Here is a 54,178-nt window from a genome sequence, read left to right as displayed (position 1 = left end):
TTCCGCATCCCCGGCGGCTACTTCAACGGCCCCTGGGGCCCGGACCGCGTCGGCATCTACGGCCCCTCGCCCCGCAACACCTCCAACCTCCTGCGCGACGTCCGCTCCTCGGGCCGCGTCCCCGAGGTCACCCCCGCCTGGCGCGAGGCGGTCCGCCAGGACCTGGAGTTCTGGAAGGCGGGCCTCCTCGTGCTGGCGCCGCAGCAGAACGACGGAGAACTGCGCACGACCGTGGACGCGCTTCTGGGCCGTCCCGGAAAGTGGGTGGACGGCGTATGGATATGGGACCTGCGCAAGGGCAGTTAGGGGACGGGGGCGCGACTACGCTGCCTGCACGCGGGGCTACGGTCCGTCCCCCGCCCCTATCCGTATGTTGCCGCCCCCCACCCGACCCGAGGAGACCTTCTTGGCCTGCGACCTGTGGCTGGTCCCGCTCGTCGACGTCTTGTGCCACAGCGCCGACAATCCGTTCGCGGAAGAGCTCGCCGTCTACGACAAGGCACTGCACGAGGCGGGCTTCCCGCCCGTGCCCGTCTTCGCCTACATGCCGGGCCTCTCCGGCGACGTGGCCCCGGTCGCGGGCTTCGACTACGACGCGCTGCACTTCCTGCGCCGCGCCTACCTCCTCCAGATCTGCGGCCTGGAGGTCACGCCCGTGGACGAGCTGGGCGGGGACTACGAACAGCTCCTGGAGATGTTCGACGCCACGGCCCAGCAGTCGCACCTGGTCTGGCACTACGACCACGCGGGCGCGTACGTCCCCGTGGACTTCCCGGCCCCGCTCTCCAACGAGGAGCTCCTCGCGGGCGGCGGCCCGCTGGGCTCCTCGCACGCGCTCCTGCGCGAGCTGGAGTACGTCGCCCCGTCGATCGGCATAGACGCGGCGAACCCGCCGCTGGCCCCGGCCCCGCCGTCGGCCCCCACGTCCCTGGAGGAGCCGGCCGCCCCGTCCCCGCCGGACGCGAGCCCCTTCGCGCGCGAGCGCCACGTGTGGCTGGGTCTGCACGCGGCGGCGACGCGGAGCCTGGCCCAGGGCTCGATGATCATCTACAGCTAGTGGAGCCGGCGATGAGTTCTGACGCCCGGCCCGGTCTGACTGTCGTACGCGCGTACACACGGACAGGCACTGGAGGAGCGACATGAGCCGGCAACAGGAACGGCAGCAGCTGCTGAAGGTCCAGAATTTCATGCTGTCGCAGGACGGCTTCGGCACCGGTGAGGGCCAGAGCCTGGAGCGGCCGTTCGGCCACGCCGATCCCCGGGAGATGTCCGCCTGGGCCGTCGCGACGGCGAGCTGGCCGAACCGCACGGATCCCGGCGGAACCCGCGGCCTCGACGACTACTTCACCCGCGACTTCAGCCACAACATCGGCGCCGAGATCATGGGCCGCAACAAGTTCGGCCCGCAGCGCGGCCCCTGGCAGGACCACGAGTGGCGCGGCTGGTGGGGCGACGAGCCCCCCTTCCACACGCCCGTCTTCGTCATGACCCACCACGAACGCCCGTCCTTCACGCTCTCCGACACCACGTTCCACTTCGTCGCGGGCGACCCGGCGACCGTCCTGGAGCGGGCGAAGGAGGCGGCGCAGGGCAAGGACGTCCGGCTCGGCGGCGGTCCCACGATCGTCCGCGAGTTCCTGGAGGCGGGCCTGGTGGACACGCTGCACGTGGCGGTCGTGGGGCAGATGAAACTCGGGGCGGGGGTGCGGCTCTGGAACTCGCCCGAGGACCTGACCGACCGCTACCACCTGGAGGTCGTGCCGAGCCCGAGCGGAGTGACGCACCACTTGTTCTGGCGCAGGTAGCACGCCTCTCGTTCCGGCGCGGGCAGCACGCCGCGCAGGCCCCCGCCCGGGTCACCGGGGCTCGGGCGGCCGCTGCCGCGGCATGTTCGGCCGGGCCCCGGGCGGCAGCGGAAACCGTCCGGGGGAGGCGGGCGCCTCGCGCGGCGCCCCGCCCGGCACGATCGCCTGCATGGCGAGCGGCACGGGCCCGGCCCGGAACTCGACCATCCAGTCGGAGGTCTCCGCGCGCACGAGCTCGGTGATGTCGTCGGTGAACCTCCGCAGCACCCCGAGGCACCGCTCGGCGGCTTCCCCGGCGGTCCCCTCGGTGGGCCCGAGAACTTCCCGCACACTTTCGGAAGCCCAGTCGAATTGAAGTACCTGGAGCCGCCGCTGCACGGCCTGCGCGGTCGCCACGTCCCGCATCCACCCGGACGTGAGCCCGAAGAACCGGTCGCACCCCACGCAGGCGACCCCGACGAGCAGCGACACGAACCCCCACCCGGCGAGACCGCCGGTGGTCCCCGCGCCCCCCGCACGCGCCAGATCGAGCAGCGGCAGCACTCCGGCGCCCACGGCGCCCAGGGCGGCGCCCACGCGCAGCAGGCGCGCCGCGCGCCGCTTCCTGCCGCGGTCGGTGAGGTACCACTCGGCGGTGTTCAGGGCGCCCCGCTCCACCCAGCGGTAGAGCTCGTCGAGCCGCCCGGCGGGGTCGCCCCAGTCGCCGAGCGGGAAGGCACGCCCGGTCAAATCCCCCGTGGGAACGCCCCCCGAGGGGGTGCCCCCCGAGCCCCCGGACCCCTGCCCCTCGGGGGTCTCGGGGGGCACCCCCTCGGGCTGCATCTCAGGCTGGCTCACCCGGCACTCCTCCAACGAGATCACGCGTATCGACCCCAATTCCTACCGCCCAATGGGTGGCCATGAGCCCGGATTCACGGCTTTTCCGCCCGGAAGAGCTGCTTGATCAGGTATAGGAGGACGCTGGATCTCACTCGAAAGAGTGCTGGGGCGACCCGCCCGCCGACCACGTAGGCTCGTTCTTGGCGGCAACCCCGCCAGATGGACCCGCACAAACGGACCCGTACGAAACGGAGCTGATCGTGATCCCCGGTGGTGGCCAGCCCAACATGCAGCAGCTGCTTCAGCAGGCCCAGAAGATGCAGCAGGACCTCGCGGCGGCGCAGGAGGAACTGGCGCGCACGGAGGTCGAGGGCCAGGCGGGCGGCGGCCTCGTCAAGGCGACGGTCAACGGCTCCGGCGAGCTGCGCGGCCTGGTGATCGACCCGAAGGCGGTCGACCCCGAGGACACGGAGACGCTGGCGGACCTGGTCGTCGCGGCGGTCCAGGCGGCCAACGAGAACGCGCAGGCGCTGCAGCAGGAGAAGCTGGGCCCGCTGGCCCAGGGCCTCGGCGGCGGTGGCGGCATCCCGGGGCTTCCCTTCTAAGAAACCCCCCGGCCAACTACGGTACGTAGAAGACCGACACCCTAGGCAGCACTACAGCAGGAAAGGCGTTCCGTGTACGAAGGCGTGGTTCAGGACCTCATCGACGAGCTGGGCAGGCTGCCCGGCGTCGGTCCCAAGAGCGCGCAGCGGATCGCCTTCCACATCCTCCAGGCGGAGCCGACGGACGTACGGCGCCTCGCGCACGCACTCCTGGAGGTGAAGGACAAGGTCCGCTTCTGCGCGACCTGCGGGAACGTGGCGCAAGAGGAACTCTGCAACATCTGCCGGGACCCGCGCCGGGACCCCTCCGTCATCTGCGTCGTGGAGGAACCGAAGGACGTCGTCGCGATCGAGCGGACCCGCGAGTTCCGGGGCAAGTACCACGTCCTGGGCGGCGCGATCAGCCCGATCGAGGGCGTGGGCCCGGACGACCTGCGCATAAGGGAACTCCTCGCGCGCCTGGCCGACGGCACGGTCACGGAGCTGATCCTCGCCACGGACCCGAACCTGGAGGGCGAGGCGACGGCGACGTACCTCGCGCGCATGATCAAGCCCATGGGCCTGAAGGTCACCCGCCTGGCCAGCGGACTCCCTGTCGGGGGAGATCTGGAATACGCGGACGAGGTCACCCTGGGCCGCGCCTTCGAGGGGAGACGACTCCTAGATGTCTGACGCCACGCTGAACACCGTGACCGACAACCCGGACGACTTCGCGGTCCAGATCTCCGACCAGATCGAGAGCTTCATCGTCTCGGTCAGGGAGGTCGCGAAGGGCGACGAGCCCGACTCGGCGGTCCCCTTCCTCCTCCTGGAGGTCTCCCAGCTCCTCCTGGCCGGCGGCCGCCTCGGCGCGCACGAGGACATCGTCCCCGAGGAGCGCTACGAGCCGGACCTGGGCCCGGAACAGGACGTCGACGACCTCCGCGAACGCCTGGCCTCCCTCCTGGACCCGATCGACGTCTACTCAGAGGTCTTCGACCCCTACGAGCCCCGCAAGGCCCCCGTCCCCTGCCGCATCTCGGACGACCTCGCGGACGTGGTGGCCGACCTCTCCCACGGCCTGGCCCACTACCGCGCGGGCCGCACGACCGAGGCCCTCTGGTGGTGGCAGTTCTCCTACTTCTCCAACTGGGGCTCCACAGCCTCCGGCGCCCTCCGAGCCCTCCAGTCCCTGGTCGCCCACGTCCGCCTGAACCAGCCCCTGGACGACCTGGACGGCCTGGACACGGACGAGGACCTGGGCGCGGACGGCCTGGAGGAGGAGGCGGGCAAGGTCATGGCGGAGGAGATCGCGGGACCGCTGGGCCTGCGCACGATCAAGTAGACCGGCCCTCGGGTCCCCTTGCCGGGTCTCTCCCCCCTTGCCGGGTCCGCAGCCGTGCCTTCGGGCCGCTGTCCACCGTTCATTCGCCCACCAGAAGTCCCCGAAGCCGCAGCCCAGTTGAACACCCGGCGCTACGCTGAGTCACACGACTGCGCTAGGGGGCGGGGGCCATGGCGGATGACGCTTGGGTGGGGTTGGCCGAGGCGATCGGGGCGGTGCGCGCGGAGCTGCGGCGGGCAGCCGAGGAAGGCCGGGGTCAGGACCTCCAATTCCGCACGGGACCCGTCGAGTTGGAGTTCACGGTCGACGTCCGCAAGGACGCCGAGGCACGGGCGAAGGTCCTCGTCCTCCCCTTCGGCGCGGAGGCGAAGGCGTCCCGCTCCAAGGGCACGGTGAACCGGCTCAAGGTGACGTTGCAGCCGGTGGACCCGTCGACGGGTGAGGACGCGCGGGTGGGCGACGACGTGGACGAGCGCCCTCGGTAGGGCGACGGCGGTCACGTCATGGATGTACGTCGGGTCGTGGAGATCTGGAACCCGGGGGCGGGGTGTTCCGGTACCGGATATCTGGTCGCGGACCGGATCGTGTTGACGGCGCTGCACAACGTGCTGGGGTCGACGGGCCGGGTGGAGGTCCGACGCCTCGTCCCCGGGGCGGGAGCTGATCGGTGGGCCACTGCCGAGCTGCTGTGGCCCGAGCGGGCGCAGGACCCCGAGGTGGATGTCGCGTTGATCCAGGTGGCGGACGGCGCGTGGACGGTGCCGGACGGGATGGACCCGGTGCGGTGGGGGCGCATCGACGCTGCTGTGGTCGAGGAACGGCTGGGGTGCCTGGCGGTCGGATTCCCGCGGTCGGAGGTGCGGGACGGTGTTCGCGACACCAAGGAGATCCGGGGGCACGTCGAGTCACTGACCGGGCTGAAGTCGGGTGGCGAGCGCATCACGGTGTACGTGGACAGGGTCGCCGCCCCCAGTAAGCCGGACGGGAAGTCGCGCTGGTCCGGGACGTCCGGAGCGGCGCTGTTCGCCCGGGGCCGGCTGGTGGGTGTGGTGACGACCGACCGGGCCCGGGACTATGAGGCGGATCAGCTCACCGCCGTGTCCGTGGCGTCCCTTGCCGCGCGGCCCGGCTTCGCGATGGCGGTGAAGGCGGCGGGCGGGGACCTGGTCCTGGAGGACGTCAGCGCGGCGTCCGACGCGGGTCCGCCGCACTCGGCGTACGACGTGGAGGTCCCCCGCGGCATCCACAACCTCCCCGACCTGCCCTCACGGATCTTCGTCGGCCGCGACGAGGCACTCGCCGCACTGGGCCGAGCCCTGTCCGAGGACTCCCAGACGATCACGCAGACGTTGCACGGCCTGGGCGGCGTCGGGAAGACGACGCTGGCGTTGCACTACGCCCACGACCACCGGGACGAGTACCGGCTGGTGTGGTGGATCCGGGCGGACACGCCTGATCTGATCGACGCGGGCCTGGCGGCGCTGGCGGCGCGGCTGAGAGGTGGTCGCGCTCCTGCCCTCGCCACGGCGCAGGCGGCCTCCTGGGCCATCGGGTGGCTGCAGACCCACCCGGGCTGGCTCTTGGTCTTCGACAACGTGGAGAGGCCGGAGGACGTCCGGCCGGTTACGGGGCAACTCCGCGCGGCGGGCCGGCAGTTGCTTACCAGCCGTTGCGGAGGCGGCTGGTCGGGAGACCCCCTCCCACTGCCGGTACTGGACACGGAAGCTTCCCTGGACCTACTCGCACGCCTGACGAACGGCGGTGACGAGGAGGAGGCCCGCGCGCTCGCCGAGGAGCTTGGCCACCTGCCCCTCGCCCTGGAGCAGGCGGGCGCCTTCATCGCGCAGACCTCGATCACGATCGGGGAGTACCGCGAGATGCTCCGCGAATACGCAAGACACACCACGGACGCCGCGCCGGCGGGCTCGGATCCCACGCGGACGATGGCCCGGATCTGGCGCATCACGTTGGACGCCCTGCACGAGCGGGACCCGCGTGCGGTGGAGATCCTGCGCGTCGCTGCCTGGTACGCGCCGACGGGCATCCCCCGCGACCTCTTCGCCCCACTCGCGGAGAATCCCGTAGACCTGGCCGGGCTCCTGGCGCTGCTCGCCAACTACAACATGATCACCATCGACCGGTCGACGCTCGGTGTTCACCGTCTGGTCCAAACGGTGGCTCGCACGCCGGCTGATGACGACCCGCACCGCGGGAGGGAACTCATCGACGAAGCCCGCGTCCAGGCCGCGGCTTGGTTGTGTGGCGCGCTGCCCGACGACCCAGACGAGAATGTTGCCGGCTGGCCGACATGGAGGCACCTCCTGCCGCACACAGAAGCCCTATTGGCGGCCTGGAGGCCTGCCGAGGACAACGATTCCACGCTGTTCGTCCTCAACCAAGTGGCGCTGTACCTTCAGGGGCAGGGAGAGCCTCTCAGAGCCATCGACTTCCTGCGCCGCAACTTGGAGGGATCGCTCCGCCTGAAGGGCACGGGCCACTTGGACACGCTGACAGCGCGCAACAACCTGGCGAGTGCGCATGAAAGAGCCGGTGATGTGTCCCGTGCCATTCCTCTGTTTGAGGAAACGCTGGCCGAACGGTTACAGATTCTCGGGAAGGACCATCCACATACACTGACATCCCGGAACAACCTGGCATGTGTGTACGAGGCCGCGGGCGACCTGCATCGTGCGATCCCGTTGTACGAAGAGACATTGGTGGACAGGCAGCGCGTGCTCGGTGGAAACCACCCTCAGACTCTGTCGTCGAGCAACAACTTGGCTTATGCGTACAGTTCAGTGGGAGAACTCGACCGAGCCATCGCGTTGTACGAGAAGACTTTGGCGGGCCGGTTGCGGGTGCTGGGGGAGGACCACCCCGACACCCTTATGTCACGACACAACCTCGCGAGCGCATACAAGGACGCGGGCGACGTGCCTCGTTCGATCTCGATGCTCGAAAAGGTGTGGAGCGACCGCTCGCGGGTGTTGGGGGCGGTGCACCCCGATTCACTGGCGTCACGCAACAACCTGGCACATGCGTACTTGCGTGATGGTCAGACGGATCGTGCGCGTCTGCTGTTCGAAGGGAACTTGGCCGATCAGCTGAGAGTGTTGGGCGAGGAACATCCGGACACCCTGACCACGCAGAACAACTTGGCCTTCCTGTGGGAGTTTTCGGATGACGTCTCGCGTGCTCTCCGGCTGTACGAGGAGGTCTTGACCGTCCGGCTGCGCGTGCTGGGCGAAGATCACCCGGACACGCTGGTCTCACGAAACAACCTGGCTCAGGCGCTCGAGAGCCGTGGTCGCACGAGCAGCGCCGTCGAGCTGTATGTCGAGCTGCTGGCTGACTGTGTCCGCGTGCTCAGTCCGGATCATCCGACGACTCTGCTTGTGCGTCGGAACCTGGCCGCCGCGCGAGCCCGGAACTGGAAGTTCAGGAAGCCGACGGACTGACCGGGCCCAGTGCCGTGAGCAGCTGACCCGGCACGACATACGGTGCCGTCGGTGTCGGTTCCGAGTACCAGAACAGGGGCCACGTGTTGCCGGCCAGTGCCGGGACACCGATGTACGTCACCGTCCGGCACCCCGCCCCGCCGAACCGCTGTACGCCCAGCGGCCAGTTGTGGTCCTTCGCCGCTCCCGGGGCCACGAGGAAGTACATCCAACGGAACCCCGTCGCCTCGCAGATGACGGGACCCGCGTTCCCGTCCGCCTCGGCGACGAGTCGCGCGGCGACCTGTTCCCCTCGTACGCCCTGGATACGGAGGGCGTCGAAGTGGACCCCGGACACGCGGAGATGGTGGCCCGCCAGAGGTACCCACTCCGGCCAGTGAATTGCGTTCGTCATGGTCACACCTTGGTACGTACGGAGTTACGCTCGGTAGTGACTGAGGGGATACACGCCTCCGTGTATCCGACGGAGGTGGTCGCTGTGTCCGTTCAGTACAACCCGACCTGGCGGTACAGCGGGAACCAGTTGAAGCGGTGGCGCATGAAGGCGAACGTCAGCCGGGAGGAACTGGGGGCTGCCTCCAATTACGCGCCGGACACCATCAAGGCCATGGAGCAGGGTGTTCGGATGCCCACGGGGCGCGTGTTGGACGTCGCCGACGGGATGTGTGGGGCGGATGGGCTGCTGAGTGCGGCCAAGGATTACGTGAAGGCGGAGAAGTTCCCGCCGCGGGCTCAGGACTTCATGGAGTACGAGCAGCAGGCAGTGAGCTTGTGGTGGTACGAGGTGGTGCTGATCCCTGGGTTGTTGCAGACGGAGACGTACGCCCGCAGGCTGATCAGCTCCTTCGTACCGCCGCTGGATGACGAGACCATCGAGGAACGGGTCACGGGCCGGTTGGAGCGCACGGAACTCCTGACCCGCAAGCCGATGACGGCGTTCAGCTTCGCCCTGTACGAGCCGGTGCTGCGTGGCCCGCACGTGGACAAGGACCAGCTGCTGCACCTGCTGGAGATGGGGCGCCGCAACAACGTCTCCATCCAGGTCCTGCCCTACGGGCGGGCCATGTCCTCCGCGCTCATGGGGCAGATGGTTCTGCTCGAAACCCAGGACCGCGAGCGCTTCGCCTACGCGGACGGCTCATCCGTGAGTCAGCTCACTTCGGACGTCGAGGTGGTGAGTTCGTACACAGAGCGGCTTAGCGTGATCCGCGCGGAGTCCCTCGGCAGCGAGGGGTCGGTGCGCTTCATCGAGCAGATGGTGGACGAGCTGTGAGCGACGAGCTGGAATGGTTCAAGTCGAGCTACAGCGGCCCCGAAGGGGACGCCTGCCTTGAAGCTGCCCTCGACTGGCGCACGTCCAGCTATAGCGACGACGAGGGTGCCAACTGCCTTGAGGTCTCCCGGGGTGTGGGCGCGACCTCACCTGAGGCGGTCCACGTCCGCGACTCAAAAGACCCCGTCAGCCCCATCCTCACCCTCTCCGCCCCCGCGTGGTCCGCCTTCATCGCCGCAGTTCAGCCCGGAGCTTGAGCCCCGGGACCCGAGCTCTTTACTGGGTTTGGTTCACCGGTGAAATGAACCCAACCAACCTGCCCAAAAGGGGAGTTGCAGGTTCCGTCACCCTCAAGGGTGACGTTCCGTAGTCAGCTTGCGGCGGAACGTAAAGTCGCTCTAGGTTCGCGGCAATAGAACGGCCCCGGGCGGTGCGCCAACACCGGATCCGAGGCCTGGTCCTACGATCGATCGCGAGTTTCGACCGTGGCTTACCGCCATCCTAATGCCGCCCTGCCGTCCCCCGCTCATCCCATGGCCAAATCGGGCTACGGGAAGCGTTGCGTGGATGACGAATCTCCGTACACCGAAGCCGATTTCGGTCATGTGTGCCAACGGGACGGCGAGATCGGGACGTTCCTCCACCACCTTCAAGAAGGCGCCGCCATGGGGCACAAAGCTGTCGCGTCCGAGCATCCCAACTACGGTCAGCAGGCGGTGCGGACGTCCATGGGGCGCCTGTCCCTCGCTGGGCACATCCGCTGGGTCAAGGAGCACATCACCGCCGAGGACAACACCAAGCGCTGGGTGACCAGGACGTACTGGTCGGGAAAGCCCAGGTCGGTGGAGTGGTGGACCGAGTTCGTGGAGGGCAGGCATGGTCGGGACGTAACTCCCGCTTACCAGGGAGGGCTTGCCCATCTCAGGGGCCCCGACTCGGATCCGGAGGCAGATCCGTCAGCCGCCGGAGCCACGTTCGGATCCGCGCCGACGGACTCGACCCAGGCGGACGCCGCGCCGGAGGAGAGCCCCGCGTACCGCGCTCTCGCGAGTCTCCGCGCCACGGATCCCCGCATGTCCCTCTCCGAGGCCGACTGCCGCGCGCTGGAAACGCTCGCTGCCGAGTGGCTGGCGCGGGGCGCAACCGTGCCTGAGATCGTCCGCGCCCTGACCTGCGGGCTTCCCGGCACTGTCCACAACCCGGGCGGGATCGCCCGTACGCGGTTGGAGAAGAAGATGCCTCCGAAGCTCTCCGCGTCGCCTGCCGTCCGGGCCCGCATCGACCGTGCCGTGATGATGTGCACGATGTGCGAGGAGTACCTGCCCGGCGCGCGGCTCATCAAGGGGCTGTGCGCCGACTGCTACGCGGAGCTTGTGCCGGAAGAGGCGGGGAAGGCGCCCGGGACCCTCCCGGCGACCTTCCTCCCCGCCCCTCGCCGGATGCCACAGGCAGACGTCACCGAACGAGTCGACGCGCTGCGCCGTGCAGCGGGCCTCAAGAGGGCGACGCCGTGACCCGCGCGGATGAAGGGCGTCCGCAAATGGCACCCGATGACTTCGAGGAGCTCGCCCGCGGGGCGCCGGAGACCGTGACGCTCGAACTCATCGGCGGCAAGTTGGAGGTCCGGCCCGTGCGGGACGGCAATCACGGCGAGATCGTCATGTGGCTGACGCGGCAGTGCATGCAGCAGCGGCCCGAGCCCGGTCTGTACTCCGTGCAGGAAATGGCGATCGAGGGCCGCCTGGCGGGCAGGGCCAGACCAGATGGAGTGCTCGCTCCGATCGGACCCTTCGTCGGGCAGGGGGAGTGGGCGGACCCTGGGGGTGTCCTCATGACCATCGAGGTCACTTCGTGCGACGGCGGCCAAGGCCATCGTCACGCGTATGCCCGCGCGGGCGTCCCCGTCCACCTCCTCATCGACAGGGGCAGCGACACCCTGGCCGTGTACAGCGACCCGCTGGACGGCGACTACCGGCAGGCCCCTGCGTACGCGTACGGCGCCGAGGTCATGCTCCCCGCCCCGGTAGCGATCACTCTGCACACCGAGCAGCTCAAGAACTACACCGGCTGAGGCCCCCGGGCCTGGAGCGTGTGACCCACCCCACTTTCCGGAGTGCTCCGCTCCGAGCTGGGCATGTGCCAAGCCGAGCGGTCGGAACGTATGCCCCCGAGAAGCGGGGGTGTATGCCGGGGTGATCAACTCGTGAGCGGGACATCTCACGATGTGATATCGACCTGGCGAATTTCGGCCGCTCGTTAGACTGAGCCGACCGCAGTAGTGCGGTAAGAGACGGACTGAGCGAGGAGCGCACGTGAGCCTTGTCGTGCAGAAGTACGGAGGCTCCTCCGTAGCCGATGCCGAAGGCATCAAGCGGGTCGCCAAGAGGATTGTCGACGCCAAGAAGAACGGCCATCAGGTCGTTGTCGTGGTGTCCGCCATGGGTGACACGACGGATGAGTTGATCGATCTTGCCGGGCAGGTGTCACCGATCCCTGCCGGGCGCGAATTCGACATGCTGCTGACCGCTGGTGAGCGGATTTCGATGGCCCTGCTGGCCATGGCGATCAAAAACCTGGGCCACGAGGCCCAGTCGTTCACGGGCAGCCAGGCCGGCGTCATCACCGACTCCGTCCACAACAAAGCGCGGATCATCGATGTCACCCCGGGCCGCATCCGGACCTCCGTCGACGAGGGCAACATCGCCATCGTCGCCGGGTTCCAGGGCGTCAGCCAGGAGGGGAAGAACATCACGACCCTCGGGCGCGGTGGCTCGGACACGACCGCCGTCGCCCTCGCCGCCGCTCTCGACGCCGAGGTCTGCGAGATCTACACGGACGTGGACGGTGTCTTCACCGCCGACCCGCGTGTGGTGAAGAAGGCCCGGAAGATCGACTGGATCTCGTTCGAGGACATGCTGGAGCTCGCGAGCTCCGGCTCCAAGGTGCTCCTCCACCGCTGTGTGGAGTACGCGCGTCGCTACAACATCCCGATCCACGTCCGCTCGTCCTTCAGCGGACTGCAGGGCACGTGGGTCAGCAACGAACCGCAAGGGGACCGCAAGGTGGAGCAGGCCATCATCTCCGGTGTCGCGCACGACACCTCCGAGGCCAAGATCACGGTCGTCGGCGTCCCCGACAAGCCGGGCGAGGCCGCGTCGATCTTCCGCGCGATCGCGGACGCCGAGGTCAACATCGACATGGTCGTGCAGAACGTGTCGGCCGCCTCGACGGGCCTGACCGACATCTCCTTCACCCTTCCCAAGGACGAGGGCCGCAAGGCCATCGACGCCCTGGAGAAGACCCGCGCGGCCGTCGGCTTCGACTCGCTTCGTTACGACGACCAGATCGCGAAGATCTCGCTCGTCGGGGCGGGGATGAAGACCAATCCCGGCGTCACCGCGACCTTCTTCGAGGCGCTCAGCGACTCGGGCGTGAACATCGAGCTCATCTCGACCTCCGAGATCCGCATCTCGGTCGTCACGCGCGCCGACGACGTGACCGAGGCCGTCCGCGCCGTGCACACCGCCTTCGGGCTCGACTCCGACACGGACGAGGCCGTGGTCTATGGAGGCACCGGCCGATGAGCCGTAAGCCGACGCTCGCGGTCGTCGGAGCGACCGGGGCCGTCGGCACCGTCATGCTCCAGATCCTGTCGCAGCACGCCGACATCTGGGGCGAGATCCGACTCGTCGCCTCTCCGCGCTCGGCCGGCAAGAAGCTGGCCGTGCGCGGGGAGGAGATCGAGGTCGTCGCCCTCTCCGAGGACGCCTTCGACGGGGTCGACGTCGCCATGTTCGACGTACCCGACGAGGTGTCCGCGCAGTGGGCGCCCGTCGCCGCCGCCAAGGGCGTCGTCGTGGTCGACAACTCCGCCGCCTTCCGGATGGACCCGGACGTCCCGCTGGTCGTCCCCGAGGTCAACCCGCACGCCGCGCGCGTGCGGCCGCGCGGCATCGTCGCCAACCCGAACTGCACGACGCTCTCGATGATCGTCGCCGTCGGTGCCCTGCACGCCGAGTTCGGTCTGCGCGAGCTGATCGTCTCCTCGTACCAAGCGGTGAGCGGGGCGGGCCGGGACGGCGTGGACACGTTGCGGCGGCAGCTGAAGCTGGTCGCGGGCAGCGAGCTGGGGACCAGCCCCGGCGATGTGCGCCGGGCCGTCGGCGACGACACCGGGCCCTTCCCCGAGCCCGTCGCGCTGAACGTCGTGCCGTGGGCCGGGTCCCTCAAGGACGACGGCTGGTCGTCGGAGGAGATGAAGGTCCGGGACGAGTCGCGGAAGATCCTCGGACTCCCGGGACTTCGCGTCGCCGCCACGTGCGTGCGCGTGCCCGTCGTGACGACCCACTCCCTGACCGTCCACGCGCGCTTCGAGGACGAGGTCACCGTCGACCGGGCCCGCGAGATCCTCGCGACCGCGCCGGGCGTCGTGCTCTTCGACAACCCGGCCGCGGGGGAGTTCCCCACCCCGGCGGACGTCGTGGGTACCGACCCGACCTGGGTGGGGCGGGTCCGGCGGTCGCTGGACGACCCCACCGCGCTGGAGCTCTTCGTGTGCGGGGACAACCTGCGCAAGGGCGCCGCGCTGAACACGGCGCAGATCGCGGAGCTGGTGGCCGGGGAGTTCACCGCCGGTTGAGGTCCGTTCCGGCGGGGTGGTTGAGGCCATCTCCGGCGGATTGGTACATACCACCCCAGGGCCGAGCCCTATGTGGGATCTGTGTAAGTTCTGTGTCCAACTCAGTGGGCGTGCGTCCTTGAACTGGATCATCTCCGCGTTCGAAGATTCGCATCTGATCACTGCAACCGGCGACAGGCGGGGGGACGTCTTTAGCGGTCGCCTCAAGGGGTGGCCCGAGCGCCGGAATAATGGGCATAGGGGAAGAGCTGGTACGCATGGGGGCATTTGATGCATCGTCACGAGCGGTGCCCGCGCGACCTGCCGCAAACGCGACGACGGATGCGTACAACCCTGATGGGGGGAAGCGTGTCCAACAAGCGTGGCAGAGGTACTCGACTTCACAGCGGTACAGGCGAGAGGCGCGGCGACACTGCGCCCCACTCGCCGTCCCCGCGCGACCGGTGGCATGCCGGTGATCGCACCCATGCCCGCGGCGCGTCCGACCCGCATCCCGGCGCAGCGCGAGGGCGCTGACGACACGATGACCGCGGGCACAACAGTCGACCATCTCACCGAGACCTACCGCGCCCACTACAGGTCGCTGCTCGGCCTCGCCGCGCTGCTCCTGGACGACACGGCGTCCTGCGAGGACGTCGTGCAGGAGGCGTTCATCCGGGTGCACTCGGCGCGCAAGCGGGTGCGGGACCCGGAGAAGACGCTGGCCTATCTGCGCCAGACCGTCGTGAACCTCTCCCGGTCCGCGCTGCGTCGGCGCATCCTCGGGCTGAAGCTGCTCTCGAAGCCGATGCCCGACATGGCGAGCGCGGAGGAGGGGGCGTACGACCAGCTGGAGCGCGACGAGCTGATCAAGGCCATGCGCGGCCTCCAGCGGCGCCAGCGCGAGGTCCTCGTGCTGCGCTACTTCGCCGACATGACCGAGGCGCAGGTCGCCGAGACGCTCGGCATATCGCTGGGCTCGGTGAAGGCGTACGGCTCGCGCGGCATCGCGGCCCTCCGGGTCGCCATGGAGGCGCCGGCATGAGTGAGCGCAAGCGTGATGAGCAGGGCGGAATTGAGCGGCATGGCAGGAACGACGACGTGAACCACGGGCCCGTAGGCGATTCCGATCCAGGGGCCGATTCCGAGTCCGGGGCCGGGGCGGGGGCTGGTCCCGAGCCCGGTCGCGAGCCTGAGCCTGAGGCCGAGTCTGCGGCGGAGGCTGAGCCGGAGGCGGATGAGTCGGGGGCGGCTGAGTCGGGGGCGGCGGGGCCGGACGCGGGGTCGCAGTCGGATGCCGGTGCCGGTGCGGGTGCCCGTGATGTCGGCGGTGGCGGTCTGGATCGGCTTCGGGCCGTGGTCGGGGGCGGCTCCGAGAGTGAGCGCGGCTCCTCCGAAGGCACGCAGAGCACGCAAGGCGCGCAGGGTTACGAGGACGACCTCGGCTCCGACGAACTCGCACTGCGGCGACTGATGCGGCAGGCCGTGCAGGAGATCGAGCCGGGTGACCGCGCCCTCGACCATCTCCGCAAGGCAGTCCCCGCGCGCAGGGCCCGCAAGCGCCAGGCCGTCGTCGGTCTCGCCGCCGCCGCGCTCTTCATCGGCACCGCCGTCCCCGCGCTGGTGCACGTCACCACCTCCAACGGCGACTCGGACGACCGCACCTCGATCGCGGGCAACAGCCAGGACGCGCAGGGCGGCTCCGGCCAGGGCAAGGGCCCCGACGGGGGCGAGAAGGACGCCGGGGCGAAGCCCGACAAGTCCAAGGGCAAGGACAAGAAAGATAAGAAGGACAAGAAGGACGGCAAGGAGAAGGGCGGCACGGGCGGCGGCGGTACGGGCTCGCCCGACCCCTCCACCTCCGAGGCCGCAAGCTCGCCCGTCTGCGACGCCACCCAGCTCGGGGCCACGGGCAGCACGAACCCGGCCGACGCCAACGGTGCGGTCTACGGCTCCTTCCGCGTCTCCAACATCTCCGACAGCAGCTGCACCGTCGAGGCGGCGGGCGCCGTCGGCGCGGTGGCGCAGGGCGCGGCCGACCCGACGAAGGTCGGCGTGATCGACCACACGGCGGGCGACGCGGCGGCCGGACTGCCCGACCCGGCGCAGGAGGCCAGCCCGCTCGTGCTGCAGCCCGGCGCGGCGTACGAGGTGAAGTTCGCCTGGCTGCCGTCGGAGAAGTGCGTGTCGGACGGCGGGGAGCCCACGCCCAACCCGACGCCCTCCGAGGGCGGCGGCGGGACTCCGGAGGGCGGGACGCCCGACGGCATGGGCGCGCAGCTGGAGCGGTCGGACGGCGGCGTGGCCGACGGCAGCGTCGTGGTCTCCCTGACCGCTGAGGCGGGGGCGCCGACGGCGGGGACGACGATCACCAACGCGTGTGCCGGGACGGTGTACCGGACCGGGGTGCTGCCCGCTTCCTAGGGCCGGTCTACGATCGCGTACTGGTGACGGCGCGACCCGTCGATCGACCAGGCCTTTCAGCAGCCGACGCAGGGAGATGGGGAGCAGATGGCTCTCGAGGCGGGCCAGCGGGTGGTGCTGGCGGCGGACACCCCGCTGACCGATACGGCCGAGGCGGCAGGCCTCGTCGTGGGGTTCCTGTCCCTGGCGGCGGGCACCGGCGGCATCGTCGAGCGGGTGGTCGGCCACCAGGACGAGAGCGACGACGCGCGCGAGTACGAGCGGCTCAAGTCCCTGCTCGACTCCTACGGGCGCGAGATGCCCACGGAGAGCAGGAAGCAGCTCGAGGAGAAGGTCGGCTCGCTGGAACCCGCGTGGACCGCCTTCCAGGAGCGGGGGCCTCGTGTGAGCGTGCGGGTCCGCTTCGACAACGGGTTCATCCTGGATGGGGCCGACGAGGGCGTCTTCGTGCCTGCGTGAGCCGCGGGTGGGGTGTCTAGGCGGGAGCTTCGGTGCTGGGGGTGGTGCCGTTTTCGGTTCCGGCTTCGGTTCCGGTTTCGGGCTGGGTCTCGTGGGGTTCCGGGTCCGGGAGCAGGCCGAGACGGGCGTCGCGGGCGAACTCCGCCTCGCGGCGGAACAGCCGGAACCACATGAAGACGACGAAGCCGGCGAAGACGAACCACTCGCCGGTGTAGCCGAGGTTCTGGAACGCCTTCAGGTCCAGGCCCGTGTTGTTCGGCGCGGCGGCCGGGACCGCCTTCATGCCCGCGTCGGCCTTGTCGAGGGTGATCCACGCGTCGTACAGGTCGTCGCGCACGAGGTTGACCAGCGACGCCGAGCTGATCGCGCCCAGCTGGCCCTGGGGCAGGCCTCCCGCGGCGCTGACTCCGTTGGAACCCGGGCTCTCCGATGCCTGGAGTGCCCCCTTCACGGTGACCTCCCCCTTGGGGGCGGCCGGGGCCTTCGCGGTGCTCGCGTCGCCGGGCAGCCAGCCGCGGACCACGGGCAGTGACTTTCCGTCGTCGGTACGGAGCAGGGTCAGGACGTAGAACCCCTGCTTCTCGTCCAACTCACGATCCGGTACGAGGAGTTGCTTGCCGTAGCGGCCGGTTGCCGTGGCCTGCTCGCCGGAGGTTTCCTTGTCCACGGGGAGCAGGGAGCGGAGGGGGCGGGCCTTGGCGTCGCCGCCGCCCTCTTTCGCCTCCGCGGACTGTTCCTTCGCCTGCTCCTTGGCGGACTCGTGATCCTGTACGCGGTCCTCGAAGCGGCCGAGCTGCCAGGAACCCATGAAGATGCAGAAGGGGATGGCCAGCACGACGAAGACGTTGATTCCCCACCAGCGGGGCGTCAGCAGAAACCGGTACACACCTCCACGGTACGGGGCCCCTGCGGGGTGCCTGCTCCTGGGGTCCGCCAGGTCTCCGGCCGCGGGGCGGCTCCCCGTACGGGAGTCACTCCCACCCACCCGCCCGTTTACCCCGCACCGCAGGGTCGGCGTAGGGGCCCCGCGGCGCGGGGTGGCTCCCTCTGTCGTGGGGCGGCCTCCGCGTTCCGGCGCCCTGCCCCGCCGCTCCGCGGCGGATCGCTCCCACCCACCCGCCCGTTTACCCCGCACCGCAGGGTCGGCCTAGGGGCCCCGCGGCGCGGGGTGGCTTTCCCCTGTCGTGGGGCTGTCGGCGCGCTTCGGCGCCCTGCCCCGCCGCTCCGCGGCGGATGCTCCCCACCCACCCGCCCGTTTGCCCCGCACCGCAGAGTGAGCGTAGGAGCCGCGGTCCGCGGTGGTCTGTGCTTTTTCGCCGTTCCGCGGCGGCGCGCTCCCCCCCCCGCCCGTTCCTACCTGCACCGATCGGTGCGGGGTGAACGGGTGGGTGGGTGGGAGGGGTCCGACGAGGAGATTCGTGCGGGGCGTGGGCGTGGGCGTTACCTCAGGGGAGGTGGCGGGACGCGAAGTCGAGTTCCAGGGCGATTTGTTTGATGCGCTCGTCCACGACCAGTGACCCGTGCCCCGCGTCATACCGGTACACCTCGTGCGTCGCGCCCCGCGAGGAAAGACGGTTCACGTAGTTGTCGATCTGACGGATCGGGCAGCGCGGGTCGTTCACGCCCGCCGAGATGTAGACGGGCGCCTTCACGTCGTCCACGTACGTGAGCGGGGACGACGCGCGGAAGCGGTCGGGAACCTCCTCCGGCGTGCCGCCGAGCAACGTGCGGTCCATCGCCTTCAGCGCCTCCATCTCGTCGTGGTACGCCGTCACGTAGTCCGCGACGGGCACCGCCGCGAGGCCGACCGCCCAGGCGTCGGGCTGGGTGCCGAGGCCGAGCAGGGTGAGGTACCCGCCCCAGGAGCCGCCCGCGAGGACGAGCCGGTCGGGGTCGGCGAGGCCGGACGTCACCGCCCACTCCCGCACCGCCGCGATGTCCTCCAGCTCGATGAGGCCGACGCGGTGCTTGAGGGCGTCGGTCCACTCCCTGCCGTACCCCGTGGAGCCGCGGTAGTTGACGCGGATGACCGCGTACCCGTGGTCGACCCAGGCCGCCGGGCCCGCCGCGAAGGAGTCGCTGTCGTGCCAGGTGGGGCCGCCGTGCACCTCGAAGACGGTGGGCAGGGGGCCGGAGGAGTCGGCGGGACGCTGCACCAGGGCGTGGATGCGGCCGCCGGGGCCGTCCACCCACATGTCCTCCACCGGGACGGACTTCGGCGCCTTCATGCCGGGCGGGTCCAGGACCACGCCACCCGCCGTGGAGCGGACCACCGGCGGCTCGGCTGCCGACGACCACATGTACTCCACCGAGCCGTCGGGACGGGCCGTCGCACCCGAGACGGAGCCCGCGGGGGTGTCGATGCGGACGAGCTCCGCCGTCGCCAGGTCGTAGCGGAACAGTTCACCTCGGGCCTCGAAGCCGTGGGCCACCAGGAGCGCGGAACCGTCCGGATACCACTCGGCGCTCACGTCGCCCGGCAGGCCGAGCACCAGGTCGTTCTCCTCGCCCGACGCGACGTCCCACACCATCGGCTCCCAGCGGCCGCGCCGCTGGTGCCCCACGAGCAGCCGCGTGTCCCCGTCGACCGGGGCGAAGCCGAGGACCTCAAGACCCAGCTCGACCGTGCCGCCCTTGGTGTCGTCCAGCTCGGCGACGGTCGAGCCGTCGGGCCTGATCACGCGGAGGGCGGAGTGCATCGCGTCGCCGTGCTCCGTGTGCTCGACGGCGATCAGCGTGCCGTCGTGCGAGAGGTCGCCGACGCCCGCCGACTCCCGGTGGCGGTACACCTCGACCGGGGCGGGGCTGCCGGGGCGTACGACATGGATCGTCGAGCCGTCGTCGTCGGTCGAGCGGCCCACGACCACCGTCGCGCCGTCCCTGCCGAGGGCGAGACCTGCGGGGTAGGAGGCTTCGAGGCCCTGTACGGCGGGCTCGTCCGTGCCTCCGCCGAACGGCTGGCGCCGCCAGATGCCGAACTCGTCGCCGTCCGTGTCGTCGAACCACCAGATCCACTCGCCGTCGGGCGACAGCGCGCCGTCCGTGGTGCCGTTCGGCCGCTCCGTCACCTGTCGCTGGGTGCCGGTCGTCCTGTCCCACGCGTACAGCTCGTACGTCCCCGTCGCGTTGGACACGAACAAGGAACGCTCCGGAGCGTCCTCCGCCCAGTCCGGCAGGGACACCCGCGGCGCCCTGAACCGCTTCTCCCAGTCCGGCATGTCAGACATGTCCCGCACATCCGGCGCGGAAGACTCCGCTCCCGTGACGTTCCCTGCACCCGGCCCGCTCGTCGCACCCGTCTCGCTCATGCCCCCATACTGCCTGTCCCCGCCGACAAACCGCTGGCGGGATTCCCCAGCCTGTGGATAACTTTTCGACCATGTACTCCAGGACACCCGCAGACTGGCGCGAGACCAACCGGAGGCGCTGGGACGAGAGGGTTCCGCTCCACCTCGCCAGCGACTACTACGCCCTCGACGCCTTCCGGGCCGGCCAGGACCCGCTGCGCGGCCACGAGCTCGCCGAGGTCGGCGACGTACGCGGAAAGTCCCTGCTGCACCTTCAGTGCCACATCGGGCTCGACACCCTGTCCTGGGCGCGGCACGGCGCGTCCCGCGTGGTCGGGCTCGACTTCTCCGAACCCGCCGTCGAGGCGGCCCGCGAGCTCGCCGCCGAACTCGGCCTCACCCCGGAGCAGGCCACGTTCGTCGCCGCCGACGTGTACGACGCGGTGCAGGCGGTGCCCGACGCCGCGTACGACATCGTCTACACCGGAGTGGGCGCCCTCGGCTGGCTCCCCGACATCCAGCGCTGGGCCGAGACCGCCGCCTCCCTGGTCGCGCCCGGCGGGTTCCTCTACCTCTCCGAGTTCCACCCGCTCACCGACGTCCTGGACGACGCCACGGGCTCGCGCGTCGAGCACGACTACTTCGCGCGCGACGCCTGGATCGACGACGCCCCCGGTGGCTACGCGGACACGACGACCCCCACCGTCCACAACCGCACCGTCGAGTGGCAGCACCCGATCGGCGACGTCGTCTCCGCGCTCGCCGCCGCGGGCCTGCGCATCGAGTTCCTGCGCGAACGCGACGAGACCCTCTTCGAGCGGTTCGGCGCGCTCGAACTCCGCGACGGGGCCTACCGCTTCCCGGCGGACCGGCCCCGCATCCCCCTCATGTACTCCCTGCGGGCGAGCCGACCCGGAGCCTGACCGTCGGCTACGGCATGGGTGAAGGCGGCCGCAGCCAGCCCTCCTGCCGCGGCGCGAACTCGCCCAGCTTCGTCCAGTCCCACGCCTGCAGCACCTCCCGCCCCTGGTCGTCGTCCGGCCTGATGACGGCGACGACGACGTCCGACGTGTGCCGCGTGAGGAGCAGTGCCCGCATCCGGTACGCGACGTCCGAGCCGCGCTCCAGGGGCGCCACCATGACCTCGCTCAGCAGGAACACCCGTCCCGAAGCGGTCTGTTCGACCACCGCGGGGGACAGGACGTGGCGGAACGCCTCCCACCACTCGCCGCCCCGCTCGGCGCGGTAGCCGTAGAGGCAGCCGACCAGGTTCCCCGCGACGTGGGCCACCACCATGTCGAAGTCCGTCTGCTGCACGTCGTGTTCGAAGCGGCGCAGGAAGGCCTGCCGGACGCCGGAGCCGGCACCGCCGCTCGTGTCCGCGTGAAGGCCGGCGTACAGGTCCGCATAGAGGTCTGCGACGGCCTCCCGCTGCCCCTCCCCCTGCCAACGGCTCAGCCGCCGCAGGAACATCTCCGGCATGTGCGCCTCCCGCCCCGCCCCGTTGGGGCGACTCCCCCTGCACCCAGAATCCGCATGGTGAGCTTAATCCTGGAAGTACTGGGAAGGCGGCACTATGGATATCCATACCGTGCCCCCGAGCGAAGGTGAACCAGTGAGGACACCCACACAGTTGACTGCGGCATCTGTACAAGAGGAAGCGCCCGCGGCCGCCGCTCCTTGGGAAGAGATGTCCAGCAGCGAGCTGCCGTGGGTCGAGGACGCGGGAAGCGTCGCGCCCAAGGACGCGCGGGACCTGTCGAAGATCTTCTTCGACCGGCTCCAGGTCCTCGAAGAGGGCACGCACGAATACCAGTACGCGCGCAACACCCTGATCGAGATGAACCTGTCGCTGGTGCACTTCGCGGCCGGCCGGTTCCGCGGCGGCAGCACCGACATCGACGACATCGTGCAGGTCGGCACGATCGGGCTGATCAAGGCCATCGACCGCTTCGACCTCTCCCGCGAGGTCGCGTTCAGCACCTTCGCGCTGCCGTACATCTCCGGTGAGATCAAGCGGTTCTTCCGCGACACCACCTGGGCCGTGCACGTCCCGCGCCGGCTCCAGGAACTCCGCGTCGACCTCGCGAAGGCCAAGGAGGCGCTGGGCGCCGAGCTGGACCGCGAGCCCACCGTCCGGGAACTCGCGGACCACCTCGACCTCACCGAGGAAGAGGTCAACGACGGCCTCGTCGCCGCCAACGGCTACACGGCGGGCTCCATCGACGTCCCCGTCAGCCAGGACGACGGCTCGCAGGGCCGTGACTACGCCGACGTGCTCGGCGAGGACGACCCCGCTCTCGACCTCTTCGAGGACCTGCACGCGCTCGCCCCGCTCATCGAGCAGCTGAACGAGCGTGAACGGCACATCATCGAGATGCGCTTCGGCCAGGAGATGACGCAGGCGCAGATCGGTGAGGTGCTCGGGATCTCCCAGATGCACGTCTCACGGCTGCTGACGCGCACCCTCGCCAAGCTGCGCTCCGGGCTGCTCACTGAGCACTAGCGCTCACGTAGGGGAAGTAGTAGTCCGCCGGCGGGCCCTGCGGCGCGTGTGGCGCGTGCCCAGGGTGGTGGCTCAGCGTCTCTTGCGGGAAAAGGCCATGAGGAGACCCGTCGGCTCGGTGGCGCCGGTGGCGCCCGGGTTGTCGCGAGGGAGCCTGCGCGGGCTCCCATGAGTCACCTCCCGTCCGGACATCGGCCTGAGCCGGAGCGGCCGCCGCCTGGGCGGGGGCGCTCTCCGCGTAGGAGAGCTCCTGCACCCTGAGCGCCAGTGCCGACAGATCGCAGCCCAGCTGGGTGGCGAGCACGCTGGGGTTCACCCCCTCGTGCCAGCCCCGGACCAGCAGATGGTCCATCGGTGCGGTCCACGCGACGGCGTGGGACACCGCCGTGGGGGCCGCGACCTGCACGTGCGGGGGAGGAGCGACCTGCTCCGGTACGACCCGGGGCTCGCGCGTCTCGCGCGGTTCGGGTACCTGGGGCACCTCGGACACCTCGGGCGCCCTACGAGTCTCGCGCGGCTCCGAGGGCATCTGAGGCTGCGGGGCCTCCCGTGTCTCTCGTGCCTCGCGCGTCTCCCGAGCCTCCTGCGTCGCCGGAGCCGGTTCCGAGTGGGCGGGCTGTGGCGCGTACGCCGCCGGAGCCGTCGCCTCGGCCGCCTCGGCCGCCAACTCCAGCGCGTTGGTCGCCAGATCGAGCGCCTCCTCGCGGTTCACGGACTTGCGTGCCGTACGGACGTCGCGCTCCGGAAGCCCGAGCACGTGCGCCGCTCCCGTGTCGCTGCCGATGGTGACGGCGAGGGCCGCCAGCACGCGGTTTCTGCTCCTTCTCAGCTCCTCCAAGGTCAACTGCGCGTCCACGACACGCTCGTTGGCTTCGCAATACATGTCTGCGAGCACGGCATGTCGCTCAAGCCGGTCCCTGAGTTCCATGACCGGCTGAACGGATGAACGTCTTTGAAGGAAATGGCGTTGCCCGCCGAGTACTCCGGTCGGCCCTACTTCTCCTATCAGCGGGTGGGTCATTCGTACTGTCCGGAGAACGGGAGAACCGGAGAACGGGAGAACCGCTGAACCGTCAGCCGCACGTCGGCGGTCAGCGGGCGCGGTGACACCGCCGCCCTCGCCTCGGCCACCGTCTGCCGGGCGAGACACCGCAGCACCGTCTCCGGCGAGGCGTCCGGCCGCAGGGCCAGCGTGATGCGGGCGCGCAACCGCCGCGGACCTCCGCGCAGCCGCACGCGTGCGTGGGCGACGCCGTCGATGCCGCGCGTCCGCTCGGCCATCGCCGCCGCCAGCGCGGCCCCGGACAGCGTGACGTCGGGCTGCCCGAGCGGCAGTTCGCGCAGCCGCCCGCGGCGCACCTGGACCCACGCCCACCCCAGGAACAGGAGTACGCCGACGGAGAGCCCGGCGATCACCGTCGGCGTCCACCAGCCCTGGTCCCGCCACCGCCCGAGCTGCTCCCCGTCGATCCACACCCGGTCGGAGCCGAGCCGGGGCACGTCCGACGGCAGCCGGTCGCGTACGACACCGGTCGCGGACGCCAGCCCAGCACCCGCGCCCAGGAGCGCCGCTCCGAGACAGAGCAGGGCGGTGCGGTTGACGCCGGCACGGAAACGGCCTCCCTGTGGTCGGGTCATTTCTCGCCCTCCCGCGCGGGCGCACTGCGCTCCGGCGCACGCCACCCCGGCTCCGCACGCAGCCGGATCCGCAGCCGCGGCGTCCGCGCCACCCCGCACGACGCCAGGACCCGCTCCGCCGTCTCCGTCAACGCCTCGCGCGCCGGATCGAGTTCGCCGAAGGCGAGCCCGGCGCGCACGGTGACCCTGCGGCGTCCGACGCGGACCCGCGCGCGCGTGATGCCGGGCAGGCCGGACACGGCTTCCCGCAGCAGCGCCGCCACCGTGCTCCGGTCGACGACCGCGTGGACGTCGGGCAGCGGCGGACGCATCGGGAGCCGGCCGCGGAAGCCCGGCGTGACGGCGAGGACCATCAGCCACACGCCGAGACAGAGCACCGCGAACGCGGCCGCCGCGCCGGGCCACACGCCCCGGTGCGGCCCGTGCGTGGCGAGCCACTCCATGAGGTCGGCCCGCCACCGCGCGGGCGTGCGCCCCGCCGCGTGCACGGCCAGGACGTCGTACAGGAAGACGCCGCAGACCGCGGCGGCGACGAGCGCGGCCACCGCCACGGGCACGCGGCGCGCGGACCACGGCCGCCGCGCCCGCACCCCGCCCTCGGCCCACGCCGCATCCGGCTCCCCGGCCTCCGCCGCCCGCACGCGCAGCTCGCGCACCCGCACCCGCGCCGACGGCACGGCGAGGCCGGTGAGCCGTGCCGTGCGGTCGGCGACGTGCGACCGGACGCGTTCGCCGGACTCGTCGAGCACCGCGGGATAGGGCAGCGTCACGGCGACGTCGACCCGCGCCCTGCGGCCCCGGACCGACGCCGCACTCCGGTCCGTGCGCACCTCACCGGGCGCGAGCGCCTCCGTGGCGGCCCGTCCGGCGATCCGCCGCACCGCGCGGTCGGCGACCTTCGTGGCGCCGCGGTCCGCCGCGGGGACGCTCATCGCCGCCCCCGGCCCCGGCCGCCGAGGAAGCCCCGTACGTCCGTGCCGTCCTCCACGAGGCGACCCACGACGAAGCCGACCGCGCCGAGCGCACCGACCAGGAGGAACGCCCCGAAGCCGCCGAACCACGCGGCGAACCCCAGGGCCATCCCGGCGACCAGTCCCACCAGAGCTGTGCTCACCCCTACTCCACGCGCGTCTCGCCGGCGGAGTCCGCGCTGTCGTCGTCGGGCAGTCGTACGTCGTTGACGGCGACGTTGACCTCGACGACCTCGAGCCCGGTGATGCGCTCCACGGCGGCGATGACGTTCTCCCGTACGTCATGGGCGACGTCGGTGATGGGCACGCCGTACTCGACGACGATGTCCAGGTCGATCGCGGTCTGCCGCTCGCCGACCTCGACCTTCACGCCCCGCCCGACGTTGGGACGCCCGCCGGGGACGCGGTCGCGGACGGCGCCTATCGTGCGCGAGAGCCCGCCGCCCATGTCGTACACGCCGGGGATCTCCCGCGCCGCCGTTCCGGCGATCTTCACCACCACCACGTCGGCGATGGACGTCTTGCCGCGGGTCGCGGCCGGTTCGGTGGCCCCGGTGCGTCCCGTCACGGTCGTGCTGCCCGGCACGGTCTGCACGGCGCCGGTGAGGTACTCGTCGCCGCGTGACGCCGTGGCGGCCGTCTTCGAAGTGCTCTCCTGAGTCGCCATGAAAGGCATCTCCTCGTCGTCAGGTCGTCGGGGACTGCTCACCCCTATGACCCGTGTGCCCCGGATCCGTTACGCGCCGCACGCGGATTCTTTTCCGCCGATGGACCGGTGGACGCACCCGCGTCGCGTAACGCGGGTGGTCCGCCGCGTGTCGTAGGTGTACGACTGGAGCGAGAGGAGCCACGTGTGCCGCGCGACGACGGGTTGCTGGCCGTACGGGCCGCCGAGGGCGACGAAGAGGCCTTCGAGCAGCTCGTGCGCCGTCATGCGCCCGGCCTGCTGCGGCTCGCCACGCGTCTCCTCGGGAGCCGCACGGAGGCCGAGGACGCGGTGCAGGACTCCTTCGTGAGCGCCTGGCGCAAGGTGCCGGAGTTCCGCGGGGACGCGCAGTTCGGCACCTGGATGCACCGCATCGTCACCAACCGGTGCCTGAACGTGCTGCGGGCCCGCCGACCCGCACTCGACCTGGGCGAGGTGCCCGAACCGCAGGCTCCGGAGCACGAGGCGTCCCCGGCCAGGGTCGCCGAGTCGCACGCGGCGGTGGCGGACCTCGGCAGAGCGATGGAGGGACTGTCCCCGGAACAGCGCGTGTGCTGGGTGCTGCGCGAGCTCAACGGCCTCCCCTACGACACCATCGCCGAGACGGTGGGCATCAGCCCGGAGGCGGTCAGGGGCCGCGTCTTCCGGGCGCGGCGCCATCTGACGGAGGCGATGGCCGCATGGCGGTGAACGAGGAGCACGGGCCGATGACGGACGAACCCATGGTGGACGGACCCAACGAACTGCTCCCCTGCGGCCGCGAGCTGTGGGACGTCTGGGAGCGCGCGGAGCGCGGCGAGCGCGATCCGCACGCCGAGGCGTGCCCGCACTGCTCGGAGGCGCTGCACACGCTGTGGCGCCTGGAGGACGTCGTGTCCGCCGCCCGCGAGCGGGACGACGAGGGCGACGCGCGGGAGTACGAGTCCGCCGCGTCCGCGCTCGTCGGCCGCGTCATGGACGTGGTCCGCCTCGAACTGCGCCCGGGCCGCACGCTGCCGCTGGGCGAGGCGGCGGAGGACCTGTGGATCGTGGAGGCCGCCGCGGCCAGGACGGTCCGCGCGGCCGCCGACTCCCTGCCGGGCGTACGGGCGGGCAGCTGCCGCATCGAGGCGCTCTCCCAGGAGGAGGGCGGCGCTCCCGCGGGCCGGTGGCCGCGCGGGCCCGTGCACATCCGCACGGAGGTGGCGGTGGCCCTCACCTGGAACCTGCCGGAGGTCGCCGAGCGGGTGCGCCGCGCGATCCTGGAGGCGGTGGCCACCGAACTGGGCATGCGCGTCGCGGCCGTCGACGTGACGGTCGCCGACATCCTCGACGAAGCCGCCGACGACGGCGGCACCACGGAAGGACGGCTCCCGTGACGGAACGACTCGCTTCCAGCGCCGCACTGGCCGAGGCCGTCCAGGAGGCCGTCCTCGGCACGCCGGGCGTCGCCTTCCTGCGCCCGGGCCTCGCCGACCTCCTGCGCGCCGCCGCTCCGCTGCGACGGAGCGCCACCGTGTCGCCGCGCTCCTCGGCGGTCCGCGTCAGCCGGGACAGGGGAGGCGCGGGCTGGCATGCGGACATCCACGTCGTCCTGCGCCGCGGCCACCGGACCCTCGACGTCACCCGCGAGCTGCACGCCGCGGTGACGGAGACGCTGGACCGGCTGACCGGGGAACTGTCACGGGTCTCGGTGACGGTGACGGGACGCGTCTAGGCGAACGTCACGTCGCCCGTCGTGTCGGCGAGGGTCGTCACCTGTGCAGTACGGGAGTCCACCGAGGTCATCGCCACGGTGACCGAGGCGGTGGTGCCCTTCTGGACCCCTCCGGTGAAGGCGTGCCGCCAGGTGTGGGCCGTGGCGGTGCCGTCACAGGTGCCGTCGAGGATCTGCTCCCTGGAGGTGCTCGACGTCGCCGTCTTCGGGACGGGCAGCCCGGGGAGACCCAGCCACGTGTAGACGCCGGACACCGTCTGCTTCTCGTCCGCGTTCAGCTCGCGCTCCTGCCGCGTCCGCAGCGTGACCCTGAGCCGTACGGGCCCGCGGACGCCCTCGCACGTGTACGTGCCGGTGACGACGGCTTGCGTGCCGTCGGGGGTGAGCCGGGCCGTCCGCTCCAGGGTGACCTCGTGCCGGTCGGCGGCTTCGGCCGTGCCGGGCAGCAGCGCCGTCGCCGCGGCCACCGCTGTCACGAGGACTGATCTGACGTATCGCTGCACCGTGGGGACCGGCCCTTCCGGAGGGGAGTGGGGTACGACCTCATGCAACCCCGTCCCGGCCGGAGCGCCCGGTAGCCACACGGGTACGTGCGGTGTCCACCGGGGCGTGGTTCACGCGGCCAGCGGTACGCGGGCCACGATGCACTTGCCGCCCTCGGGGAGGCGTGTCACGGACACGTCGTCGGAGAGATGGCACACGGATGGCCAGCCGTGTCCGCCGCTCACGAGGAGGCTGGTGCGCGGGCGGGACCGCGGGACCACGTCGCTGCCGTCCTCGACGGCGATCTCGACGAAGCCGGGCCGCACACGGCACTCGAATCCGCGCAGGCCGCCTCCGTGCCTGAGCGCGTTCGTGACCAGTTCGGAGGTCACGAGGACCGCATCGTCGACAGCCATCTCACTGGCGTCGTTGTGCCCCTGGCGCAGCAGTGCGCGTACGACATCCCGGGCGGCGGCCGGGGTCCGGGGGCGGGTGAGGATGCGGGTTTCCTGCGTGCTGTCGGTTGTCACAGCGCATCACTCCCACCGATGGTGTGGGGACCGTTCCCTCTTCGGTTGCCCGACGAGTCCGTCGCCACACACGTTGTCCGGGCGGTTCGCCCGGTCGGCGCCGCGCGGGCGCCGCCGGGCGGGTGATGCCGGTTGCCCGGATCAGCCGTTGTGGGAGCCGTTGCCCGAGAGCAGCGGGATGTCGCTGAGGATGTGCGACAGCGGCTCGTCCCCCTTGGCCTGGGTCGAGTTCTCGGTGCACTGCTGGTTCTGCGGCGCCGAGAGGATCGGGATGTCCTGGACGGCGATCGGCACGAGGCCGACCAGCGAACCGACGTTGGCCTTGGCGGGCAGGCCGATGCAGGGCTTGTTGAGCGAGCCCTGGACCAGGGACATCTGCGGGCTCATGTTGCCGTGCGTGGCGGAGTTGCCGAAGACCTGCTCGGCACCGTTGCCGCTGACCGAGGTCGTGCCCGTGTCGTCACCGATGGCCATGGCCTGCGGGGCGGCGATACCGGAGACACCGGCGACGGAAGCGGCGAGGGCGGCCGTCGCGAACAGCTTCTTCATGGTGATGGGGTTCCCTTCGAAGAGAGGCTCCGCTGCGGAGCCGCATGGTGATCAACTGAGTGGTGCGGCAGCGGTTGCGGTCAGTGCCCCGTTCGGCCGATTAGTGTGCTGAACGTCAGGAGCAGGCGACCTTGTGTCCCCGGAAGGCGGTCTGGCGGGAGAGCGTCGGCGGGTCGGCGGGGGCGGCCGACGTCTTGCGGCCGGTCAGGGCGCGGTCCCGGTTGAGGGTCTTGAAGACCTTGTCGGCCTTGGGCCTGTCCCATTCGAGGGTGGCGCCGACGCCGTCCTGCGGGGCGCTGAATCCGGCGACGGGGACGGTCGTGAACTCGGTCGCCGCGGGGGAGAGCCTGCGCAGGGCGAGGGTGAGCCGGGTCAGCCGGCCGACGGTGAAGCCCTGGTCGACGCGGGTGGAGCCGAGCACGGTCCTGGCGAGCCGTGCGGTCCTGCGCGGGTGGGCGAACGAGCGGTCCGCGGAGAGCGTCCGCAGTGCGCCGACCAGGAAGCGCTGCTGGCGCTGCATGCGTCCGAGGTCCGCGCTGCGGTCCACGTGCCGGGAGCGCACGTACTGCAGGGAGCGGCCGCCCGACAGCCTGTGGGTGCCGGGCCTCAGGTTCAGCCGGGTCGCGTGGTCCTTCAGGCGGCGTTTCGTGCAGACGCGGACCCCGCCCGCCTCGTTCACGCCGTCGATGAACCGCCTGAAGTCGATTTCCAGGTAGTGGTTGATCCGGACGTTCGTCATCTGCTCGACGGTCCGTACGGCGAGCCGGGGGCCGCCTGCCGCGTAGGCCGCGTTGAGCTTGGCGGGGCGGACCGGGCCGCTCTGGCCCGTCTTCTCGTCCAGGTACTCGGGGAGGGCGGTGCGGGAGTCCCGGGGCAGGCCGACGACGCTGACGCGGCGGGCGTTCGCCGACACATGGACGAGCATCATCGTGTCGGCGCAGTCGCAGCTTCTGTGGCCGGTGGAGAAGCGGCGCCTTTCGGATTTCGAGAGTCCGGCTCGGCTGTCCGTGCCGAGCAGCAGGATATTCGTACCGGGTCCGTCGTTCGGACGATTCTTCATGCCGCCGAAGACATCGATGCGTTGTGCAGGGAGAGGTGCGGCCGCCGCGGTGATGCCGGTGAGGGCGGCGGCGAGTGCGAGCCCCATGGCGACGATGCCGAGTCGCCGCACGGCCCGTTTCCTGCCAGGCGTACGAGAAGCCGTCCCCATGCTTTTCTCCGCGAATTGGGTAAGAGGGAAGAGGAACCCTGAAACCGTAAACCGGACGACATGTCAATCCGTTTCCCGACTCGCGACGAGGACATATGACTGACCGCGCAGGACCGTGGAGGCGGCAAGGTGTCATTCCGGTGAGCAGACAGTCCCCGGACTGCCGCACGGACCCCATCTACGCAGCACTGCACAGGAAATGGCGGGAGCAGGGCAGAACGCTGCCCGGACGTCCCGATCCCGAATGGACGGCACTCGTCGACCGCGATCCCTGGCCCCGCGACTGACAGCAAAGCGGGCCGCCGAGGAGAGAATCGGCGGCCCGCTGAACCGGGTTCGTGCAATCAGTCGTTGTGCTCGCCGTTGCCCGAGAGCAGCGGAATGTCGTTGAGGATGTGCGAGAGCGGCTCGTCGCCCTTGGCCTGGGTTGAGTTCTCGGTGCACTGCTGGTTCTGCGGCGCCGAGAGGATCGGGATGTCCTGGACCGCGATCGGCACGAGGCCGACGAGCGAACCGATGTTGGCCTTGGCCGGCAGGCCGATGCAGGGCTTGTTGAGCGAGCCCTGGATGAGCGCCATCTGCGGGCTCATGTTGCCGTACGTGGCGGAGTTGCCGAACTCCTGCATGGCGTTGTTGCCGCTCATCGTTTCGGTGCCGCCGTCGTTGCCGATGGCGAGAGCCGTGGGAGCCGCGGCGGCCGACATGCCGACGACGGAAGCCGTGACCGCAGCGGCGGTCATAACCTTCTTGAGCACAGGATTTCCCTTCTGAGTGTGCCCCCGTCCAAGGAGCACCCTGTGCAACTGCCGGAGCAATGAGGGGTTCCTAGGGTTCACCCCGGTTCACTCCAATGGCCTATTCGGCGGTGCTCCGGTGGCAGTACGGCGATTGCCGAAAGATCCGATGGAGTGAACGACCGGAACCAAACGCCGCAGGGCGAGTTGAGCAGCTCGCTGTAACCTGAGCGCCTGCCAGAAAAGGAACATCAAATGCTCAAGAAGGCAATGGCAGCGGCCGCGGTCGCCGTCTCTGTCGTCGGTATTTCCGCCGCCGCTTCGCCCGCCGCGATGGCCATCGGTGACGACGGCGGCACCACGTCGCTGAGCGGCAACGACGCCAAGCAGTCGTTCGGCAACTCCGCCACCAAGGGCGACATGAGCCCGCAGCTGTCCCTGGTTCAGGGCTCGCTGAACAAGCCCTGTGTCGGTCTGCCCGTCAAGGGCAACGTCGGCGCCCTGGTCGGCCTCGTGCCGATCGCCGTCCAGGACATCCCGATCCTGTCGGCGCCGCAGAACCAGCAGTGCACCGAGAACTCGACCCAGGCGAAGGGCGACGAGCCGCTGTCGCACATCCTGGAGGACCTGCCGATCCTCTCCGGCAACGGCGAGCACAACGGCTGATCCGTCGTACCGCAGTAATTGCTCGGGCCGCCCGAATTCCTTCCTCCTCGGGCGGCCCGGGCTTTTTTCGTGCCCTGCGGTCGCAGTCGAGTGAACTTCCGAAAATTGTCAACTCCGCGGTTTCCTGAGCGTCCAACGCTCGTTGACCAGGACTCAGGTCGCCGTTCAGGCGTGACCCGAAAGAAGGGAAAGCTGTGAAGCTCAAGAAGAGCGCAACGATCATTGCCGGCGCCGTCATGGCCCTGAGCATGGGCGCCCCGGCGTTCGCCGACGCCGGCGCGGAGGGTGCGGCCGTGGGCTCCCCGGGCGTCATCTCCGGCAACAACATCCAGGTGCCGGTCCACGTCCCCGTCAACGTGTGCGGCAACACCGTCGACGTCATCGCGCTCCTGAACCCGGCGTTCGGCAACCAGTGCGCCAACGACTGACGTAGGCGCCCAGCTGTTCCTGCTGCGCCTCAGCCGGCCCCGGCAGCCTTCCCGGCGCCGGGGCCGGCTTCCCCCTCGGACAGAGAAAGACCACTAGATTGCGACAGGCCCTCAGCAAAGGAATGCTCTCCGCCGCGGCCGCCACGAGCATCCTGTCCCTGTCCGGCGCCCACGCGTTCGCCGCCGGTGAGGCGAACGGGCAGGCGGCGGACTCGCCAGGCTTCTTGTCGGGCAACAACGTGCAGGCCCCGGTGGAAGTGCCGGTGAACGTCTGCGGCAACAGCGCGAACGGCGTGGGGGTCGGCAACCCGGCCTTCGGCAACTCGTGCGGCTCCACCTCGCACTCCCACTCCCACTCCCACTCCGGGCCCCAGGCGCCGAGAGGGGCGCCGAGCGCCCCGAAGGCCGCCTCACACACGACCGACGACGACGCCGCCCGTCCCGCGGGCCCCACGGGGACCACCGGTTCCTCGACCGGTTCCGCCGCCGTCGGTGACGCCGCGCACTCGCCCGGCGTGCTGGCGGGCAACAACGCGAAGGCCCCCGCCGACGTGCCGGTGAAGGCCTGCGGCAACACCGTGGACGTCGTGGCCGCCCTCTCCCCGGCGATGGGCAACGGCTGCGACGCCGAGGCCGGCACCCCGCACCACCAGCAGCCCCCGTCCAGCACGGTCCCCCCGGCCGAGCACGCCCCGGAGGCCCCCGAAGCGGACCCCCGGGCCATGCCCCCGGGCCACCCGGACGCCCCGAAGCACTCCAGGGTGTCCTCGTCCACGACGCCGGACCACGCGCCGCACGGCGGCCGCGAGTCGCGGCCCGTCCACGCCGCGTCGGTCCAGGGCGACCGGCTCGCGGCGACCGGAGCGGACGACGAGCTGCTCGGCGCGGCGGGAGCCAGCGCGGCCCTGCTGCTCGGCGGCGCGATTCTGTACCGGCGCGGAATGGCATCCTCCCGGCGCTGACCGGGAATTGGGGGGGGGCGGGCACGGCAATACGCCGGCAGGGAAGCAGACGGAATTGCTTCCCTGCCGGCGCAAGGGAGGTAGAGACCGGCCTCTTTGAATGTCGCTGACCCACGGCATAAGAGCCGACGGCTGGTGGAAAGCGACCCGGCCTGTCCCGTGAAGCGCATTAAGTGCATCACCGCGCGGCCCGCGCGGGAAGAGCCATTCACCCATTCGCCCGCGGTGTCACTCATAAGAGAGCCGCTTTGGTGGCTCGGCTTCGGTGGAGCGATCACGGACACGGAAGCCGAGCCCGGTGGCGTCGGCGCGTCACCTGAACCGAGGCTAGGGCCAACGGAGTTGGGCCCCGGGCCGCCACGCCCCCGCGCGCCCCGGTGCCACCCGTTCAGCGTGCGGCCGCCGCCGTCCGGCGCGTGTGCTCGTCGTCCGACTGGACCGGCGGGGCCGCCCTGCGTCCGCGCCGTACGTGCCGCTCGACGCCCCGCACCAGACGTTCGGCGGTGAACGCGGCGCCGTACACGAAGCGCATGGCGGGTCCGAAGCTCGACGCGGTGGTCAGGCCCGCGAGGAAGAGCCCGGGGTGCGACGTCTCGAAGCGGTCGCTGACGTAGGGCGTGCCGTCCGAGAGGCGGCGCAGGCCGTCCCGGAGCTCCGGGGGCAGCACGCCGATGCGGTCGGCCGTGGCCCGGAAGCCGGTGGCGGCGATGATGTGGTCCGTCGCGAAGCTCAGGCCTCCGCCGCCGACGGCGACGGTGTGCACGCGAACGCGGCCGCCGACGGACTCGGCCGACGCGATCCGATGGCCGACCCGCACCTCGACCCGCGGCTCGACGCGGTCCTTGATCCACCACGCCCCGGCCGGGCCCAGCGCGTCGGCGGCGACGCGGGCGCGGGCCGGTTCGGGGAGCAGCCGGAAGAGGCCCGGGGTGTCGGCGTAGAACTTGTTGCGCCAGCCGCAGCCGAGGCCGGTGTGCGGGGCGCGCAGCGACTCCCGCCACGGCCGCCGCCAGGCGGGCGGCACGGTGTTCCAGTCCACGCGCGGGGACCGGGCGAGGATCCGCACCTTGGTGCCCTGTTCGGACAGGAGCGCGGCGGTCTCCAGCGCGGCCTGCCCGGCGCCGAGCACCGTCACGTCCCGGCCGCGGAAGCGTGCCAGGTCGGCGTGGTGGCTGCTGTGCGAGACGCGCTCGGCGCCCAGGCCGCGGACGGCGCGGGGGATCTCGGTGAACGGCAGCACGCCCACGGCGAGGGCCACCGCACGCGCGCGGTGGGCCTCGCCGTCCTCGGTCCGCGCCTCGTAGCCGCCGGGGAAGGGCCGGACGGAGGCGATGAGGCGCTCGTCGACCCGCGGGGAGGCCTGCTCGGCGAACCAGAGGCCGTAGGACGCGAAGTGCTCGATGGGGAGCGGGCGGCCGTGCTCGGCGGGCAGGCCCTCGCGGGCGCAGTACGCGGCCAGGCCGAAGCGGCCCGCGGGGTCGGACAGGTCGGACGCCCACGGCTCCGACTTCAGGAACATGCCGCGCGGCATGTTGTCCCGCCAGGACGCCATGGGCCTGCCGAAGATCCGCACGTCCAGGCCGGCCGCCGCGGCGTGCGAGGCTACCGAGAGGCCGTAGGGGCCCGCTCCGACAATCAGCAGGTCATGCATCGGTGACTGCTCGCTCTCTGTTGGGCGTGCCGGGGAGGACGGCGGGCGCGTGCGCGCGCGCCCTGATCGACAGGGACGTCAGGATGCGGCGGGCGCGGTGGCGCAGGCCGTCGCCGAGCCGTCGCACCACGTGGCGGCGCCACAGGCGGCGCAGGGTGGCTCCGGGGGCCGGGTCGTCGTCGGCGTGCCAGGCGAGTTCGCCGGCGGGGGAGGGGCGGGCGCCGGGGCGGGCGAGGGCGCGCAGGGCGGCCAGTGGGGCGTAGTTCTCCACCAGGAACGTGCGGCCCGGCAGGGGTTTCGGGGCGGGGGGCGCGCGATGGGTCAGGTCGAGGTGCAGGGCGCGTACGACGTCCGTGTCCGCGCCGTCGGTGAAGAGGCGGAACTGCGCGCCGGGCCGCGGGTTGAAGTCGATCAGGTGGAAGTCGCCGGTCGTGGCGTCCCTGCGGAAGTCCAGGTCGAAGATGCCGCGGTACTCCAGGGCGGCGACGACCTGCGCGGCCGCCGACCGCAGCGCGGGGTTGTCCGCCCACTCGCCGCTCACCGTGAGTCCCGCCGATCGCGGCCAGGAGCGGTGCTTGCGGCCCGTGCCCCCGGCGCGTACGACACCGTCGCGGCCCGCGCAGCCGTGCACGAACCAGTCCGCGTCGCGGGCGCCGGGCACGAAGGCCTGGAGGAGCAGACGGCTGCCCGCCTCGGCGCGGCGCTCGAACAGTTCGGAGGCCTCGTGCGGGGAGCCGATCACGGTGGTGCTGCGCAGGCCGGTGTCGCGGGGCAGCAGCCACGGGCGGCTCCACTTCGCGACGGCGGGGGACCCGAGGCGGTCGACGGCGCCCGCGGCCTCGGCGGCGGACTCCGGCGCGAGCGTCGTGGGGTGGGCCACGCCCGCCTGCGCGCAGACCTGGGCGAGGCTCGCCTTGTCGGCGACGCGTGCGGCGACGTCGCCCGCCGTGCGGGGCAGCAGGAAGCAGTCGGTGAGCTCCTCGTACAGGGCGCTGACGGCGAGGGCGCTCGCGTCGTCCAGGGGGATCAGCACGGCGGGCCCCGAGAGGCGCCGCGAGACCCGCCGCAGCACGGCGGCGACCTCGGCGAGCGACGCGCCCGGCATGGGGGGCGCGTGCATCCGGTGGAGGTAGCGGGAGCGCTGCACGGGGCTGCGCCGGTCGTCGGCGACCAGGTGGACCTCGACGCCGGCCCGCCCCAGCGAGCGTACGGCGCCCAGCGTTCCGTGGTGAAAGGGATTCCTGTCGATCCGCAACAGGACCGCAGGAATGCGTGTATCCAGAGGCTGCAACGTCACCCTCGATTGTCGATCGCCCATGCGGGCGATGTGGTGGAACACAGGATTAGAAGCACGATTGGCGCAATAGAAATACATATGACGGAGTGTCAGTGAACTGACCGGTCGAGCAGGGCCGGAGCCCGGAAAAAGAGGAGCAGACATGGGACCACACACCCCACAACGTCTTCGACGCCGTGGACGTGTCGCTTTCATCGCCGCGGGGGTGGTTTCGTCGCTCGCCCTGGCCGCGGTGCCGGGAAATACGGCGGGTGCGGAACGCGACGGGGAACCACCGGGAGATGTCGCAGCGGCCCCCGCATTCGGCGCCTATCTGGATTACGGCCCCCGCGGGGTCGAGCGGATGGCCGAACTCAGCCATTGGCTCGGCGGGGCCGAGCTGCGCGTCGGTCACACGTACCTCCCGGGCGACCGGTGGAGCAACATCGAGGGTGCCCCGAACTTCCTCGAGAAATGGGCCGAGTGGCGCAAGGCGAAGGACAACAGGCTTTTCGTCCTCAACGTCCCGATGCTCGAGAGGAACGAGGAGGGCGTCGGCGACACCGAGGTGGCCGGGATGCTCAAGAGAGGCGCGACGGGCGCCTTCGACGAGCACTTCCGGGTGCTCGCCAAGCGCCTCGTCGACCTGGGGGTGCCGGACACGGTGGTCGTGCTCGGCTGGGAGATGAACGGCACGACCTACACCCATCGCTGCGGTCCGGACCCGGAGTCCTGGAAGAAGTACTGGAACAGGATCGTCACCACGATGCGTTCGGTACCGGGCCAGAAGTTCCAGTTCGACTTCACGCCCAGCAGGGGCCGGGACGCCGTTCCGTGGACGAATTGCTATCCCGGGGACGACACGGTCGACATCATCGGAATGGACTCGTACGACCAGCCGCGCGGAATGTCATTCGACGAGCAGGTGAAGGAGCCCTATGGACTCCAGCACCACGTGGACTTCGCGGCGGCTCACAAGAAGCCCATCTCGTATCCGGAATGGGGTCTGTTCCGCAACGGCGACAACGAGGAATACATGCGCCGCATGCTGGAATGGATGAAGGAGAAGAAGCCGCTGTACAACACCGTCACCGACTACTGCCCGCACGGCGTGTGGCAGTGCAAGGACAATCCGGAGTCCGCGGAGATCTACCGCAAACTCCTCTCCGGCCGCGACACGGCACCGACCAACCCCGTGAATCCGCCCAATTGTTCGCCGGTCGACCTCGGCCACTGGGTCGAACAGTGGCTGGGCGGCAAGCTGTGCCTGCGGTTCGACTGGTGGAAGGACCCGAAGAAGTCCTGACCCCCGGCGGGTCCGCGGTGGTGCGAGCCGTCACGTCGAGGCTCCGCCACCGCGGCCCGGCCCCTCGCCCCGCCGCTCCTCGCGCTCGCGCAGCCGCCGCTTCGCCCACTGGCGGCCCGACGCGCCCCACGCCACCGCGCACACCAGCGGCGCGGTGCGCCTGCGGGCCAGCAACAACCTCTGGTTGGTGACCGGTTCGGGCCGCCAGTGGTGCTTGTACGGCTCGTTGCCGCGCAGCAGGCTGAGCGCGCGCGGGTGCTCGCCGCCGGTGTGTCGGGTGCACGCGTCGAGGAGCATCGTCGCCACGTCGACCTTCCGCTCCCTGAGCCGGGGATGCGCCCCGTACAGGTAGCCGCCCGCCAGCGTGCCCGAGAGCAGCGTCAGGTCCGCCGCCATCACCTCGCCGTCCAGGCTGAACTCGGTCACCACCGCCTCGCCCGCCGCGACCATCGGCCGCATCGAGCGGAGCAGGTGCTCGTGGAACCGCGGCTGGAGGTGCTCGGAGGTCACCTTGCGGCCCTGCCACTGGAGTTGGTGCAGCCGCAGCAGGGTGCGCACCGAGTTCTCCACCTCGTCGGCGGGTACGACCCGGCTCTCCACGCCCAGCGCCGAGAGCTTGCGCATCTTGGCCCGGGTGCGCTGCGCACGCGGCGTCGGCAGCCGCTTGAGCAGCCCCTCCATGGGCAGTGCGGGGAGTTCGAGGCAGGCGGAGCCCGCGAGGGTGCGGCGCGGTCCCGGCCAGCGCGCGTAGAGCCCCTCCACGCAGGCCCCCGGCCTGACCTCCCCGAAGTCGATCAGCGCGGTCCTCGCCAGCGCATACAGACCGGACAGGAGCGCCTCCGTGCCCTCCTCCTTGCAGGCGTCGTCCACCAGGACGTCCGTGAAGTCGGAGATCGCGCCGCCCAGCGGCTTCAGGGCGGGCAGCGGCCGGTCCACCCGCATCAGCGGCGCCGCGGCGATCAGCCGTGCGCCGTCGCGGACCAGCAGGACCCGCAGCCGCCCGGGGCTCCCGTACGACTGCCACCAGGACGACACCCAGGCGTGGCTCTGGAACGGCGTCGCCGCCGCGCACGACCGGTGGAGGCGGCCCCACGGCTCCGCCAGCGCGTCGAACTCGTCCTCGTCCACGCAGAGTTCGGCCACGGGCCGGACGTCGGGCGCGGTGCGCGGCGCCGTGCGCGCTGCCGTGCTCACGGGGCGCTCCGCACCAGCGCGGACGCGGGTCCCGGCACGGAGGGGCCCGCCACCGCCTCCTTGCGGGCACGCGGACGCACCAGGAGCGCGAGGCCGCCGAGCAGCCCGCCCGCACAGCCTCCGACCAGGGTGGTCACGCCGGTGGAGAGCGACGCGGGGGCGTTCGGCGGCAGGGCGCGCGAGAACGGGATCAGCTTGATCTGCGTGCTGTCCTTGGAGTGGTTGGCGCTCGTGGAGAGCGACCGTGCCACCGCGTTGGCGGTGATCGCGGCGGACGACGGCTTGTCGGTGGTCGCGGAGACCGCGATCATCGGCGCGTCCGGCGACGTGGCGACCTGCACCTTGTCCTGGAGATCCGTGGCCGACATGCCCGCCGCCACCTGCGCGTCGCCGAGGACCGCGAGCTGCGTCGCGACCCGGCCGTACGCCTGGGCGAAGCCGAGCGCCGTCGCCGGGTCGGCCTTCTCCTGCGGGACGGCGACGACGTAGCTCGTGGCCGTGTACTGCGGGGTCTGCAGCGCGCCGTACCCGGCGCCGGCCAGGGCGCCGAGGACCGCACAGGCCGGCAGGGCCCACCGGCGGGGGAGCCGCACGGCACGGGCCCGCAGGGCGAGGGCGCGCGTGCGCCCGTTCGCGGAGTCGCTCATCGAGGGGTCACCTCCAGGGTCGGGCCGGGGGCAACTGACGCGTAGACGTCCATCAGTTGGCCGGCGCTTCGGCTGATGCTGTAGTGCCGCACCGCGGCGGGTGCCTCGCGGTGCGGCGGGACGTCGCCGCGCAGGCCGTACAGGGCCCGCGCGAAGGAGTCCGGATCGCTCGGGCAGTACGCGGCACCGGCCCGCTCCGCCGCGTCGAGGCCCTCGACGGCAGGGCAGGAGGCGTACAGCACGGGAAGACCGCTGGCCAGGCCCTCCACCAGGGCCAGGCCGAAGGCCTCTTCGGGTGAGGGGGAGGCCAGCGCGTCCATGGCGGACAGGAGCGAGGGCAGGTCCGGCGCGCCTGCCGCAGCGCCGGCGTTGTGCTCATGGGTGGACTCGCCGACGAACCGCACCCTCCCGTCGAGGCCGAGCCGGTGCGCGAGACGGCGAAGCCCCGGCTCCTCGGGACCGCTCCCCACCAGGACGACGACCACGTCGTCCGGCAGCTGCGCGGCGGCCCGCAGCAGCACGTCGAAGCGCTTGCCCGCGGCGAGGCGTCCGACGCCGCCGACGACGAACGCGCCGGCGGGCAGCTGGAGGTGCTGCCGGGTGCGCGCCCGGCTCGCCGGGTCGAAGCGGAAGCGCTCCACCTCGATGCCGTTCGGCACCACCCGGATGCGTTGACGGGGCACGCCCCACCGGTGCAGCCGCGCGCCCACGGCGGGCGAGACCGCGACCGTCACCCGGCCGAGCCGTTCCCCGGCCAGATACAGCGCGCGCACCCCCGCGGTCAGCGGCCGCCCCTCCATCTGCGAGTCGCCGAGGGAGTGTTCGGTGGCGACCACCGCGCGCACCCCCGCCATGCGGGCCGCGATGCGCCCGTACAGGCAGGCGCGGTAGAGGTGCGTGTGCACCACGTCGTACCGGCCCGACCGGATGATCCTGACGAGCCGCGGCAGCGCCGCCACATCACGGTTGCCGGACATGCCGAGATCGGTGACGCGGGTCCCGTCGGCGGCGATGCCCTGGGCGACGGTGCCCGCGTTGGTCAGCGCGACGACGTCGCACTCCGTCGGCAAGTGGCGCAGCGTCAGGCGCAGTTGCTGCTCGGCGCCGCCCACGCCGAGCCCGGTGATGATGTGCAGGACCCTCATGCGGTCGTCACCGCCGAGCGGGCGAGGGTGCGGCGCCGCAGCCGGTTGGTGCGCAGCTTCAGGCGCAGCCGCCACGCGGTGTCGTCCTGCCCGATGTGGACGCGGGGCAGGGCGTAGGGGCCGGTGAGCGCGCCGGGTGCGATGGCGCAGGCGTACCGGTATCCGGCGTCGCGCACGGCGCTCACCACGCGCTCGTCGACGGTGCCGTACGGGTAGCAGAACCCCTGCACCTCCGTGCCGGTCAGGTCGTGCAGCGCCGCCCGGCTGCCGTGGATCTCGCGGTGCAGGACGCGGTCGTCGGCGGCGGTCAGGTCGACGTGGGTCAGCCCGTGCGAGGCGATCTCCATGCCGCACTCGGCGATGTGCCGGACGCCGTCGGCGCCGAGCAGCGGCTTGCGGGGGCCGAGCGGGTCCCACGCGTTGTCGCCGTCGAGGCGGCCCGGCAGGACGAAGACGGTCGCGGTGCAGTCGTACTGCTGGAGGAGCGGCAGCGCGTGGTCGACGAAGTCGCGGTACCCGTCGTCGAAGGTCAGGCCCACCAGGTTGTGCTCCTGGCCCTGCGCGCACGCCTCCAGGAGGTACTTCATCGAGACGCCGCGCAGCCCCTGGCGCCGCATCCAGCGCAGCTGCGCGCCGAGCCGCTCGGGAGCGACGGTGATCTCGTACGGATCGTCGGACGGGTCCGCGACGGAGTGGTACATCGCCACCCACGCCGGGGTGCGGGGCGGCCGCAGCCGCAGGAACGGCTCGGTGCCGGACGGGGCGGGCGGGGTGAGGTCAACGGACATGGCGCAGCTTTCTGCTGACGGTTCGAAGGGCGGACGGCCAGGGCTGCGCCCTCAGGAGCAGCCCGATGAGCACGAAGGAGACGGTGACGACGGTGAAGCTCGCGAGGACCGCGAGGGCGGGCTGCGCCACCCGCTGCGCGCACAGGGCGCCGAGCACCGCCGCGCATCCGGCGGCCACCGCGAGACGGCCCAGCTGCCCGACGAGGGCCCGCGTCCTGATCGGCACGGTGCGCGGGCCCATGCCGCGCAGCAGGAGCAGCGCGGTGACGCAGATGCCGGTCGCGTTGGCGGCGGCGATCCCGTGGACGCCCCACGTGCCGACGGTGAGGAAGCCGATCCCCGCGGTGGCGACGACGCCGACGACCATCGCGTAGAGCGGGATCCACGTGGTGCGGGCGACGGAGAAGTGCGCGCGGGCCAGGGCGCCGACGAGGGTGTGGCCGATCAGGCCGAAGGCGTAGACACGCATGACGGACGCGGTGGCGGCGGTGTCGCTCGCGGTGAAGGCGCCGCGCTGGAAGAGCAGTTCGATGAGCGGGGGCGCCGCGGCGACGACGGCCGCCGCGCCGAGCAGCACCACGCAGCCGGCCAGGACGATGTCCCGCTCGACGCGCTCGCGGGCCCGCTCCGTCTCGCCCTTGGCCAGCGCCCGCGCCACGACGGGGAAGGTGACCGTGCAGATCATGAGCGAGAGGACCATCGGCATCTGCGCGACCTTCTGCGCGTAGTTCAGGTGCGAGATGGCCCCGGCGGGCAGCGACGAGGCGAGGAACCGCTCGATGAGGACCTGCGACTGGCGGCACAGCGCGAAGAGCAGGACGGTCCAGATGATCGCGGTCTGCAGGGTCTTGTCCGACGGGCCCGCCGGGAGGGCGGCGGCCCCGGGGGCGGGCCGGTACGGCTGCCGCAGCTGCCGCCACAGCGAGGGCGCCTGTACGGCGACCATGAGCACTCCGCCCACCGCCACACCGGCCGCGGCGGCCCGTACCCCGAGCGGCGCCGCGAGCGCGAACAGGGCAACGATGATGGCCGCGTTGTAGGCGACGTAGACCGTGGCGGGCGCGACGAACCGCTGGTGGGCGCGGAGGGCGGCGCTGCAGTAGCCGGTGAGGCCGAAGGTCAGCGCGCAGGTGGCGGTCAGCCGGGTGCAGTCGACGGCGAGTCGCGGGTCGGGCAGGCCGGGGGCGAGGACCGCGACCAGGTAGGGGGCGGCGGCGATGAGCAGGACGGCCGTGCCCACGAACCACAGGGTCATCCGGGGCAGCGAGGCCCGGACGAACTCGCGGACCGGGTCGACGGGCGGCCCGTCCGCGCGGCGCGCGAGCGCCAGGCTGAACGCGGGCACGAGGAAGAAGGCGAGGCCGTCCTCGATGAGGAGCGTCGCGGCCAGTTCGGGGAGCGTCCACGCCACGAGGAAGGCGTCGGTGTCGGTCCCGGCGCCGAAGAAGTGCGCGAGGGCCTGGTCGCGGACGAGCCCGAGGAGCGATCCGGCGACGGACAGCGCGGCGGTGACCAGCGCCGCCTTGGCGAGGAACGAGCCGCCCGTCTTCTCGGCGGGCTCCCGCGGCGGGGGCGCGACGGTCGCGGTGGCCGTGGCGGTGGGCGGCGCCTCGGGGTCGGGGGCCACCTCCGGCGGCACGGTCGTCATCGCGCGCCCGCCTCTCCGTGCGGGGCCGCCGGGTGCGGGTCGCGGGCGCCGACCGCCCACCAGGCGGCCATGCCGAAGGCGATGGCGGTCAGGACGGTGGAGGGCCCGCCGATGTCGGCGTACACGAAGTCGATCAGCTGCCAGACCAGCAGTCCGCACGCCACCAGCGCGCAGTCGAGCCGCGGCCCGCCGGTCCCGTCCCGCCCCGCGCGCTGCCGCGTCCACCGGCGGACCGCGCACACCAGGAGCGCCGCCCAGGAGCCGGCCAGCGTGCCGAGCCCGAGGAGCCCCTGCTCGCTGAGCACCAGCAGGTACATGTTGTGCGGGGACAGCAGCGGCTGGCGTACGAAGCCGCTGCCGGCGCCCGCCGTGTCGCTGCCGGAGGACAGGGCGAGCGAGGCGTGGCTGTCGCGGTGGTCGGGGAAGCCCTTGAGGCCGACGCCCGTGACGGGGTGCTCGCGCCACATGTCGGCGGACGCCGCCCACATCGTGTAGCGGTCGGTCACCGACTGGTCGGGGGTGTCCGTGACCTGGGTGATGCTGCTGAGGCGTTCCTGGAGCATGGCCGAGCCCACGCCGAATCCGGCGACCAGGACCACGGCGGCGGCCCCGGCGACCAGCAGGGCACGGGCCGCGCGGCGCACCCCGGCGAGCACGAGGACCACGGCGCAGGCCGCAGCGGTGGCGATCCACGCGCCACGGCTGAAGGACAGGGCGAGCGGCACGGTCAGCAGCCCCGCGCACACCACCGCCGCCGTGCGCTGACGCGGCGCGTGCGGGCGGAAGGCCAGCCCCAGCGCGCAGACCAGGCCGTACGACACGACGGTGGCCATCCCCATGACGTCCGTGGAGCCGAACGTGCCGACGGCGCGGATGTCCTCGCCCATGTACGAGGCGCCGGTGCCGGTGAGGTTCTGGTGTACGCCGATGACGCCCTGCCACAGCCCGAGCCCGACGAACGACCAGGCGAGGAGGCGGAAGTGGTGGGCGTCGCGGATCAGCATCAGGACGGCGGCCGGTACGAGCACGAAGATCTGCAGGTAGCGGGCGGCCCCGGCGACGCCGGTCGCCGCGGAGGAGGCGCCGAACGCCGCCGCGGTGATGCCGACGACCGGAAGGCCGAGGAGGACCGCGGCGGTGCGGGTCAGCGGCCGCTGCCGGGAACGCACGGCGCGCACGACGCAGAGTCCGACGACGAGGGCGGACACCGCGTCGGCCGCGCCGCCGGTGCCGCCACCGCCGGAGGAGGCGCCCTCGGCGGGCGCGGGCAGGGCGAGCAGCGCGACCATGAGCGCCACGGGAAGCACCGGGGCGCTCCGCCGCACTCCGGGCGGCAGGGCGTCGCCCAGGTCCCGCAGGCGTGCCCCGAACGGCAGGGCGGTGGACGGGTCGTGGGTCACCGTGGTCAGCTCCCGGTGCGGCGGACGAGGCAGCCGAGGGTGCGCAGCAGGATGCACAGGTCCTGCCAGAACGACCAGCTGTCGATGTAGGCGTTGTCGAAGCGGCACCGGTCCTCGATGGAGGTGTCGCCGCGCAGCCCATGGATCTGGGCCAGCCCGGTGATGCCGGTGGGCATCCGGTGCCGGTGGGCGTAGTCCGGATAGGTCTGGCTGAACTGCGTGACGAAGAAGGGCCGTTCGGGGCGTGGGCCGACGAGGCTCATGTCGCCGCGCAGCACGTTCCACAGCTGGGGCAGCTCGTCGAGCGAGGTGCCGCGCAGGAACCGGCAGAACGCGCTCATCCGGTGCTCGTCGGCGACGCTCCACCGGGTGGCCGCCTCCTGCGGGTCGGCGGGCCGGTGGGTGCGGAACTTGAGGAGGGTGAAGAGCCGCCCGTCCTTGCCGACACGCTCCTGACGGAAGATCACGCCGGGTCCTTCGACGGTCCGCAGCACAAGCGCGCAGGTCGCGAGGACCGGCGCCGCCGCGAGCAGCAGCACTCCGGAGACCGCGATGTCCAGGAGCCGCTTGCCGACGCCGGCCCCGCGGGCCCCGGGGGTCGTCAGCGGACGGCACGCGAACCCGGCCACGTACTGCCGCGGCCCGTCCGGCGTGGGCACCGGGTCCGTGCGGCGCGCTTCTAGTTCCCACAGGTCGCAGCCCAGGCCGTGCAGCACCGTCAGCCATCTCCCGGGCCAGGCGCCGTGCCCGGCGACGAGCAGCACCGCGCCGACGTCGTTCTGGATCACCGCACGGTGCAGTTCGTCCTCCGTGCAGAGCACGGGGAGTTCGGGCCCGGGCGCGGTCTGCGCCTCGGCGCCGTTCTCCTTGTCCTGCGGGGGTTCCGGGGTCTCGCTCACGATGCCGACGGGCCGCATGCCGCAGCCGGGGCGCCGCAGCAGCGCGGCGGCCACACCGCGGGCCGGGCCGCCAGGACCGAGGACGAGCACCGGCCGGGGTCTGCGCACGGTGGCGGCCCGCCGGTGCCGGTGCACGAGGCCGCGTCCGCAGAAGCTCAGCAGGCACTGGACGGCGGCCATGCCGAGGAGCGTCCCCGGGGCGAGCGGCTCCATCGCGGGCAGGGCGGTGGCCAGGACCGCGGTGACCGACCAGGCGAGCACGATCCGTCCGGCGAGCGAGGGCAGTTCGCCGAGCGTGTCGGGCAGCGCGGCGTGCTCGTACAACCGGCCCCGCGCGTTCAGTGCCAGCACGCCGAGTACGAGCAGCGGGGCGAGGACGGCCTGCCGGAGGGGGTCGTCGAGCGGCAGCAGGGCGGCCAGCGCGGCGGCGCAGTCGACGGCCACCAGCGCGGCGGCCGGGCGCCGCCGCCGGGCCGGGAGCCGCGCCGTCGCCCCGCCGCGCAGGACCGTCGCTTCGCGTGGCGCGACGACGAAGGTGCCGGGCGGGGCCTGGGTGTCCTGCCGTGACTGAGCCGATGAGGAAGCAACGGTCCGTTCCGCACTCACGTCGTGCTGCACTCCCTGTACTCGGTGGGCGCCGTGCCCAGAAGCTCGCCGTACACCGCGTCGACCGCGGCCGCGGCGCGCCGTGCGTCGTGGTGGTCCAGTACGTGCTCGCGGCCCCGCCGCCCCAGTGCGTCCCGCAGCTGTCCGTCCCGCAGCAGGGCGATCAGGGCCCGTGCAAGGGCGCCGGGGTCCTCCGGGGGTACGAGGGAGTGGGGGCGGTGGGACGGCGGCAGGCTCTCCCGCGCCCCGTCCACGTCGGTGACGACGACGGGACGGCCGCAGGCCATGGCTTCGAGCGGGGCCAGCGCCATGCCCTCCCAGCGGGACGGCAGGACGACCACGTCGGCCGCCCGGTACCAGGGCGCGGAGTCGGCCGCCGCGCCCGCGAAGGCCACCCGGGGCCCGGCCCGCTCCCGCAGCCGGGCGTCGTCGGGTCCTTCCCCGACCAGGACGAGGCGGGCGTCGGGCACCTGCGCGGCCACCGCGGGCCAGGCGCGCAGCAGCACGTCCTGTCCCTTCTGGCGGCAGAGCCTGCCGACGCACACCACCAGCGGGACGTGCGTGGGGTCCTGCCCGGTGGGCGCGAACCGGTCGGTGTCCACGCCGTTGGGGATCACCTGGTACGAGCCGGAGATCCCGGCGCGGCGGCCGGTCACCCACTCGGCCTCGCTGACGCAGACGATCCGGGCCGCCCACCGCGCGGCGCGGCGCTCCCACAGGCGGGCGAGGAACGCGGTGGCGCCGCCGACCGCCTCGAAGGACCAGGCGTGCGGCTGGAACACCGTGGGGATGCTGCCGCGCAGCGCGAGACGCGCGGCGAGCCCGGCCTTGGCGCTGTGCGCGTGGACGAGGCCGGGCCGGACGGCGTCGATGACGCGCCGCAGCTCCCGCACCTCGCCGGGGAGGCCGCGGCCGGGGGAGCGGGACGCCGTCCAGGGGTGTACGCGGACGCCGGCGCCGAGGGCGCGCAGCGCGTCGGGCAGGAAACCGTCCGGTGGACAGGCCACGTGGACGTCGGTGCCGGTGGCGGCCTGGGCGGCGGCCAGGTCGACGACGACCCGTGCCACACCGCCCTCCACCGGCTGGCTGACGTGCAGGACGCGTGCGGGGCGGGGTGCTGAAGGCAGAGGCATGCGCGTCTCCTTCGGGTCGGTGCGGGGCACCGCGGAAGCGGAGCGGGGCAACGGGTGCTAGCGCTTCGCGGCGACTGCGGCGAAGACCACGCCGACCCACGCCGGGTCCTGCGAGGCGAGGTGGACCGTCAGATCCCCGTGCCGCGCGGGCCGGTCGCCGGCCCGGGGGCCCGGGCCCTGGGGCAGCGGGAAGACGTCGGAGTCGTAGCCGAGGGTGTTCGGGTACGCGGGGTTCCTGCGGGCCGGGGCGCCGGGCTCGCCGATGGTCGAGTTGAGGGCGTCGTCCGCCGGGTTGGCGGCGTCGGTGAGCGGCACGGGGCGGGTGTGTCCTGCCGAGGCGGCCACGGTGTCGCCGCGCCGACCGCGGTCGCCGTCGTAGGCCACCACGCCGACGGTGCCCTCCGTACCGCCGGGCACGCCGCGCAGCCGCACCGCGTGCCGGTGGCCGGGCCCGCCCAGCGCGTCGAAGCCGTCGTGCACGGCGAGGGCGCGCAGGGGTTCGGCGGCGTTCTCGTACGCCACCACCAGCGTCCAGCCGCCCCAGGCACCGGCCTTCGAGTGGCCCTTGGCGACGTTGACCTGCGCCACGGTGTAGTTGCCGCCGCCCGCCGAGCGGACGAGCCGGGTGACGTCGGCGGAGGCCTGGAAGGCGTCGGCGCCGTCGGTGACGCGGTGGCCGACGGGGGTGTCGGCGATGACCGGCTTGTAGTTGCCGCCGGGCTCGGCGATCAGCACCCGCCCGTTGTCCTTGGGGGGCTTCTGCTCGCCGACCCTGAGGTTGCCGCCCCAGTACAGGCGGGCGTACGAGACGCGGGAGTGCGGGGGCAGACGGACCTCGCCCGTACTGGAGTTGTAGGTGTTCGGGTCGTCGTCGACGTCGACGTAGAACATGTCGAAGTCCTCGTTGGCACCCGGACGGCCGCCCCGCGTACGGGCGCAGGACTCCGCCGTACGGTCCACGGCGCGGCGGCAGGTGATCGCCGAGTTGGCTGCCCTGACGATCCCGCCGTGCTGCAGCGCTCTGTATCGCTGTGCGAAATCGATGCGCGTCTGCTCGGCGCTCTGCTCGTCGTTCCTGTCGCCGCCGGGCGGGGCGGCCGAGCCGGTTCCGGTGGCGGCGAGGCAGGCGGCCAGCGCGAGAGGGATGACGAACACGCGACGCAGGCCCAGGGAGTGACGCATGACGGCGTTGGCCTTCCGAGTGTGTGAACTCTGAACCACAGCGGAGATAAGGGCGATTCACCCTCTTTGCATGAAGCTGATGGCGTATGAGTGGAATGCCCTAAAGGGAAGCGCAACTGTAGCCGTTGACGCGGGAGGCTCGGCCGACCTCCGCGCGTGTGTCGGATTGGTGAAGGGCGTCGCCGGGCGGTTGCCGCGGCGCATCACCCGTCTGGGCGCACAACTCGGCACCGAGGTCGGCAGTTGATCCCTCCAGACGGGCAGCCCGCCCGTACGTCGCATCATCACCAAGGAGCAGCACTCCATGTCCCGTACCACCAAGGCTCTTGCCCTGTCCGCTGTCGCCGCCGCTGCCGTGGCCGGCTCCGCGGGCGTCGCTGCCGCCGACAGCGGCGCGCAGGGCGCTGCCACCAACTCCCCCGGCGTGATCTCGGGCAACAACGCGCAGGTGCCGATCCACGTCCCCGTCAACGTGTGCGGCAACAGCGTCAACGTCATCGGCCTGCTGAACCCCGCGTTCGGCAACCAGTGCGCCAACGACTGACGCACCGTCGGTTCAGAGCGGCCGTCCCCGCGAAAGCGGGGGCGGCCGCTCCGCGTTCCGGCCCGATGTGCGCCGCTCCGGTACGACCGGCGGTGCCCCGAATGGAGTGCGCCGCGTCGAACGGCCGACCGACCGTCAGATCCTCGTCCCACCTGCGCAGATGCCCGCACGGTCCACGCATCGCCGATACGTTCCGCAGTCGCTCGGTTGCGGACGGCGTGCGCCGCTTTCACGGTGATCACAAGATCTGATGCATCACCGAAAGGGAAACACCATGCGCGCTCTGCCTGTACGGCGCCTCGCGACCACCACGCTGTGTGCGGCGCTGCTGCTCGGCACGGCAGGACCGGCCCTCGCCTCCGTCGGCGACGCCCCCAGCGACCCGGCCCGGACCGCCTCGCGCGCGCCCGCCCCGGACGCGAAGGCCCTGCTGGGCCAGGCTCAGCAGCTCGGCGGCCTCGGTGGGGTCCTGACCCCCGTCACCGATCTGCTCACCGCGGTGCTCAAGGCCCCGGAGAGCAAGCTCTCCCCCGAGGACGCCAAGAAGCACGTCGACGCGGTGAAGGCGGCCATCGACGCGGCGGCCAAGGCGGCCCCCAAGGCCCCGGGCACCGGCGGCCTGCCGAGCGTCCCCCAGGCGCCCAAGCTCCCGACGGGCGGCGCGCCGAGCGACGCCAAGGCGCCGATGGACCTCAAGGCGCCGATGGACCCCAAGGCCGACGCCCTCACCGCGCTGCAGAAGGCCGTCGACGAGCTGGTGAAGGCCGCCACGGCCGGTGACCCCAAGGCGGTCCTCGCGGCGGCGCCCAAGGTCCTGCTCGGCTTGGTCAACGCCGTCGTCGCCACCGTCCTCGGCGGCGGCCTGCCCGCGCCGAACCTCCCGGGCCTGCCGAGCCTGCCCAAGCTGCCCACCGGGGGCCTGCCCCAGACGCCCGCGCAGTAGACCGCGCTCCATCGCCCGCCGTGCCGGAATGCGTTTCGGCACGGCGGGCTTTCCCGTGCGCCGTCAACACCCGCGACAAATAGGGTGGTTGATATGAGGATGAGATGCGTTCTTCATTCGAGTGGGATCAGGGAAGTTTCAGGGCCAGGGGTTTCCGTAACGGCGCGCGCTCGTTAGTCCGGGAGCAAGAGACAACAGGCGAACGATGCCTGAACGGTGCTCCCAAAGGCGGCGCGCGTCGCCAAAGAAAGGAACATGATGAAGGCCCTGAAGGCTGCCGCAGTTCTCGCCGGTTCGATCGCCATGGCCGGCTCCGCCGCCCCCGCGTTCGCCGCTGACCTGGCGCCCACCAGCCTGAACGGTGGCCTCGAAACCATTGCGGGACAGACGCCGCACCTGCTCGACACCAAGCCGGTGAGCACGAACATGCTCGACACCGAGAACAAGGACTCGGTCGTCAGCACGGTCAAGGACACCACGGACGGCCTGAACTCCGCGGGCGGCCCCACCGAGCTTCTCGGCGGACTTCCCCTCGCCAAGTAAAACGCGCTCCATTTCCGGCAGAACAAACGTTTCTGGCCGGGCGGGACACGCGAATGGCCAGCGCCGCGTGCGCGCAAGGGCCGGTCACCTCTTCCACGGACCGGCCCTTCGGCACGTCCGGAGGCCGTGTCCCTACGCCGTCTCCATACGTCGTGTCCGTACGCCCGTCAGCTTCGCGGCCGACCGGGTGACCCCATCGTGTGATGGCGTTTCCGCGCTGGGCCACACGGGTGACAACGGGCCCGGACCCGTACGCCCACGTCTATACGGTTCCCCTCATGACCTCAACTTCCAGCGAACAGCGCCCCTTCCAAGTAACTGATCTGGGAACCCTGGCTGTTCTCGCCTGGAGCGGTGAACACCCCGAGGACGAGAAGGACATGCCCTTCCTGCTGGCCTACTCCCTCGGCGACACCGAGGGCGGCCCGGAGGCCACCGCCGAAGCGATGCGCCGCCTCCTCGGCGACGCCGGACTGCCCATCGGCGGCCCGCTCCTCGACGGGGCGCGCAACCCCTCCCTGCCGGTCAGCCTCCTCGTCGAGGGCGACCACGCCGTCGTCAACATGCCCCATCTGAACGCCCAGTGCGTCGCGCCGCCGGAGTGGCTCGCCGCCGTCAAGCAGCGCGGCCACGCCTACTTCATGGCCACCACGCGCGCGTGGCCCGACGCCAAGCCGGGCGAGCCCGTCAGCGAGGAACGCCTCAGCGAGTTCGCCGGTGCCGAGGAGACCATGCTCAGCGCCGCGCACTGCCTGCTGCCCGCCCGCAGCCTGCGCTGATGAGCCGCACCACCGACCTGCCGCACCGGGTACCGCTGCAAGCCGTCGGCGATCCCGGTGCGGCGCGGCCTGCGTCCGCCGCGCCCGCCCGCGCCGCCGGGTGGCGTCTCGGTCTGCTCCTGGCGGTCACCGGCGCGGCGGGGCTCCTGGCCGCCTGGGTCATCACCCTCGACAAGCTCCACCTGATGAAGGACCCGGACTACCTTCCCGGGTGCAGCCTCAACCCCGTGGTCGCCTGCGGCAACATCATGCAGAGCAAGCAGGCCGAGGCCTTCGGATTCCCCAATCCGATGCTGGGACTCGCCGCCTACGCCGTCGTCGTCTGCGTCGGCGCCGGGCTGATCGGCGGCGCGCGCTTTCCCCGCTGGTACTGGCTGACCTTCAACGCGGGCACGGCATTCGGCGTCGCCTTCTGCGGCTGGCTGCAATTCCAGTCCCTCTACCGGATCAATTCCCTCTGCCTCTGGTGCTGCCTCGCCTGGGCCGCCACCACGCTCATGTTCTGGTACGTGACAGCGCACAACGTAAGGACCGGATTCCTGCCCGCGCCCCGGTGGCTGCGCACCGCACTCGGTGAATTCACGTGGGTCTTTCCCGTACTGCACCTGGGCGTCATCGGAATGCTGATCCTGACGCGCTGGTGGGATTTCTGGACCGGCTGACCGGACCCGTCGACGAAAGGACGCCATGGGCTCCCCGTTCCTCGACCGCATGACCCGCCGCCACCTCATCGGCACCGCGGCCACGGCGTGCCTCGCCGCCGCGGGCATCGCCCGCGCCGTACCGGACGCGCCCCCGCCGGACCCGCCGGGTGACACACCGTTCGACGAGACGTACCGGGGGCGGCGCATCCAGGGCGAACCGCTGGCCCACCAGGGCGGCCACGCCTCCGGAGGCTGGCGGATCACCGTCGACGGACGGCAGCTCGGCCTCATGCGCCGCGCGGACGGCAGCTATCTGAGCATGGTCGACCACTACGAGTCGTACGCGACACCGCTCGCCGCCGCGCAAGGAGCCGTCGACGAGCTCGGCCCGCTGCGCGCCCTCAGCGGCCGCGTCCACTGAGGGGGACGGCCATGGCCCACACGCGCAGGAACCAGAGCGGCCTCAGCCGGGCGGAGCGGCGCCGTTTCGTCGACGCGGTGCTGAAACTGAAGCGCCGGGGCGAGTACGACGAATTCGTCCGCATGCACATCGACTTCTACGTGTCGGACGGCGACGACCGGCTCCGCGTCGCCCACATGACCCCCTCCTTCTTCCCCTGGCACCGCCGCTTCCTCCTGGAGTTCGAGCGGGCCCTGCGGCGCACGGACCCCGGCGTCACCGTCCCCTACTGGGACTGGACGAAGGACCGCGGGCGCGGCGGCACGCTCTGGGGCGCGGACCTGATGGGCGGCAACGGACGCCGGGGCGACCGGCAGGTCATGACCGGTCCCTTCGCGTACCGCGGCGGGCACTGGACCATCAAGGAGGACGTCACCGACGGGGAGTTCCTCACCCGCGACTTCGGCCGCCCCCAGGAGCCCATCGACCTGCCCACGGCACGGGACGTGGCCCTGGCCATGGACGACCCCCGCTACGACGTGCCGCCCTGGGACTCCACGGCACCCGAGGGTTTCCGCAACAAGCTGGAGGGCTGGACGTCGGCGCGGGGCACGGAACGCTGGCGCAACCACAACCGCGTCCACCGCTGGGTCGGCGGCCACATGCTGGGCGGCGCCTCCGTGAACGACCCGGTCTTCTGGCTCAACCACGCCTTCGTGGACCTGCTGTGGGACCGGTGGCAGCGCCGCCACCCGGACTCCCCGCGCTACCTCCCGGAGCGGCCGCCCCAGCTGGGCGAGGCCCAGTACCGCCGTATCGTCGCCCGCCGCGAGCCGATGCCGCCGTGGGACGTCAGCCCGGACGAGCTCCTCGACCACAAGGGGCTCTACGCGTACGGGGACCAGTAGGGAGATCAGTAGGAGACCCGTAGGGAGAACAGCGCGAAGCCCCCGGTGGAACGCGCACCGGGGGCTTCGTCGGGGTCGGGTCAGCTGCCGTAGCCGGCGCCGCCGCCGTGGTGGCCGCCGTGGTGGCCGCCGCCGCCCGGGTTGGCGCACTTGTTGCCGAAGGTGGGGTTCAGCAGGCCGATGACGTCGACGGTGTTGCCGCACACGTTCACCGGGACGTTGATCGGGGCCTGGAGCAGGTTGCCCGAGACGACGCCGGGGGAACCGACCGCGGCGCCCTGCGCACCGGCGTCCGCCATGGCCATGCCGGCACCGCCGAGGACGACGGCTCCGGTGCTGAGGGTGACAGCGGCTGCCTTCGCGATGCGAGACATCACGTTCTCCTTTGACTTGGATAGAGCGACTGCCTACACACAGCCGCGTAATTCCCTAACGCCGTTCGTCGAGGCGAGGTCACGGCATAACACGTACCGAATGCCGTGCGGGAGATCCGATTTCAGGAGTGCGACGAGATATCGCTGAACGAGATTCCCGCGGGCGAGAATCGGATCTCCTTCTTGACGAAGTAGGCGGTGCCGTCCGCGCGGAACCCGGAAGACGTCACGGTGTGCCGCATCGAGTCCTTGCCGAACGAGAAGGACTCCCCCGCCCAGGCGGGCGAGGGAGCCTCGGAGTTCCAGTCGGGAGAATGCGGCGCGGCCTGCGCCGTCGGCGCTCCCGCCACCGTCAGCACGGCGGCCGTCGCCACTGCGGACATGAGGAGATGACGTGCCTTCACGAGGCTTCCCTTCCCTGGGTCTTGCCGCGAGGAGTACGGACGAGTCCTACTCTGCGGGCCGGGGACGCGGGCGTGGGAAGTGCCCCGGCCGTGCCGGGGGCGAGTAATTCAGTCATCCAACCCGATCAGCTCAAAGTACTGGTCCGTCTCAGTCCCACACCGTGGTGTCCGTGAACGGGGCGTGGGCCGCGGGGCCGACCGCCGGGGCCGTCGGGAGCTCCGGGGGCGTGGGCGTCGCCGGCGCGGTGGGCTCGTCCTTGACGGAGGTGCGGGCGTCCGGCGCCTTGGCCGCGGGGGCCTTGGCGGCCGGGGCGGGGGTGGTGGCCGGTGCCGGGACCTTCGCCGGGATGGCCGCGGCGTCCGGCCGGGGCGCGGTGGCCTCGGGGAGCAGCGGGTCGGCCGGGAGCGCGGCCTCGTCGGTGGAGCCGATGCTGGTGGTCGAGGTGCTCGGGGCGAACAGCTCGTTGCCCGCGAAGGAGGCCTTCACCGAACGCGAGGAACCGGCGGTCACGGCGACCGAGCAGCTGAAGGTGCCGCGGGCGGTGGTGCGGGCGTGGCAGCGCGCGGGCGTACCGGCCGCCGCGTCGGTGACCTGGACGGTCAGCGGGATCCG

63 protein-coding genes (2 of these 63 only partly in view) are annotated in these 54,178 nt (G+C 71.7%); 34 read left to right on the top strand and 29 right to left on the bottom strand.

The window, feature by feature from the left end:
* From DEJ48_RS18395 to DEJ48_RS18385, 3 genes are all read left to right on the top strand, one after another.
* On the top strand, nt 1–306 hold the 3' portion of the coding sequence (locus DEJ48_RS18395; protein ID WP_150217242.1) for a dolichyl-phosphate beta-glucosyltransferase. Its footprint begins 2,103 nt before the window's first position; only the last 306 of its 2,409 coding nucleotides appear in the window; its start codon lies beyond the left edge, outside the window; the stop codon is at nt 304–306.
* A 100-nt stretch (nt 307–406) separates the two neighbouring features.
* Complete coding sequence (locus DEJ48_RS18390) at nt 407–1,057, top strand: hypothetical protein (protein ID WP_150217241.1); 651 nt, start codon at nt 407–409, stop codon at nt 1,055–1,057.
* Between the two features lie 82 nt (nt 1,058–1,139).
* A complete protein-coding gene (locus tag DEJ48_RS18385; protein WP_150217240.1) occupies nt 1,140–1,805 on the top strand; it encodes a dihydrofolate reductase family protein in 666 nt (221 codons plus the stop codon).
* 51 nt (nt 1,806–1,856) lie between these two features.
* Here the strand turns inward: DEJ48_RS18385 and DEJ48_RS18380 are convergent, their stop codons facing one another.
* Nucleotides 1,857–2,642, bottom strand: coding sequence for an SLATT domain-containing protein (locus DEJ48_RS18380; RefSeq protein ID WP_150217239.1), 786 nt, complete (start codon nt 2,640–2,642; stop codon nt 1,857–1,859).
* A gap of 242 nt (nt 2,643–2,884) precedes the next feature.
* Here DEJ48_RS18380 and DEJ48_RS18375 point away from each other — a divergent pair, with 242 nt between their 5' ends.
* The 5 genes from DEJ48_RS18375 (at nt 2,885) to fxsT (ending at nt 8,011) form a co-directional block, all read left to right on the top strand.
* Nucleotides 2,885–3,229 carry a YbaB/EbfC family nucleoid-associated protein gene (locus DEJ48_RS18375; RefSeq protein ID WP_150217238.1) on the top strand — a complete coding sequence of 115 codons (345 nt, stop codon included), beginning with the start codon at nt 2,885–2,887 and terminating at the stop codon, nt 3,227–3,229.
* A 72-nt stretch (nt 3,230–3,301) separates the two neighbouring features.
* A complete protein-coding gene (gene recR, locus DEJ48_RS18370) occupies nt 3,302–3,901 on the top strand; it encodes a recombination mediator RecR (protein ID WP_055569715.1) in 600 nt (199 codons plus the stop codon).
* The gene (locus tag DEJ48_RS18365) at nt 3,894–4,553 is read left to right on the top strand and encodes a DUF5063 domain-containing protein (protein WP_150217237.1); all 660 of its coding nucleotides are present in this window, start codon (nt 3,894–3,896) and stop codon (nt 4,551–4,553) included. Before recR ends, DEJ48_RS18365 begins: the two co-directional genes overlap by 8 nt.
* Before the next feature lie 170 nt (nt 4,554–4,723).
* Nucleotides 4,724–5,038, top strand: coding sequence for a trypco2 family protein (locus tag DEJ48_RS18360; RefSeq protein WP_223832094.1), 315 nt, complete (start codon nt 4,724–4,726; stop codon nt 5,036–5,038).
* A gap of 36 nt (nt 5,039–5,074) precedes the next feature.
* Nucleotides 5,075–8,011, top strand: a complete 2,937-nt coding sequence (fxsT, locus tag DEJ48_RS18355; protein WP_190537469.1) for an FxSxx-COOH system tetratricopeptide repeat protein — start codon at nt 5,075–5,077, stop codon at nt 8,009–8,011.
* Here the strand turns inward: fxsT and DEJ48_RS18350 are convergent.
* Nucleotides 7,992–8,405 (bottom strand): hypothetical protein, encoded by a 414-nt coding sequence (locus tag DEJ48_RS18350; protein WP_317850922.1) that lies wholly within the window; start codon nt 8,403–8,405, stop codon nt 7,992–7,994. The two genes, fxsT and DEJ48_RS18350, sit on opposite strands and share 20 nt — an antisense overlap.
* Nucleotides 8,406–8,489: 84 nt before the next feature.
* Here DEJ48_RS18350 and DEJ48_RS18345 point away from each other — a divergent pair, with 84 nt between their 5' ends.
* The 9 genes from DEJ48_RS18345 (at nt 8,490) to DEJ48_RS18305 (ending at nt 16,785) form a co-directional block, all read left to right on the top strand.
* On the top strand, nt 8,490–9,284 hold the full coding sequence (locus tag DEJ48_RS18345; RefSeq protein WP_223832093.1) for a helix-turn-helix domain-containing protein: 795 nt from the start codon (nt 8,490–8,492) through the stop codon (nt 9,282–9,284).
* Nucleotides 9,281–9,541, top strand: coding sequence for a DUF397 domain-containing protein (locus tag DEJ48_RS18340; RefSeq protein WP_150217233.1), 261 nt, complete (start codon nt 9,281–9,283; stop codon nt 9,539–9,541). The genes DEJ48_RS18345 and DEJ48_RS18340 overlap by 4 nt, the downstream gene beginning before the upstream one ends.
* 408 nt (nt 9,542–9,949) lie before the next feature.
* On the top strand, nt 9,950–10,798 hold the full coding sequence (locus DEJ48_RS18335; RefSeq protein ID WP_223832092.1) for a hypothetical protein: 849 nt from the start codon (nt 9,950–9,952) through the stop codon (nt 10,796–10,798).
* A 26-nt stretch (nt 10,799–10,824) separates the two neighbouring features.
* On the top strand, nt 10,825–11,355 hold the full coding sequence (locus DEJ48_RS18330) for a Uma2 family endonuclease (RefSeq protein ID WP_150217231.1): 531 nt from the start codon (nt 10,825–10,827) through the stop codon (nt 11,353–11,355).
* Nucleotides 11,356–11,596: 241 nt separating this feature from the next.
* The gene (locus DEJ48_RS18325) at nt 11,597–12,868 is read left to right on the top strand and encodes an aspartate kinase (RefSeq protein WP_150217230.1); all 1,272 of its coding nucleotides are present in this window, start codon (nt 11,597–11,599) and stop codon (nt 12,866–12,868) included.
* Nucleotides 12,865–13,923, top strand: coding sequence for an aspartate-semialdehyde dehydrogenase (locus DEJ48_RS18320; protein WP_150217229.1), 1,059 nt, complete (start codon nt 12,865–12,867; stop codon nt 13,921–13,923). The genes DEJ48_RS18325 and DEJ48_RS18320 overlap by 4 nt, the downstream gene beginning before the upstream one ends.
* Nucleotides 13,924–14,284: 361 nt before the next feature.
* Complete coding sequence (locus tag DEJ48_RS18315; RefSeq protein ID WP_079075189.1) at nt 14,285–14,947, top strand: SigE family RNA polymerase sigma factor; 663 nt, start codon at nt 14,285–14,287, stop codon at nt 14,945–14,947.
* Between the two features lie 311 nt (nt 14,948–15,258).
* Entirely contained in the window at nt 15,259–16,326 is a 1,068-nt protein-coding gene (locus DEJ48_RS18310) for a hypothetical protein (protein WP_150217228.1), read from the top strand.
* Between the two features lie 87 nt (nt 16,327–16,413).
* Nucleotides 16,414–16,785 carry a hypothetical protein gene (locus tag DEJ48_RS18305; RefSeq protein ID WP_150217227.1) on the top strand — a complete coding sequence of 124 codons (372 nt, stop codon included), beginning with the start codon at nt 16,414–16,416 and terminating at the stop codon, nt 16,783–16,785.
* A 16-nt stretch (nt 16,786–16,801) separates the two neighbouring features.
* Here DEJ48_RS18305 and DEJ48_RS18300 read toward each other — a convergent pair whose 3' ends face one another.
* Both DEJ48_RS18300 and DEJ48_RS18295 read right to left on the bottom strand, forming a co-directional pair.
* On the bottom strand, nt 16,802–17,671 hold the full coding sequence (locus DEJ48_RS18300) for an SURF1 family protein (protein ID WP_150217226.1): 870 nt from the start codon (nt 17,669–17,671) through the stop codon (nt 16,802–16,804).
* Nucleotides 17,672–18,230: 559 nt separating this feature from the next.
* Nucleotides 18,231–20,003 carry a prolyl oligopeptidase family serine peptidase gene (locus DEJ48_RS18295; RefSeq protein ID WP_223832490.1) on the bottom strand — a complete coding sequence of 591 codons (1,773 nt, stop codon included), beginning with the start codon at nt 20,001–20,003 and terminating at the stop codon, nt 18,231–18,233.
* Nucleotides 20,004–20,164: 161 nt separating this feature from the next.
* Between DEJ48_RS18295 and DEJ48_RS18290 the strand changes: the two genes are divergently transcribed.
* The gene (locus DEJ48_RS18290; protein WP_150217224.1) at nt 20,165–20,995 is read left to right on the top strand and encodes a class I SAM-dependent methyltransferase; all 831 of its coding nucleotides are present in this window, start codon (nt 20,165–20,167) and stop codon (nt 20,993–20,995) included.
* A gap of 7 nt (nt 20,996–21,002) precedes the next feature.
* Here the strand turns inward: DEJ48_RS18290 and DEJ48_RS18285 are convergent, their stop codons facing one another.
* Nucleotides 21,003–21,554: a hypothetical protein gene (locus tag DEJ48_RS18285; RefSeq protein WP_150217223.1), complete on the bottom strand. Its 552-nt coding sequence runs from the start codon at nt 21,552–21,554 to the stop codon at nt 21,003–21,005.
* Nucleotides 21,555–21,762: 208 nt separating this feature from the next.
* Here DEJ48_RS18285 and DEJ48_RS18280 point away from each other — a divergent pair, with 208 nt between their 5' ends.
* Entirely contained in the window at nt 21,763–22,578 is an 816-nt protein-coding gene (locus DEJ48_RS18280) for an RNA polymerase sigma factor SigF (RefSeq protein ID WP_150217222.1), read from the top strand.
* Here DEJ48_RS18280 and DEJ48_RS18275 read toward each other — a convergent pair.
* The 5 genes from DEJ48_RS18275 to DEJ48_RS18255 all read right to left on the bottom strand — a co-directional run bounded on the left by DEJ48_RS18275 (nt 22,565) and on the right by DEJ48_RS18255 (nt 25,854).
* The gene (locus DEJ48_RS18275; protein ID WP_150217221.1) at nt 22,565–23,473 is read right to left on the bottom strand and encodes a hypothetical protein; all 909 of its coding nucleotides are present in this window, start codon (nt 23,471–23,473) and stop codon (nt 22,565–22,567) included. The two genes, DEJ48_RS18280 and DEJ48_RS18275, sit on opposite strands and share 14 nt — an antisense overlap.
* A 122-nt stretch (nt 23,474–23,595) precedes the next feature.
* A complete protein-coding gene (locus DEJ48_RS18270) occupies nt 23,596–24,216 on the bottom strand; it encodes an alkaline shock response membrane anchor protein AmaP (RefSeq protein WP_150217220.1) in 621 nt (206 codons plus the stop codon).
* Complete coding sequence (locus tag DEJ48_RS18265) at nt 24,213–25,148, bottom strand: DUF6286 domain-containing Asp23/Gls24 family envelope stress response protein (RefSeq protein ID WP_150217219.1); 936 nt, start codon at nt 25,146–25,148, stop codon at nt 24,213–24,215. Before DEJ48_RS18265 ends, DEJ48_RS18270 begins: the two co-directional genes overlap by 4 nt.
* Nucleotides 25,145–25,330 (bottom strand): hypothetical protein, encoded by a 186-nt coding sequence (locus DEJ48_RS18260; protein ID WP_150217218.1) that lies wholly within the window; start codon nt 25,328–25,330, stop codon nt 25,145–25,147. The genes DEJ48_RS18265 and DEJ48_RS18260 overlap by 4 nt, the downstream gene beginning before the upstream one ends.
* Nucleotides 25,331–25,332: 2 nt before the next feature.
* Nucleotides 25,333–25,854: an Asp23/Gls24 family envelope stress response protein gene (locus DEJ48_RS18255; RefSeq protein ID WP_223832091.1), complete on the bottom strand. Its 522-nt coding sequence runs from the start codon at nt 25,852–25,854 to the stop codon at nt 25,333–25,335.
* A gap of 186 nt (nt 25,855–26,040) precedes the next feature.
* On the opposite strand from DEJ48_RS18255, the gene DEJ48_RS18250 reads away from it, so the two are divergent.
* Genes DEJ48_RS18250 through DEJ48_RS18240 form a run of 3 tightly spaced genes read left to right on the top strand, consistent with a single transcriptional unit; the run spans nt 26,041 to nt 27,589 of the window.
* Nucleotides 26,041–26,583 carry an RNA polymerase sigma factor gene (locus DEJ48_RS18250; protein WP_150217216.1) on the top strand — a complete coding sequence of 181 codons (543 nt, stop codon included), beginning with the start codon at nt 26,041–26,043 and terminating at the stop codon, nt 26,581–26,583.
* Nucleotides 26,584–26,600: 17 nt separating this feature from the next.
* A complete protein-coding gene (locus DEJ48_RS18245; RefSeq protein WP_150217215.1) occupies nt 26,601–27,251 on the top strand; it encodes an Asp23/Gls24 family envelope stress response protein in 651 nt (216 codons plus the stop codon).
* A complete protein-coding gene (locus tag DEJ48_RS18240; protein WP_150217214.1) occupies nt 27,248–27,589 on the top strand; it encodes an Asp23/Gls24 family envelope stress response protein in 342 nt (113 codons plus the stop codon). Before DEJ48_RS18245 ends, DEJ48_RS18240 begins: the two co-directional genes overlap by 4 nt.
* Here DEJ48_RS18240 and DEJ48_RS18235 read toward each other — a convergent pair.
* From DEJ48_RS18235 to DEJ48_RS18220, 4 genes are all read right to left on the bottom strand, one after another.
* Nucleotides 27,586–28,065, bottom strand: a complete 480-nt coding sequence (locus DEJ48_RS18235; protein ID WP_150217213.1) for a hypothetical protein — start codon at nt 28,063–28,065, stop codon at nt 27,586–27,588. The two genes, DEJ48_RS18240 and DEJ48_RS18235, sit on opposite strands and share 4 nt — an antisense overlap.
* A 138-nt stretch (nt 28,066–28,203) precedes the next feature.
* Nucleotides 28,204–28,602 carry an ATP-binding protein gene (locus tag DEJ48_RS18230; RefSeq protein ID WP_150217212.1) on the bottom strand — a complete coding sequence of 133 codons (399 nt, stop codon included), beginning with the start codon at nt 28,600–28,602 and terminating at the stop codon, nt 28,204–28,206.
* Nucleotides 28,603–28,743: 141 nt separating this feature from the next.
* Nucleotides 28,744–29,151, bottom strand: a complete 408-nt coding sequence (locus DEJ48_RS18225; protein ID WP_150217211.1) for a rodlin — start codon at nt 29,149–29,151, stop codon at nt 28,744–28,746.
* A 115-nt stretch (nt 29,152–29,266) separates the two neighbouring features.
* A complete protein-coding gene (locus tag DEJ48_RS18220) occupies nt 29,267–30,322 on the bottom strand; it encodes an LCP family protein (RefSeq protein WP_223832090.1) in 1,056 nt (351 codons plus the stop codon).
* A 179-nt stretch (nt 30,323–30,501) separates the two neighbouring features.
* Here DEJ48_RS18220 and DEJ48_RS18215 point away from each other — a divergent pair, with 179 nt between their 5' ends.
* Nucleotides 30,502–30,648 (top strand): hypothetical protein, encoded by a 147-nt coding sequence (locus DEJ48_RS18215; protein ID WP_223832089.1) that lies wholly within the window; start codon nt 30,502–30,504, stop codon nt 30,646–30,648.
* A gap of 57 nt (nt 30,649–30,705) precedes the next feature.
* Here DEJ48_RS18215 and DEJ48_RS18210 read toward each other — a convergent pair whose 3' ends face one another.
* Nucleotides 30,706–31,116: a rodlin gene (locus tag DEJ48_RS18210; RefSeq protein WP_150217208.1), complete on the bottom strand. Its 411-nt coding sequence runs from the start codon at nt 31,114–31,116 to the stop codon at nt 30,706–30,708.
* A 234-nt stretch (nt 31,117–31,350) separates the two neighbouring features.
* Here DEJ48_RS18210 and DEJ48_RS18205 point away from each other — a divergent pair, with 234 nt between their 5' ends.
* From DEJ48_RS18205 to DEJ48_RS18195, 3 genes are all read left to right on the top strand, one after another.
* Nucleotides 31,351–31,761 (top strand): rodlin, encoded by a 411-nt coding sequence (locus tag DEJ48_RS18205; protein WP_150217207.1) that lies wholly within the window; start codon nt 31,351–31,353, stop codon nt 31,759–31,761.
* 236 nt (nt 31,762–31,997) lie between these two features.
* Nucleotides 31,998–32,189 (top strand): chaplin, encoded by a 192-nt coding sequence (locus DEJ48_RS18200; protein ID WP_150221251.1) that lies wholly within the window; start codon nt 31,998–32,000, stop codon nt 32,187–32,189.
* A gap of 98 nt (nt 32,190–32,287) precedes the next feature.
* Nucleotides 32,288–33,151 carry a chaplin family protein gene (locus DEJ48_RS18195; protein WP_190537467.1) on the top strand — a complete coding sequence of 288 codons (864 nt, stop codon included), beginning with the start codon at nt 32,288–32,290 and terminating at the stop codon, nt 33,149–33,151.
* A 388-nt stretch (nt 33,152–33,539) separates the two neighbouring features.
* Here DEJ48_RS18195 and DEJ48_RS18190 read toward each other — a convergent pair whose 3' ends face one another.
* Together DEJ48_RS18190 and DEJ48_RS18185 are read right to left on the bottom strand one after the other, a co-directional pair.
* Nucleotides 33,540–34,802: an FAD-dependent oxidoreductase gene (locus tag DEJ48_RS18190; RefSeq protein ID WP_150217206.1), complete on the bottom strand. Its 1,263-nt coding sequence runs from the start codon at nt 34,800–34,802 to the stop codon at nt 33,540–33,542.
* A complete protein-coding gene (locus tag DEJ48_RS18185; protein ID WP_223832489.1) occupies nt 34,795–36,093 on the bottom strand; it encodes an ATP-grasp domain-containing protein in 1,299 nt (432 codons plus the stop codon). The genes DEJ48_RS18190 and DEJ48_RS18185 overlap by 8 nt, the downstream gene beginning before the upstream one ends.
* Before the next feature lie 148 nt (nt 36,094–36,241).
* On the opposite strand from DEJ48_RS18185, the gene DEJ48_RS18180 reads away from it, so the two are divergent.
* Nucleotides 36,242–37,384, top strand: coding sequence for a glycoside hydrolase family 26 protein (locus DEJ48_RS18180; RefSeq protein WP_150217204.1), 1,143 nt, complete (start codon nt 36,242–36,244; stop codon nt 37,382–37,384).
* A gap of 30 nt (nt 37,385–37,414) precedes the next feature.
* On the opposite strand, the gene DEJ48_RS18175 is transcribed toward DEJ48_RS18180, so the two are convergent.
* The 9 genes from DEJ48_RS18175 to DEJ48_RS18135 form a co-directional block, all read right to left on the bottom strand.
* The gene (locus DEJ48_RS18175; RefSeq protein WP_190538122.1) at nt 37,415–38,578 is read right to left on the bottom strand and encodes a GNAT family N-acetyltransferase; all 1,164 of its coding nucleotides are present in this window, start codon (nt 38,576–38,578) and stop codon (nt 37,415–37,417) included.
* A complete protein-coding gene (locus tag DEJ48_RS18170) occupies nt 38,575–39,225 on the bottom strand; it encodes a lipopolysaccharide biosynthesis protein (RefSeq protein WP_150217203.1) in 651 nt (216 codons plus the stop codon). Before DEJ48_RS18170 ends, DEJ48_RS18175 begins: the two co-directional genes overlap by 4 nt.
* Nucleotides 39,222–40,370 (bottom strand): glycosyltransferase, encoded by a 1,149-nt coding sequence (locus tag DEJ48_RS18165; RefSeq protein WP_150217202.1) that lies wholly within the window; start codon nt 40,368–40,370, stop codon nt 39,222–39,224. The genes DEJ48_RS18170 and DEJ48_RS18165 overlap by 4 nt, the downstream gene beginning before the upstream one ends.
* Nucleotides 40,367–41,158, bottom strand: a complete 792-nt coding sequence (locus tag DEJ48_RS18160; protein ID WP_411757465.1) for a polysaccharide deacetylase family protein — start codon at nt 41,156–41,158, stop codon at nt 40,367–40,369. Before DEJ48_RS18160 ends, DEJ48_RS18165 begins: the two co-directional genes overlap by 4 nt.
* A complete protein-coding gene (murJ, locus tag DEJ48_RS18155; RefSeq protein WP_150217201.1) occupies nt 41,148–42,806 on the bottom strand; it encodes a murein biosynthesis integral membrane protein MurJ in 1,659 nt (552 codons plus the stop codon). Before murJ ends, DEJ48_RS18160 begins: the two co-directional genes overlap by 11 nt.
* On the bottom strand, nt 42,803–44,095 hold the full coding sequence (locus DEJ48_RS18150) for an O-antigen ligase family protein (protein ID WP_150221247.1): 1,293 nt from the start codon (nt 44,093–44,095) through the stop codon (nt 42,803–42,805). The genes murJ and DEJ48_RS18150 overlap by 4 nt, the downstream gene beginning before the upstream one ends.
* Nucleotides 44,096–44,211: 116 nt before the next feature.
* On the bottom strand, nt 44,212–45,711 hold the full coding sequence (locus DEJ48_RS18145) for an exopolysaccharide biosynthesis polyprenyl glycosylphosphotransferase (RefSeq protein ID WP_150217200.1): 1,500 nt from the start codon (nt 45,709–45,711) through the stop codon (nt 44,212–44,214).
* Nucleotides 45,708–46,844 (bottom strand): glycosyltransferase, encoded by a 1,137-nt coding sequence (locus tag DEJ48_RS18140; RefSeq protein ID WP_150217199.1) that lies wholly within the window; start codon nt 46,842–46,844, stop codon nt 45,708–45,710. The genes DEJ48_RS18145 and DEJ48_RS18140 overlap by 4 nt, the downstream gene beginning before the upstream one ends.
* A gap of 57 nt (nt 46,845–46,901) precedes the next feature.
* Nucleotides 46,902–48,026 (bottom strand): DUF3344 domain-containing protein, encoded by a 1,125-nt coding sequence (locus DEJ48_RS18135; protein WP_150217198.1) that lies wholly within the window; start codon nt 48,024–48,026, stop codon nt 46,902–46,904.
* 304 nt (nt 48,027–48,330) lie between these two features.
* Between DEJ48_RS18135 and DEJ48_RS18130 the strand changes: the two genes are divergently transcribed.
* The 7 genes from DEJ48_RS18130 to DEJ48_RS18100 all read left to right on the top strand — a co-directional run bounded on the left by DEJ48_RS18130 (nt 48,331) and on the right by DEJ48_RS18100 (nt 52,787).
* Complete coding sequence (locus DEJ48_RS18130) at nt 48,331–48,570, top strand: chaplin (RefSeq protein ID WP_150217197.1); 240 nt, start codon at nt 48,331–48,333, stop codon at nt 48,568–48,570.
* Between the two features lie 274 nt (nt 48,571–48,844).
* Nucleotides 48,845–49,513 carry a hypothetical protein gene (locus DEJ48_RS18125; RefSeq protein WP_150217196.1) on the top strand — a complete coding sequence of 223 codons (669 nt, stop codon included), beginning with the start codon at nt 48,845–48,847 and terminating at the stop codon, nt 49,511–49,513.
* Nucleotides 49,514–49,771: 258 nt separating this feature from the next.
* The gene (locus DEJ48_RS18120) at nt 49,772–50,056 is read left to right on the top strand and encodes a hypothetical protein (protein WP_150221246.1); all 285 of its coding nucleotides are present in this window, start codon (nt 49,772–49,774) and stop codon (nt 50,054–50,056) included.
* A 278-nt stretch (nt 50,057–50,334) separates the two neighbouring features.
* Nucleotides 50,335–50,835 (top strand): DUF5949 family protein, encoded by a 501-nt coding sequence (locus DEJ48_RS18115; RefSeq protein WP_150217195.1) that lies wholly within the window; start codon nt 50,335–50,337, stop codon nt 50,833–50,835.
* Complete coding sequence (locus DEJ48_RS18110) at nt 50,835–51,497, top strand: vitamin K epoxide reductase family protein (protein WP_150217194.1); 663 nt, start codon at nt 50,835–50,837, stop codon at nt 51,495–51,497. The genes DEJ48_RS18115 and DEJ48_RS18110 overlap by 1 nt, the downstream gene beginning before the upstream one ends.
* A gap of 25 nt (nt 51,498–51,522) precedes the next feature.
* On the top strand, nt 51,523–51,900 hold the full coding sequence (locus tag DEJ48_RS18105; RefSeq protein ID WP_150217193.1) for a tyrosinase family oxidase copper chaperone: 378 nt from the start codon (nt 51,523–51,525) through the stop codon (nt 51,898–51,900).
* An 11-nt stretch (nt 51,901–51,911) separates the two neighbouring features.
* Complete coding sequence (locus tag DEJ48_RS18100) at nt 51,912–52,787, top strand: tyrosinase family protein (RefSeq protein WP_150217192.1); 876 nt, start codon at nt 51,912–51,914, stop codon at nt 52,785–52,787.
* A gap of 80 nt (nt 52,788–52,867) precedes the next feature.
* On the opposite strand, the gene DEJ48_RS18095 is transcribed toward DEJ48_RS18100, so the two are convergent.
* The 3 genes from DEJ48_RS18095 to DEJ48_RS18085 all read right to left on the bottom strand — a co-directional run.
* Nucleotides 52,868–53,161 (bottom strand): chaplin, encoded by a 294-nt coding sequence (locus DEJ48_RS18095; RefSeq protein WP_150217191.1) that lies wholly within the window; start codon nt 53,159–53,161, stop codon nt 52,868–52,870.
* A 122-nt stretch (nt 53,162–53,283) separates the two neighbouring features.
* Nucleotides 53,284–53,565: a hypothetical protein gene (locus DEJ48_RS18090; protein WP_150217190.1), complete on the bottom strand. Its 282-nt coding sequence runs from the start codon at nt 53,563–53,565 to the stop codon at nt 53,284–53,286.
* Nucleotides 53,566–53,713: 148 nt separating this feature from the next.
* Nucleotides 53,714–54,178, bottom strand: the 3' portion of a protein-coding gene (locus tag DEJ48_RS18085) for a hypothetical protein (RefSeq protein ID WP_150217189.1). 294 nt of this gene lie beyond the right edge of the window; the window shows 465 of its 759 coding nt (coding positions 295–759); its start codon lies off the right edge, out of view; it ends in the stop codon at nt 53,714–53,716.

Origin of the sequence: Streptomyces venezuelae, assembly GCF_008642315.1 — a bacterium.
Taxonomy (GTDB): domain Bacteria; phylum Actinomycetota; class Actinomycetes; order Streptomycetales; family Streptomycetaceae; genus Streptomyces; species Streptomyces venezuelae_D.
This window is presented reverse-complemented; position numbering and strand designations above follow the sequence as displayed.

Coding starts and splice junctions, on each gene's coding strand:
- DEJ48_RS18385 (WP_150217240.1), top strand. CDS start 1,140: ATGAGCCGGCAACAGGAACGGCAGCAGCTGCTGAAGGTCCAGAATTTC.
- DEJ48_RS18365 (WP_150217237.1), top strand. CDS start 3,894: ATGTCTGACGCCACGCTGAACACCGTGACCGACAACCCGGACGACTTC.
- DEJ48_RS18360 (WP_223832094.1), top strand. CDS start 4,724: ATGGCGGATGACGCTTGGGTGGGGTTGGCCGAGGCGATCGGGGCGGTG.
- DEJ48_RS18350 (WP_317850922.1), bottom strand. CDS start 8,405: ATGACGAACGCAATTCACTGGCCGGAGTGGGTACCTCTGGCGGGCCAC.
- DEJ48_RS18335 (WP_223832092.1), top strand. CDS start 9,950: ATGGGGCACAAAGCTGTCGCGTCCGAGCATCCCAACTACGGTCAGCAG.
- DEJ48_RS18330 (WP_150217231.1), top strand. CDS start 10,825: ATGGCACCCGATGACTTCGAGGAGCTCGCCCGCGGGGCGCCGGAGACC.
- DEJ48_RS18320 (WP_150217229.1), top strand. CDS start 12,865: ATGAGCCGTAAGCCGACGCTCGCGGTCGTCGGAGCGACCGGGGCCGTC.
- DEJ48_RS18305 (WP_150217227.1), top strand. CDS start 16,414: ATGGCTCTCGAGGCGGGCCAGCGGGTGGTGCTGGCGGCGGACACCCCG.
- DEJ48_RS18295 (WP_223832490.1), bottom strand. CDS start 20,003: ATGCCGGACTGGGAGAAGCGGTTCAGGGCGCCGCGGGTGTCCCTGCCG.
- DEJ48_RS18290 (WP_150217224.1), top strand. CDS start 20,165: ATGTACTCCAGGACACCCGCAGACTGGCGCGAGACCAACCGGAGGCGC.
- DEJ48_RS18285 (WP_150217223.1), bottom strand. CDS start 21,554: ATGCCGGAGATGTTCCTGCGGCGGCTGAGCCGTTGGCAGGGGGAGGGG.
- DEJ48_RS18280 (WP_150217222.1), top strand. CDS start 21,763: ATGTCCAGCAGCGAGCTGCCGTGGGTCGAGGACGCGGGAAGCGTCGCG.
- DEJ48_RS18270 (WP_150217220.1), bottom strand. CDS start 24,216: ATGACCCGACCACAGGGAGGCCGTTTCCGTGCCGGCGTCAACCGCACC.
- DEJ48_RS18265 (WP_150217219.1), bottom strand. CDS start 25,148: ATGAGCGTCCCCGCGGCGGACCGCGGCGCCACGAAGGTCGCCGACCGC.
- DEJ48_RS18255 (WP_223832091.1), bottom strand. CDS start 25,854: ATGGCGACTCAGGAGAGCACTTCGAAGACGGCCGCCACGGCGTCACGC.
- DEJ48_RS18245 (WP_150217215.1), top strand. CDS start 26,601: ATGACGGACGAACCCATGGTGGACGGACCCAACGAACTGCTCCCCTGC.
- DEJ48_RS18225 (WP_150217211.1), bottom strand. CDS start 29,151: ATGAAGAAGCTGTTCGCGACGGCCGCCCTCGCCGCTTCCGTCGCCGGT.
- DEJ48_RS18205 (WP_150217207.1), top strand. CDS start 31,351: ATGCTCAAGAAGGCAATGGCAGCGGCCGCGGTCGCCGTCTCTGTCGTC.
- DEJ48_RS18200 (WP_150221251.1), top strand. CDS start 31,998: ATGGCCCTGAGCATGGGCGCCCCGGCGTTCGCCGACGCCGGCGCGGAG.
- DEJ48_RS18190 (WP_150217206.1), bottom strand. CDS start 34,802: ATGCATGACCTGCTGATTGTCGGAGCGGGCCCCTACGGCCTCTCGGTA.
- DEJ48_RS18180 (WP_150217204.1), top strand. CDS start 36,242: ATGGGACCACACACCCCACAACGTCTTCGACGCCGTGGACGTGTCGCT.
- DEJ48_RS18170 (WP_150217203.1), bottom strand. CDS start 39,225: ATGAGCGACTCCGCGAACGGGCGCACGCGCGCCCTCGCCCTGCGGGCC.
- DEJ48_RS18165 (WP_150217202.1), bottom strand. CDS start 40,370: ATGAGGGTCCTGCACATCATCACCGGGCTCGGCGTGGGCGGCGCCGAG.
- DEJ48_RS18160 (WP_411757465.1), bottom strand. CDS start 41,158: ATGTCCGTTGACCTCACCCCGCCCGCCCCGTCCGGCACCGAGCCGTTC.
- murJ (WP_150217201.1), bottom strand. CDS start 42,806: ATGACGACCGTGCCGCCGGAGGTGGCCCCCGACCCCGAGGCGCCGCCC.
- DEJ48_RS18150 (WP_150221247.1), bottom strand. CDS start 44,095: ATGGTCGCGCTGCTCGCCCTGCCCGCGCCCGCCGAGGGCGCCTCCTCC.
- DEJ48_RS18140 (WP_150217199.1), bottom strand. CDS start 46,844: ATGCCTCTGCCTTCAGCACCCCGCCCCGCACGCGTCCTGCACGTCAGC.
- DEJ48_RS18135 (WP_150217198.1), bottom strand. CDS start 48,026: ATGCGTCACTCCCTGGGCCTGCGTCGCGTGTTCGTCATCCCTCTCGCG.
- DEJ48_RS18130 (WP_150217197.1), top strand. CDS start 48,331: ATGTCCCGTACCACCAAGGCTCTTGCCCTGTCCGCTGTCGCCGCCGCT.
- DEJ48_RS18125 (WP_150217196.1), top strand. CDS start 48,845: ATGCGCGCTCTGCCTGTACGGCGCCTCGCGACCACCACGCTGTGTGCG.
- DEJ48_RS18120 (WP_150221246.1), top strand. CDS start 49,772: ATGAAGGCCCTGAAGGCTGCCGCAGTTCTCGCCGGTTCGATCGCCATG.
- DEJ48_RS18115 (WP_150217195.1), top strand. CDS start 50,335: ATGACCTCAACTTCCAGCGAACAGCGCCCCTTCCAAGTAACTGATCTG.
- DEJ48_RS18110 (WP_150217194.1), top strand. CDS start 50,835: ATGAGCCGCACCACCGACCTGCCGCACCGGGTACCGCTGCAAGCCGTC.
- DEJ48_RS18105 (WP_150217193.1), top strand. CDS start 51,523: ATGGGCTCCCCGTTCCTCGACCGCATGACCCGCCGCCACCTCATCGGC.
- DEJ48_RS18100 (WP_150217192.1), top strand. CDS start 51,912: ATGGCCCACACGCGCAGGAACCAGAGCGGCCTCAGCCGGGCGGAGCGG.
- DEJ48_RS18095 (WP_150217191.1), bottom strand. CDS start 53,161: ATGTCTCGCATCGCGAAGGCAGCCGCTGTCACCCTCAGCACCGGAGCC.